54 protein-coding genes, 3 tRNA genes and 1 riboswitch (2 of these 58 cut by a window edge) are annotated in these 57,671 nt (G+C 55.9%); of the genes, 29 read left to right on the forward strand and 28 right to left on the reverse strand.

The genetic code is table 11. The features are described 5' to 3' along the window. The 6 genes in view from B5F17_RS07565 to zapA are tightly spaced (at most 37 nt apart) and all read right to left on the reverse strand, a layout consistent with a single transcriptional unit that may run on beyond the window. Positions 1-1,076, reverse strand: partial view of a penicillin-binding transpeptidase domain-containing protein gene (locus tag B5F17_RS07565; protein WP_087372574.1) — the 5' portion only. 1,024 nt of this gene lie to the left of the window's left edge; 1,076 of the gene's 2,100 nt are visible here — the first part of the coding sequence; its start codon is at positions 1,074-1,076; its stop codon lies beyond the left edge, outside the window. Positions 1,077-1,089: 13 nt separating this feature from the next. Continuing rightward, entirely contained in the window at positions 1,090-1,605 is a 516-nt protein-coding gene (locus B5F17_RS07570; RefSeq protein ID WP_087372577.1) for a hypothetical protein, read from the reverse strand. 6 nt (positions 1,606-1,611) lie between these two features. Beyond that, the gene (gene mreC, locus B5F17_RS07575) at positions 1,612-2,490 is read right to left on the reverse strand and encodes a rod shape-determining protein MreC (RefSeq protein ID WP_016147647.1); all 879 of its coding nucleotides are present in this window, start codon (positions 2,488-2,490) and stop codon (positions 1,612-1,614) included. A 21-nt stretch (positions 2,491-2,511) separates the two neighbouring features. Then, positions 2,512-3,075, reverse strand: a complete 564-nt coding sequence (locus B5F17_RS07580) for a Maf family protein (RefSeq protein WP_087372580.1) — start codon at positions 3,073-3,075, stop codon at positions 2,512-2,514. Between the two features lie 37 nt (positions 3,076-3,112). Beyond that, complete coding sequence (locus B5F17_RS07585; RefSeq protein WP_087372583.1) at positions 3,113-5,221, reverse strand: U32 family peptidase; 2,109 nt, start codon at positions 5,219-5,221, stop codon at positions 3,113-3,115. Next, positions 5,221-6,879, reverse strand: coding sequence for a cell division protein ZapA (gene zapA / locus B5F17_RS07590; protein ID WP_162608119.1), 1,659 nt, complete (start codon positions 6,877-6,879; stop codon positions 5,221-5,223). Before zapA ends, B5F17_RS07585 begins: the two co-directional genes overlap by 1 nt. Positions 6,880-7,131: 252 nt before the next feature. Between zapA and proB the strand changes: the two genes are divergently transcribed. The 7 genes from proB to B5F17_RS07625 all read left to right on the forward strand — a co-directional run bounded on the left by proB (position 7,132) and on the right by B5F17_RS07625 (position 13,027). Next, a complete protein-coding gene (gene proB, locus B5F17_RS07595; RefSeq protein WP_087372589.1) occupies positions 7,132-7,947 on the forward strand; it encodes a glutamate 5-kinase in 816 nt (271 codons plus the stop codon). A 5-nt stretch (positions 7,948-7,952) separates the two neighbouring features. Next, positions 7,953-9,200, forward strand: a complete 1,248-nt coding sequence (locus tag B5F17_RS07600; protein ID WP_087372593.1) for a glutamate-5-semialdehyde dehydrogenase — start codon at positions 7,953-7,955, stop codon at positions 9,198-9,200. Position 9,201: 1 nt separating this feature from the next. Then, positions 9,202-9,798, forward strand: a complete 597-nt coding sequence (locus B5F17_RS07605; protein ID WP_087372596.1) for a CYTH domain-containing protein — start codon at positions 9,202-9,204, stop codon at positions 9,796-9,798. Between the two features lie 146 nt (positions 9,799-9,944). Next, positions 9,945-10,820 carry a ComEC/Rec2 family competence protein gene (locus tag B5F17_RS07610; protein ID WP_087372599.1) on the forward strand — a complete coding sequence of 292 codons (876 nt, stop codon included), beginning with the start codon at positions 9,945-9,947 and terminating at the stop codon, positions 10,818-10,820. Between the two features lie 18 nt (positions 10,821-10,838). After that, positions 10,839-11,063 (forward strand): DUF3006 domain-containing protein, encoded by a 225-nt coding sequence (locus B5F17_RS07615; protein WP_016147655.1) that lies wholly within the window; start codon positions 10,839-10,841, stop codon positions 11,061-11,063. A 27-nt stretch (positions 11,064-11,090) separates the two neighbouring features. Then, on the forward strand, positions 11,091-12,353 hold the full coding sequence (locus B5F17_RS07620; protein ID WP_087372602.1) for a diaminopimelate decarboxylase: 1,263 nt from the start codon (positions 11,091-11,093) through the stop codon (positions 12,351-12,353). Between the two features lie 203 nt (positions 12,354-12,556). Next, the gene (locus B5F17_RS07625; protein ID WP_087372606.1) at positions 12,557-13,027 is read left to right on the forward strand and encodes a GNAT family N-acetyltransferase; all 471 of its coding nucleotides are present in this window, start codon (positions 12,557-12,559) and stop codon (positions 13,025-13,027) included. A 234-nt stretch (positions 13,028-13,261) separates the two neighbouring features. On the opposite strand, the gene B5F17_RS07630 is transcribed toward B5F17_RS07625, so the two are convergent. From B5F17_RS07630 to B5F17_RS07660, 7 genes are all read right to left on the reverse strand, one after another. Then, entirely contained in the window at positions 13,262-14,077 is an 816-nt protein-coding gene (locus B5F17_RS07630; protein ID WP_087372609.1) for a purine-nucleoside phosphorylase, read from the reverse strand. Positions 14,078-14,104: 27 nt separating this feature from the next. Beyond that, positions 14,105-15,418 carry an amidohydrolase gene (locus B5F17_RS07635; RefSeq protein ID WP_242968724.1) on the reverse strand — a complete coding sequence of 438 codons (1,314 nt, stop codon included), beginning with the start codon at positions 15,416-15,418 and terminating at the stop codon, positions 14,105-14,107. A gap of 89 nt (positions 15,419-15,507) precedes the next feature. Further along, entirely contained in the window at positions 15,508-16,401 is an 894-nt protein-coding gene (locus B5F17_RS07640; RefSeq protein ID WP_162608120.1) for a DMT family transporter, read from the reverse strand. A 58-nt stretch (positions 16,402-16,459) separates the two neighbouring features. Continuing rightward, the gene (gene sigE, locus B5F17_RS07645; protein ID WP_016147661.1) at positions 16,460-17,161 is read right to left on the reverse strand and encodes an RNA polymerase sporulation sigma factor SigE; all 702 of its coding nucleotides are present in this window, start codon (positions 17,159-17,161) and stop codon (positions 16,460-16,462) included. Between the two features lie 17 nt (positions 17,162-17,178). Next, positions 17,179-18,033 (reverse strand): sigma-E processing peptidase SpoIIGA, encoded by an 855-nt coding sequence (locus B5F17_RS07650; RefSeq protein ID WP_087372619.1) that lies wholly within the window; start codon positions 18,031-18,033, stop codon positions 17,179-17,181. 113 nt (positions 18,034-18,146) lie between these two features. Next, positions 18,147-20,003: an S-layer homology domain-containing protein gene (locus B5F17_RS07655; protein WP_087372622.1), complete on the reverse strand. Its 1,857-nt coding sequence runs from the start codon at positions 20,001-20,003 to the stop codon at positions 18,147-18,149. Between the two features lie 82 nt (positions 20,004-20,085). Next, entirely contained in the window at positions 20,086-20,889 is an 804-nt protein-coding gene (locus tag B5F17_RS07660) for a YlmH family RNA-binding protein (protein WP_087372624.1), read from the reverse strand. A 182-nt stretch (positions 20,890-21,071) separates the two neighbouring features. Here B5F17_RS07660 and B5F17_RS07665 point away from each other — a divergent pair, with 182 nt between their 5' ends. After that, complete coding sequence (locus tag B5F17_RS07665; protein ID WP_087372627.1) at positions 21,072-21,866, forward strand: biotin--[acetyl-CoA-carboxylase] ligase; 795 nt, start codon at positions 21,072-21,074, stop codon at positions 21,864-21,866. 474 nt (positions 21,867-22,340) lie between these two features. Here the strand turns inward: B5F17_RS07665 and B5F17_RS07670 are convergent, their stop codons facing one another. Further along, positions 22,341-24,050, reverse strand: a complete 1,710-nt coding sequence (locus tag B5F17_RS07670) for a ribonuclease J (RefSeq protein WP_204244589.1) — start codon at positions 24,048-24,050, stop codon at positions 22,341-22,343. Positions 24,051-24,599: 549 nt separating this feature from the next. Here B5F17_RS07670 and B5F17_RS15225 point away from each other — a divergent pair. The 4 genes from B5F17_RS15225 (at position 24,600) to B5F17_RS07690 (ending at position 27,522) form a co-directional block, all read left to right on the forward strand. Further along, the gene (locus tag B5F17_RS15225; RefSeq protein WP_275532121.1) at positions 24,600-25,262 is read left to right on the forward strand and encodes a 3D domain-containing protein; all 663 of its coding nucleotides are present in this window, start codon (positions 24,600-24,602) and stop codon (positions 25,260-25,262) included. Between the two features lie 203 nt (positions 25,263-25,465). Further along, on the forward strand, positions 25,466-26,077 hold the full coding sequence (locus B5F17_RS07680) for a 3D domain-containing protein (RefSeq protein WP_087372636.1): 612 nt from the start codon (positions 25,466-25,468) through the stop codon (positions 26,075-26,077). A gap of 202 nt (positions 26,078-26,279) precedes the next feature. Beyond that, the gene (locus B5F17_RS07685) at positions 26,280-26,798 is read left to right on the forward strand and encodes a transcription repressor NadR (RefSeq protein WP_087372639.1); all 519 of its coding nucleotides are present in this window, start codon (positions 26,280-26,282) and stop codon (positions 26,796-26,798) included. Positions 26,799-26,946: 148 nt separating this feature from the next. Then, the gene (locus tag B5F17_RS07690) at positions 26,947-27,522 is read left to right on the forward strand and encodes a hypothetical protein (protein WP_087372642.1); all 576 of its coding nucleotides are present in this window, start codon (positions 26,947-26,949) and stop codon (positions 27,520-27,522) included. 135 nt (positions 27,523-27,657) lie between these two features. Here B5F17_RS07690 and B5F17_RS07695 read toward each other — a convergent pair whose 3' ends face one another. Both B5F17_RS07695 and murC read right to left on the reverse strand, forming a co-directional pair. Continuing rightward, complete coding sequence (locus tag B5F17_RS07695; protein WP_087372645.1) at positions 27,658-28,269, reverse strand: cytidylate kinase-like family protein; 612 nt, start codon at positions 28,267-28,269, stop codon at positions 27,658-27,660. A gap of 140 nt (positions 28,270-28,409) precedes the next feature. Further along, positions 28,410-29,786: a UDP-N-acetylmuramate--L-alanine ligase gene (gene murC, locus B5F17_RS07700; protein WP_087372648.1), complete on the reverse strand. Its 1,377-nt coding sequence runs from the start codon at positions 29,784-29,786 to the stop codon at positions 28,410-28,412. A 129-nt stretch (positions 29,787-29,915) separates the two neighbouring features. Here murC and B5F17_RS07705 point away from each other — a divergent pair, with 129 nt between their 5' ends. The 3 genes from B5F17_RS07705 (at position 29,916) to B5F17_RS07715 (ending at position 32,944) form a co-directional block, all read left to right on the forward strand. Then, positions 29,916-30,185: a SpoVG family protein gene (locus B5F17_RS07705; RefSeq protein WP_087372651.1), complete on the forward strand. Its 270-nt coding sequence runs from the start codon at positions 29,916-29,918 to the stop codon at positions 30,183-30,185. A 74-nt stretch (positions 30,186-30,259) separates the two neighbouring features. Continuing rightward, the gene (locus tag B5F17_RS07710) at positions 30,260-31,393 is read left to right on the forward strand and encodes an MGDG synthase family glycosyltransferase (RefSeq protein ID WP_087372654.1); all 1,134 of its coding nucleotides are present in this window, start codon (positions 30,260-30,262) and stop codon (positions 31,391-31,393) included. Between the two features lie 225 nt (positions 31,394-31,618). Continuing rightward, positions 31,619-32,944: a hypothetical protein gene (locus B5F17_RS07715; protein WP_087372656.1), complete on the forward strand. Its 1,326-nt coding sequence runs from the start codon at positions 31,619-31,621 to the stop codon at positions 32,942-32,944. 57 nt (positions 32,945-33,001) lie between these two features. Here the strand turns inward: B5F17_RS07715 and B5F17_RS07720 are convergent, their stop codons facing one another. The 4 genes from B5F17_RS07720 to B5F17_RS07735 all read right to left on the reverse strand — a co-directional run bounded on the left by B5F17_RS07720 (position 33,002) and on the right by B5F17_RS07735 (position 36,623). Then, positions 33,002-34,327: a hypothetical protein gene (locus tag B5F17_RS07720; RefSeq protein WP_087372658.1), complete on the reverse strand. Its 1,326-nt coding sequence runs from the start codon at positions 34,325-34,327 to the stop codon at positions 33,002-33,004. Positions 34,328-34,657: 330 nt separating this feature from the next. Then, positions 34,658-35,164, reverse strand: coding sequence for a DNA-deoxyinosine glycosylase (locus B5F17_RS07725; protein ID WP_087372661.1), 507 nt, complete (start codon positions 35,162-35,164; stop codon positions 34,658-34,660). Positions 35,165-35,166: 2 nt separating this feature from the next. Then, on the reverse strand, positions 35,167-36,207 hold the full coding sequence (gene mutY / locus B5F17_RS07730; protein ID WP_087372664.1) for an A/G-specific adenine glycosylase: 1,041 nt from the start codon (positions 36,205-36,207) through the stop codon (positions 35,167-35,169). Further along, positions 36,204-36,623, reverse strand: a complete 420-nt coding sequence (locus B5F17_RS07735) for a PaaI family thioesterase (protein ID WP_087372666.1) — start codon at positions 36,621-36,623, stop codon at positions 36,204-36,206. Before B5F17_RS07735 ends, mutY begins: the two co-directional genes overlap by 4 nt. A 258-nt stretch (positions 36,624-36,881) precedes the next feature. Between B5F17_RS07735 and B5F17_RS07740 the strand changes: the two genes are divergently transcribed. From B5F17_RS07740 to B5F17_RS07780, 9 genes are all read left to right on the forward strand, one after another. After that, positions 36,882-37,109 carry a FeoA family protein gene (locus B5F17_RS07740; protein WP_016147679.1) on the forward strand — a complete coding sequence of 76 codons (228 nt, stop codon included), beginning with the start codon at positions 36,882-36,884 and terminating at the stop codon, positions 37,107-37,109. Positions 37,110-37,112: 3 nt separating this feature from the next. Next, positions 37,113-39,116: a ferrous iron transport protein B gene (feoB, locus tag B5F17_RS07745; protein WP_087372669.1), complete on the forward strand. Its 2,004-nt coding sequence runs from the start codon at positions 37,113-37,115 to the stop codon at positions 39,114-39,116. 16 nt (positions 39,117-39,132) lie between these two features. Next, positions 39,133-39,543 (forward strand): metal-dependent transcriptional regulator, encoded by a 411-nt coding sequence (locus B5F17_RS07750; RefSeq protein ID WP_087372673.1) that lies wholly within the window; start codon positions 39,133-39,135, stop codon positions 39,541-39,543. Further along, the gene (locus B5F17_RS07755) at positions 39,540-40,334 is read left to right on the forward strand and encodes an HAD family hydrolase (protein ID WP_016147682.1); all 795 of its coding nucleotides are present in this window, start codon (positions 39,540-39,542) and stop codon (positions 40,332-40,334) included. The genes B5F17_RS07750 and B5F17_RS07755 overlap by 4 nt, the downstream gene beginning before the upstream one ends. A 107-nt stretch (positions 40,335-40,441) precedes the next feature. Then, positions 40,442-40,545, forward strand: a riboswitch (THF riboswitch). 65 nt (positions 40,546-40,610) lie between these two features. Then, positions 40,611-41,183, forward strand: a complete 573-nt coding sequence (locus B5F17_RS07760; RefSeq protein WP_087372676.1) for a folate family ECF transporter S component — start codon at positions 40,611-40,613, stop codon at positions 41,181-41,183. A gap of 133 nt (positions 41,184-41,316) precedes the next feature. Then, the gene (locus tag B5F17_RS07765; protein WP_087372677.1) at positions 41,317-42,033 is read left to right on the forward strand and encodes a helix-turn-helix domain-containing protein; all 717 of its coding nucleotides are present in this window, start codon (positions 41,317-41,319) and stop codon (positions 42,031-42,033) included. A 117-nt stretch (positions 42,034-42,150) separates the two neighbouring features. Then, positions 42,151-42,226 (forward strand) — tRNA-Thr (locus B5F17_RS07770). Positions 42,227-42,249: 23 nt separating this feature from the next. Continuing rightward, a tRNA-Tyr gene (locus B5F17_RS07775) sits at positions 42,250-42,334 on the forward strand. 82 nt (positions 42,335-42,416) lie between these two features. Then, positions 42,417-42,501: transfer RNA gene (locus B5F17_RS07780), tRNA-Tyr, on the forward strand. A 714-nt stretch (positions 42,502-43,215) separates the two neighbouring features. On the opposite strand, the gene B5F17_RS07785 is transcribed toward B5F17_RS07780, so the two are convergent. The 4 genes from B5F17_RS07785 to B5F17_RS07800 are packed head-to-tail and all read right to left on the reverse strand — an operon-like array spanning position 43,216 to position 47,214. Further along, on the reverse strand, positions 43,216-43,755 hold the full coding sequence (locus B5F17_RS07785; RefSeq protein ID WP_087372679.1) for a VanZ family protein: 540 nt from the start codon (positions 43,753-43,755) through the stop codon (positions 43,216-43,218). Between the two features lie 24 nt (positions 43,756-43,779). Next, positions 43,780-45,975 (reverse strand): ABC-2 transporter permease, encoded by a 2,196-nt coding sequence (locus B5F17_RS07790; protein WP_087372683.1) that lies wholly within the window; start codon positions 45,973-45,975, stop codon positions 43,780-43,782. Then, positions 45,950-46,849, reverse strand: coding sequence for an ABC transporter ATP-binding protein (locus B5F17_RS07795; protein ID WP_242968725.1), 900 nt, complete (start codon positions 46,847-46,849; stop codon positions 45,950-45,952). Before B5F17_RS07795 ends, B5F17_RS07790 begins: the two co-directional genes overlap by 26 nt. Continuing rightward, the gene (locus B5F17_RS07800) at positions 46,846-47,214 is read right to left on the reverse strand and encodes a GntR family transcriptional regulator (protein WP_016147688.1); all 369 of its coding nucleotides are present in this window, start codon (positions 47,212-47,214) and stop codon (positions 46,846-46,848) included. The genes B5F17_RS07795 and B5F17_RS07800 overlap by 4 nt, the downstream gene beginning before the upstream one ends. A 166-nt stretch (positions 47,215-47,380) precedes the next feature. On the opposite strand from B5F17_RS07800, the gene ung reads away from it, so the two are divergent. After that, positions 47,381-48,049, forward strand: a complete 669-nt coding sequence (gene ung, locus B5F17_RS07805) for a uracil-DNA glycosylase (protein ID WP_016147689.1) — start codon at positions 47,381-47,383, stop codon at positions 48,047-48,049. Positions 48,050-48,335: 286 nt separating this feature from the next. Here the strand turns inward: ung and B5F17_RS07810 are convergent, their stop codons facing one another. Further along, positions 48,336-48,662, reverse strand: coding sequence for a tautomerase family protein (locus B5F17_RS07810; protein WP_162608121.1), 327 nt, complete (start codon positions 48,660-48,662; stop codon positions 48,336-48,338). A gap of 253 nt (positions 48,663-48,915) precedes the next feature. Here B5F17_RS07810 and B5F17_RS07815 point away from each other — a divergent pair, with 253 nt between their 5' ends. Together B5F17_RS07815 and B5F17_RS07820 are read left to right on the forward strand one after the other, a co-directional pair. After that, entirely contained in the window at positions 48,916-49,857 is a 942-nt protein-coding gene (locus B5F17_RS07815; protein WP_162608122.1) for an alpha/beta fold hydrolase, read from the forward strand. Then, positions 49,838-50,149, forward strand: coding sequence for a YbjQ family protein (locus B5F17_RS07820; RefSeq protein ID WP_087372690.1), 312 nt, complete (start codon positions 49,838-49,840; stop codon positions 50,147-50,149). Before B5F17_RS07815 ends, B5F17_RS07820 begins: the two co-directional genes overlap by 20 nt. Before the next feature lie 40 nt (positions 50,150-50,189). Here the strand turns inward: B5F17_RS07820 and rpe are convergent, their stop codons facing one another. Beyond that, complete coding sequence (gene rpe, locus B5F17_RS07825) at positions 50,190-50,873, reverse strand: ribulose-phosphate 3-epimerase (RefSeq protein WP_087372693.1); 684 nt, start codon at positions 50,871-50,873, stop codon at positions 50,190-50,192. A gap of 332 nt (positions 50,874-51,205) precedes the next feature. Here rpe and B5F17_RS07830 point away from each other — a divergent pair, with 332 nt between their 5' ends. Continuing rightward, entirely contained in the window at positions 51,206-54,934 is a 3,729-nt protein-coding gene (locus tag B5F17_RS07830) for a phosphoribosylformylglycinamidine synthase (RefSeq protein WP_087372696.1), read from the forward strand. A gap of 233 nt (positions 54,935-55,167) precedes the next feature. On the opposite strand, the gene B5F17_RS07835 is transcribed toward B5F17_RS07830, so the two are convergent. Continuing rightward, positions 55,168-56,634, reverse strand: a complete 1,467-nt coding sequence (locus B5F17_RS07835; protein ID WP_143287705.1) for an HAD family hydrolase — start codon at positions 56,632-56,634, stop codon at positions 55,168-55,170. Positions 56,635-56,939: 305 nt separating this feature from the next. Between B5F17_RS07835 and B5F17_RS07840 the strand changes: the two genes are divergently transcribed. Further along, on the forward strand, positions 56,940-57,341 hold the full coding sequence (locus B5F17_RS07840) for a DUF3783 domain-containing protein (RefSeq protein ID WP_087372699.1): 402 nt from the start codon (positions 56,940-56,942) through the stop codon (positions 57,339-57,341). An 85-nt stretch (positions 57,342-57,426) separates the two neighbouring features. Here B5F17_RS07840 and B5F17_RS07845 read toward each other — a convergent pair whose 3' ends face one another. Further along, positions 57,427-57,671, reverse strand: partial view of a recombinase family protein gene (locus B5F17_RS07845; protein WP_087372701.1) — the end only. The gene runs 1,312 nt beyond the window's last position; 245 of the gene's 1,557 nt are visible here — the last part of the coding sequence; its start codon lies off the right edge, out of view; its stop codon occupies positions 57,427-57,429.

Below are 57,671 nucleotides of genomic sequence, written 5' to 3' on the forward strand. Positions count from 1 at the left end.
ACCTTGACGACGACTGCCGCACCGCCGCGTGCACCCGAAATCTGCGAGAGGACGTTTGCCAAGGACTCCTCAGCGACCTTTTGCAGCTCGATGTCCAGCGTCGTGATGACGTTGTCACCCGGCTGCGGCGCGGTGGCCTCCATCGTACCCGTGACCTCACCGGTCACGTCGGTGTCCACCATGCGGCTGCCCTTCTTGCCGCGCAGGTACTCTTCCATGGACATTTCCAGACCGCTCTTACCAACGATATCGGTCATGGAATAGCCCTTGTCCTTGTACTTGTCCCAGTCTTCCTTATAAATAATACCGGTACGTCCCAGAATCTGGGCTGCGCAGTCGGTTTCGTACTTGCGCACGGTCGAGGTCTCGATATTGACGCCCTTGAACAAGCTGCTGCGCTCCTTGATCTCGGCAATGAGGTCCATCGGAACGTCCTCGACAAAGATAAACGGGTTGGTGCGCGAGAAACCTGATGTCGACATGCGGTAGCGCTGTTCCAAAATCCAGCGTGCATTGGACGGGGTGTAGGAATCGCTGATGTTGTAATACGATTTGAGCACTGCAAGCACGCTTGGTGCGTCCAGCTCCTTGGCCTCGCTGACACCGTACTTGGACTTGAGTCCCAGCTTATCCTGACCGGACGATGTACCGTTCTTCTCGTCGATAAACGAGGTCAGCGTGGTGTATACCGTATCATCTGCACTGCATGTGAAGGTGTACGGCTCCTGCTGGGTGATGGGCAGTGCGGTCGGCACGTCCACACCCGCCGAGATGACCAGCTGCACGAGCTGCAGCAGGATGTCGTTCTGGTTATCAAAATCCCAGTAAGCGTAGTCAAAGCGGATGGAGTAAACCGACTCGTTGGTGACCAGCGGCCGACCGTAACGGTCGAGAATCTCACCGCGCGCCGCCGAGACAACGCTCGTCGAAGTCAGGTGACGCTCGGCTTGCAGGCGGTACTGTTCACCGTTGATGATCTGCAAAGAATATAGACCGGCGGCTGACACGCCGCACAGCAAAGCAAGCACGACAAAGAGTGCAAGCAATCGATGTAACAGCTTTGTCTTGTTATCCATAGGGTAAAAAACCTCACTTCATACGGTCAAACCGCCGTGCCATGGTGCGCACGGGCAGGTAAATAAACGGGGACAAAACGATCGCGGCCAGGATCTCGCCGTACATGGATTGCAGGAACGGCAGGATCGGGTAGGATACGCGAACCATTGCCGACAGCACAAACTGCAAGCCGCGCAGAATGAGCATGCCGCCTGCGGTCAAAAGCAGGTGCGACGGCCAGATGCGGCGCAGATAGCGTCCGCTGATTGCACCCGCGAAGGTGGCAAACAGCATAAAGTAGAGCGGCAGCAGGCCCTCTACGCCAGTACCTGCCAGATCGTACAGAATGCCGGTGGTCAGGCCGATCGCCGCGCCAACGGCAGGGTTTTCCATGAGCGCGACCGCTGCGGGCACACTGAACAAGAGATCCAGCCGTGCGCCGAACAGCTTGAGTCCGCCGAGCGGCGTTGCCGTCTCGAGCAAATAGAGTACGATCAGAAAAATAGTGTAGGAAACGATCTTATAGGTCGTAGTGCGGTCTCTCTGCATGGCGCATCACTCCGCTGCGGCATCGGCTGCCGCCTGGTCGGTGGACTGTACCTGTCCCGAAGTCACGTCGGTGATAACGTATACGTCGGTGACCGTTGCCGGATCGACAAACGGGCGGATGACCGCATAGTTATCCATGCCGTTCTCCTCGATCATGACGCGCTCAACCGTGCCGATCATAATACCCTTGGGGAAGATACCGCCCTCGCCCGAGGTCTGCACAGTGTCGCCGATGACGACATCGCTGTCCTTGCCCAGATAGGACAGGCGCAGCATGCCGCTGCCCATCAGCTCGTAATCGCCCTGTGCAATGCCGCTCTCGCGGGTACGGGTGACCAGCGCACCGGCGTGCATGTTGGTGTCAAGCACGGTGGTGACCTTGCTGTAAGTCGGTGCAACCATGGATACATAGCCGACCATGCCCTCAGCCGTCACAACCAGATCGTTCTCGGACACACCGGCGAGCGATCCCTTATCGATCGAGATCGTGGTCGCCCACTGTCCGGGCGAACGCGCGATGACCTCGGCCATGTCATAGTGGAAGGTCGGGTTTGCCTCGACCAGACCGGTCAGCACGCGCAGACGCTCGTTCTCGTCCAGTGCAACCTGTGCGTCACGCACCTGCTGCTCGAGCTCTGCGACCTTTTCGCGCAGCTGCTTATTCTCGGCCTCCATCTCGTCGTAGTTCTGGAAGTGATCGACCAGATGGCCGACCTTGTTCGTCACGACCGATACGCCTTTCTGCAGCGGCGACAGCACGGTACCGACCGCCGCCGAAACCGGCGAGTCCTGTCCGGCTGCCCCGGTGTAGGCAGCAAGACCGAGACAAACTGCCGCGATCAACAGAATGACCGTCAGCAGTCTTGTGGTAAAGATATTTCGCAAGTGGGATCCCCTCTCCTAAAATCAGACCAGCTTTGTCTGGCGCATCCGCTCGTACAGGCGGCGCACCGGCAGGCCCATAACGCTGTAATAATCTCCCTCAATACCCTGGATGAACCGTGCGCCGGTACCCTGGATACCGTATGCGCCCGCCTTGTCCATGGGTTCGCCCGAGGCGACGTAGGACGCGATCTCCTCGTCGGACAGATCGGCAAAGCGCACGCGGGTTACGACCGTGTCGGTCAGCATACCCTGACCGGGGACGTAAAGCGCAAGGCCGGTCATGACCTCGTGCGTGCGTCCGGACAGCAGTCTCAGCATCCGGCAGGCATCCTGTTCGTCTGCCGGTTTGCCCAGCGCCTGGCCGTCCAGCACGACCAGCGTATCCGAGCCGATCACGGCGGCCTGCGGGTGCAGGTCTGCGACCGCCCGTGCCTTGCCCGCGGCCAGTCTGGCGACTTCCTCGGCCAGATCGGCGCCCGGGCGCAGTCCCTCGTCAATGTCGGCCGGACACACCGAAAAGTCCGGTGTGATCAGCCCGAGCAGCTCCTGTCTGCGCGGGGACTGTGAAGCTAAAATCAGTTGCATTTACAGTAATTGCTCCTTTTACATTCCCATATCCGTGTTATTCGACACCGCGTCCGTACAGTCCGCGGGTAAAGCCGTCGGCAAAGGTCACTTCCCTGCCCTCGGTGTACGCCTGCCAGATCTCGCCAGCCCGCTCGGGCGACTCGGTGGTCAGGCAGATGCGTCCGAGCTGTGCGCCGACCTTCTTCCAGTCGTCTTTATCGGCCAGATAGAGCGGCTTGCTGTTGAGCAGCGTGTTGCGGCAGCCGAATTCAGGCAGCAGCGCAAAGCGCTGGCCGGTGCGGTCGGTCAGGGTGGTAATGCCCTGCTTGCAGCTGCACTTACCCGTCTTGCGGCGGATGGCACAGTTTTCAAAAATCATCAGCGGCAGATGGCCGTAGACCACCATTTCGGTCTGGATGGGCTTGTCGATGTCGCGCAGCTGTGCCGTGCGCAGTTCGAACGACAGCGTCTGTCGAACAACACCCAGTTCAGCCAGTGCATCGAGTGCCGCGCCGTTGCATACATTAAGACCAAAGCCGCCGTGCACGATAAATCCCTTGCGGCGCAGCAGCGGCAGCTGTCCGACGTTCATCGCGCAGGCAGTCTGCACACCGCAGTCGCGCACGACATCCAGCATGCGCTCGATTTCGGGCTGCTCGGCATCGGTGTAGATGCGCGGCATGTGCACCGCGAGCGGCATACCCTCAGAGAGCAGAGAGCGTACGGTATCCGGTTCCCCGGCAAGCTCTGCGAGCGGGACGTAGACCGTCTGGGGCTTGTGCGCCTGCATGGCCGGGGTCAGCTGAGACAGCTTGCGTATCTCTAAAGTATACCCCTCGAATGCGGCGTTTTTGTGTCGATTGTGTGAAGTTTGGAACGGTTTCCAAGTTCTCTTAGGCGGCAGGCCGCGCAGCATGGCGACCGTGTTCAGCGCCGTGCGGCGCAAGGCGTTGATACGCGAAGCCGGAACCATCAGGCCGTCGGGCAGGTTGATGATGAGATCGTCGTCCGGGTCTGCGACATAGAACGGCGTACCGCCGGTCTTGACCAGATTTTTGACCAGCATGTCGCGGGTAGTCGGACGGTTCTTGGCCTGCTCGACCGGTTCATGGTCGGCTGTGCCTACATCGTGCTCTTCTCCGTCGGACACGCCGAGCGAAATGCCGTCCGGTGTGACCGTACAGGACATGGTGACCGGTACGAGCGGCGCTTCCTTGCCCTCGGCAAAACGGTGTGCCGCTTCCTCGTAGAGCGACTTGACCTCGCTCATGGGCAGATCGGTCTTGGTGCCGAACATCTTGTCGTCCACCTTGCCGGTCAGATAACCGTCGGTAAAGCCGTCGCGCGAAAAGACTTTGCGCAAAACTTCGTTTTCTTCCTTGGTCGGGCCGCGCTGCTCGCGCAGCAGATCGGCGTAAATCTTGGTGACAATCGCGCTGTACTCCGGACGCTTCATGCGTCCTTCAATCTTGAAGGACGACACACCCATCCGGGTCAGGGTCGGAATCCACTTGGCCGCGCACAAATCCTTGAGCGAGAGCGGATATCCCTTTTTGCCGGAGTCGTAGGTGTAGGGCAAGCGGCAGGGCTGGGCACACAGGCCGCGATTGCCCGAGCGCTGACCGATGACCGACGACATGTAGCACTGACCCGAGTAGCACATGCACAGCGCACCGTGCACAAAGACCTCGGTTTCCACGCCCGCCTCGCGGGTGATCTTCTCGATCTCGTCCAGCGTGCACTCGCGCGACAGCACGACGCGGGAAAAGCCCAGTTCCTTGGCTTGCAGCGCACCATCCAGCGTGTGAATGGTCATCTGGGTGGACGCGTGCAGCGGCAGGTCGGGTGCATGCTCACGAATGAGCCGTGCAAGACCCAAATCCTGCACGATGAGCGCATCTGCGCCCGCTTCGCTCAGAAATCGCACGTCCTCCATGGCTTCGGACAGCTCACGGTCGAGGGCGACGATGTTAAATGTAACATTGGTTTTGACCCCGCGGGTGCGGCAGTAGGCAATGGCCTCGGCCATCTCCTCCCGCGAAAAGTTCTTTGCACCACGGCGGGCATTGAACGTGCCAAAGCCCAGATAGACGGCGTTTGCACCGCTCTGCACGGCTGCGCGCACGCCCTCAAAGGAACCGGCCGGGGCTAATAATTCGGGCATTACTTTCCGCCTTTCTTCTTTTTCCCGCGCGGTGCCTGGGACTGGTTGATCTGAATCTGACGGTTGAGCTCGGCCTTGACCTTCTTAAGCTCAGCCTGCAAGGCTTGCATCTCGGCATCCCGCTCGTCCGGCTGCTCGTTTACCGGTTCAGCCGCCGGTGCAGGCTGCTCTGCTGCCTTGTGTGCCTCTTCCAGTTCCTGCTTGAGGCGTTCGATCTCGGCCAGATCACCTGCATCGTGCTGCGGTGCAGCCTTCTTCTCGGCCTCTAATGTCTCCAGGTGTGCGCGTTTGACCTCCTCCTGCAAGCGATCGATCTCAGCGTGCAGCGGTTCGGGGTCTTCCATGTTGTTGTAATCCTTCTCCAGCTGGCGCAGGCGGGTCAGCTCACGGCGCAGCTCGCCGATCTCGCCGATCTCTCGTCCAGCCAGCTGAATCTTCGCCTTGGACAGCTCAGCCTTGACATCGGTCAGCTCCTTGTTCAGCTGCTCAAACTCGACGGTCGGGCGCACGTCGTGGTACGAGTCGCGCAGACGCTGCATCTCATCGCGCAGGCGTGCGTTCTCGTCGGCCTGACTGCGGCGCTCATCCAGCGCTGCCTGCAGCTGACGGATCTGGGCGTAGAGCGGTGCCGGATCGTTGCGCTTGAGACGCTCGTCCAGTTCCTCGATCTGCGCCTTGAGGCGGCTGTTCTCTCCGACCTGCTTTTCCTTGGTGTCGAGGGCATTTTGCAGGTTGCGAATCTCATTGCGCAGCGGCTCGGGGTCGTTCTCGACCAGCTTGTGCTTGAGTCCTTCGATCTCTTCCTTGAGCTGAATGTTCTCGCTGACCTGCTTTTCCTTGGCATCGAGTGCGTTTTGCAGATTGCGGATCTCGGCGTAGAGCGGTTCGGTATCAGTGCGTGCACCGCGCAGAATCTCGATCTCCTCATTGAGCGACTCGATCTGCTTGTTGAGCGCGTCGATCTGATCCTGTGCCTCGGCCGACTGGGTGGATTCCTTGACATGCAGTGCGTCGAGTGCAGCATTGAGCTGGTCAATCTCGCTTTGCAGCGAATTTTCCTGCTCATGCACCGCGGCAGCCTTTTCGGCCTGTGCCCGTGTCAGCTCCTCGCGCAGCTCCTGTGTCTCGCGGGTCAGCGCCTGAATGCGCATCTGCAAGGCATCCATGTCGGACAGTCTTGCCTTGGCCTGGTCACGGTCACGGGTCAGCTGGTCGATCTGTCCATTGAGTCTTGCCATCTCGGCATCGGACTCGGCGCACACGCTGTCATGCAGATTGTGTGCGGTGTCCAGCTCCTTTTCCAGCCGCTTGATTTCGGCCAGGAGCACGGCCGGGTCTTCATCCGGACGCGCACGGCGCATGGTGTCGAGCTCGTCCTGCATCAGGCCCAGCTCGCTCTTGCTTTTGGCGAGTGCTTCCTGCTGCTCCTGTGCCTGGTTTTTGTACTCCTCGCACTGGTGGCGCAGCTTGACGGCCTCATCGGCCATGTTCAGAGTTGCCAGTACGCCGGTCGAAAACGTCGTATTGCCAACCAGTTTCTTGGCCTCTGCGATCTTCTGATCTGCCAGGGCCGCGATCTCTTTCATGTATGCTTCGGGTTCGTCCGCGACCAGTGAGAATTTCTGGCCTGCGATGGTTACGGTGAGACGGTTTTGCATCCCGATCTTCCTCCCTGTTAGTTGCATTGGTATACAGCATATTATTATAACACAATTCCTTTTGCCTCGCACGCAAATTTCCGCAAAATACCAAGAATTTGTGATTTTGCATGCACACTGCTGTTACCGCCTGTCCGGATGCGTCAACATCCACAAGCCGGCCCCAGATATGGCCTGCTCTCTTGTTTCTGCCGCCCGCTTATGATAGAATAAATTTATCTATCTACTACTTTATTAAAGGAGTCTTTTCCCATGTCCACTCGTTCCGATGCGCGCCGTCTGGTGCTCAAGATCGGTACCTCTTCGCTGACCTATCCCAACGGAAAACTGAACATTCGCTGCATCGAACATCTGGTGCGCGTCATCTCCGATCTGCACAACCGAGGATTTGAACTTGTCCTGGTCTCGTCCGGTGCGGTCGGTGTCGGTCTCAACAAGCTCGGCATCGTCGATCGCCCGCGTGATATGCGCATGAAGCAGGCTGCCGCTGCCGTCGGTCAGTGCGAGCTTATGCACATCTACGACAAGATGTTCCTCGAATACGGCGTGACCGTCGCGCAGGTCCTGCTGACCCGCCACAATATCGCATCCGCCGAGCACTACGCCAACGTCGAGGGCACCTTTGACGCCCTGCTGACCGCCGGTGTCGTGCCCATCGTCAATGAAAACGACGTTGTTTCCACCGAGGAGCTCAGCCGCGTTGAGACCTTCGGTGATAACGATACCCTGTCGGCCGTCGTCGCACAGCTGTGCAAGGCCGACCTGCTCATTATCTTCACCGACATCGACGGTCTGTACAGCGACAACCCGCGTGAAAACCCGGACGCGCAGCTCATCTCCCGTGTCGAGGCCATCAACGACGATCTGCGCAAGATCGCGGGCGGCCCGGGCACCAAGGGCGGCACGGGCGGTATGGCGACCAAGCTGTCCGCTGCTGAGATCTGTATGGAAAACGGTGTCTCCATGCTCATCACCAAGGGCGACCGCGCCGAAGTGCTCTACGATATCGTAGACGGCAAGAAGGTCGGTACCCTGTTCAAGCGAAAGTTCAAGAGAAAGAAGGTTTGATCCCCATGCGCGATCTCATGACCATCGCCGAGGCTGCCAAAGCGGCCAAGTCGGCGGTTGCCAAGCTGGATACCAACGCCAAAAACGCCGGTCTGAATGCCATTGCCGACACGCTCCTGGCGCATACCGACGAAATCCTGTCCGCCAACCGTCTGGACATTGAGGCCGGACGGGAAAACGGTCTGAACGAAGGTCTGATCGACCGTCTGACCCTGACCGCAGACCGCATTGCCGGGATCGCCGAGGGCTGCCGTCAGGTCGCCGCTCTGCCCGACCCCATCGGTGAAGTGCTGTGGCAGCGCACCCGTCCCAACGGTCTGCGCATCGGCCTGCGCCGTGTGCCCATGGGTGTCATCGGCATCATCTACGAAGCCCGTCCCAACGTCACCGTGGACGCTGCCGCGCTGTGCTTCAAGGCCGGTTCGGCCTGCATCCTGCGCGGCGGCAAGGAAGCTTTCCACTCGTCCAAGTGTCTGTCCGACCTCATGCGTCAGGCGCTGACCGACTGTGGTTTACCTGCTGATGCCATCAATCTGGTCGAGGACACCACCCGCGAGAGCGCCAATCAGATGATGAAGCTCAACGGCTATCTGGATGTGCTCATCCCGCGCGGCGGCGCCGGACTCATCCGCGCGGTCGTGCAGAACGCTACGGTCCCGGTCATCGAGACCGGCACGGGCAACTGTCACGTCTACGTCGATGCTTCTGCCGATCTGGACATGGCCGCTCGCATTCTGGTCAACGCCAAGTGCCAGCGCATTTCGGTGTGCAACGCCGCCGAAAGCCTGCTCGTGCATCGTGATGTTGCCGAAGCCTTCCTGCCCATGGCACAGAAAGCACTCGCACCCGATCACGTCATCCTGCACGGCTGTCCGCGCACGATGGAGATTCTGGGCGACAGCATCGTCCCCGCGACCGAGGACGACTATGGCCGGGAATATCTGGCGTATGAAATCTCGGTCAAGGTGGTGGACTCCATCGACGAGGCCATCGCACACATCAACCGCTACAACACCGGACATTCCGAGTGCATCGTGACCGAGTCCTACGCGGCTTCCCAGCAGTTTACCGACGAGGTCGACGCAGCAGCCGTCTACGTCAACGCTTCCACCCGCTTTACCGACGGTTTTGAGTTCGGTTTCGGCGCTGAGATCGGTATTTCCACCCAGAAGCTGCACGCACGCGGCCCGATGGGTCTGGAAGCACTGACCTCGCAGAAATACGTCATCTTCGGCAACGGACAGGTGCGCTGACATGGAACGTGAATTCAAATGGAAGGCATCCGCCCAGCAGTTTGACGCGCTGTGTCAGTCGCTTGGACTGCATCCCCATCCGCAGACCATCCTGCACATGGACGCGACCTACTACGACGATGCCGCGCACAGTCTGCGCGACCGAAAAATCGGTCTGCGTCTGCGCAGCGAAAATGGCCGCAAGGTGTGCTGCATGAAGCTGCGCACCGAGGCGCAGAACGGTCTGCACGTGCACGAGGAATACGAGTGCGCTGCCGACACGCTGATCGACGGCCTGCAAAAACTCCCCGCGCACGGCGCATCGGCCGAGCTGTGTCAGCATCTGGCACAGTCCGAGCTTATTCCCATCGCGCACGTCTGTTTTGACCGTCAACCGGTCATGTGGACACAGGACGGCTTCTCTGCCGAGCTGTCGCTCGACATCGGAACGCTGGCGAGCGGTTCGCAGTCGGTGCAGTTCTGCGAGATCGAGTGCGAGTACAAAGAAGGCGACGCGGATGCGTTCCAGACTGCCTGTGAAGCACAGGCTGCACGCTTTGCACTGACCCCGGAACCGCTGTCCAAACTGGCGCGTGCACTTTCGTTGTCAAAAGTATGAAAATGTACCGGCCAAAACAGCGTTTATTTTGGTAAAGTTATAAAATCTTGCAAGATACCCCCGTTATCCTTGCAGTTTGAGCGGTGTCATTGTATAATGATTGCGTTGTATACGGAGGTCTGCACCCGTCGAATGTGAGGTATGTTTTGGCAGACAATTCCAGCACTTCCCGGCAAAAGCCTGGGAAAAAGTCCATTGTTTTCCTGTGTATCCTGACCGTTTTGGTGATCGCGTACGAGTTGTTTGTGAGTTTTGGACAGGAGATCATCTCCGATCCCATGCAGCAGCAGACCACCGTACATTTCATCGACGTGGGACAGGGCGACTGTTCGCTGATCGTGTCCGGCGGCGAAGCCGTGCTCATAGATGCAGGTCTGACAGCAACTTCTGATCAGGTGATCGCCTACCTGAAAGAGGCAGGCGTGACTCGTCTGGTCGCCGCAGTCGGTACCCATCCACACGAGGATCACATCGGCGGCATGGCTGCTGTGCTGGAAACGTTTCCGACCGACGTACTCTATCTGCCCGCGCAGACCGCGCTGACCGCCACCTATTCGGCCATGCTGGACGCTGCCGAACAGACCGGTGTGTCGGTGCAGGTTCCGAGTCCCGGACAGGTACTCGAGTTCGGCAACCATGCCAGTCTGACTTTTCTGGCACCCGCGCCCGATGATACATTCGACAATGTAAACAACGATTCCATTATCTCCATGTTTGCCGCGGACGACTTCCGCGTGCTGTTCACAGGAGACGCCGAAGCGCAGGCCGAAGAAGCAGTGCTGGCTTCGGGCGCCGATCTTTCCTGTGATGTGCTCAAAGTCGGACACCACGGCAGCGACACCTCGTCTACCAATGCGTTTCTGGATGCCGCATCGCCCAAAATCGCGGTCATTTCCTGTGGAAAGTACAACGATTATGGCCATCCGCACCCCGAAACACTCGTCCGTCTGGCAGAACACGGTGCATCCGTGCACGTTACTGCCGACTCGGGCACCTTCCGTTATCCAACCCCTGTCAACTAACAAAGGAGACAACGCCACATGAGAGAACAGGCAGTCGTTGACCGGTTCGAAGGCGATTTTATCATTCTGGAAACCGATCACGGTATGATCGAAATTCCCCGCAGCCATGCACCCGTTATGGCCGGCGAGGGCATGGTCGTCTGGTACGAGGGCGACCGCATTCTTGAAATCGACGAAGAGGAAACCGCTCGGCGCGAGGCCATGACCCGCCGCCGCTTCGAGCGGATTTTAGGAAAGAAATAAATCTAAACCGCAAAGGAATGAACCCCAATGAACCAGAAAAAGCCGTTTGTTACCCTGGAGCAAGTTCAGGAAATGGTCAAGAAGTACCCCACTCCCTTCCACCTCTATGACGAGAAGGGCATTCGTGAGAACGCACGCCGCATCAAGCAGGCATTTGCCTGGAATCCGGGCTTCCACGAGTATTTTGCTGTCAAGGCTTGCCCCAATCCCCGCCTGCTTCAGATCCTCAAGGAAGAGGGCTTCGGCTGCGACTGCTCGAGCTACACCGAGCTGCTGATGAGCGAGGCAGTCGGTCAGGTTGGTGAGGATATCATGTTCTCGTCCAACGTGACCCCGGCTGAGGATTTCGCACTGGCTGCAAAGCTGGGTGCAATCATCAACTTCGACGACATCACCCACATCGACTTCTTTGAGAAGATCGCTCCGTTCCCGGAGACCATGTCCTGCCGCTACAATCCGGGCGGTGACTTCAAGATCGAAAATGAGATCATGGATACCCCGCAGGATGCAAAGTACGGCATGACCCGTCCCCAGCTGACCGAGGCATACCGCAAGCTGATGAGCAAGGGTGTCAAGCACTTTGGCCTGCATGCGTTCCTGGCTTCCAACACGGTTGCAAACGAGTACTATCCGGTGCTCGCACGTCTGCTGTTCCAGACCGCAGTCGAGCTGCACGAGGAGACCGGTGCACATATCGCGTTCATCAATCTGTCCGGCGGCGTTGGCATCCCCTACCGTCCCGAGCAGAATGCAAACGATATTATGGCCATCGGCGAGGGTGTTCGCAAGGCATACGAAGAGGTACTCGTACCGGCTGGTATGGGCGACGTTGCCATCTACACCGAGATGGGTCGCTTTGTTATGGGCCCCTACGGCTGCCTGGTTGCAAAGTGCCTGCATCACAAGCATACGCACAAGGAGTATGTAGGTCTGGATGCCTGCGCTGCAAACCTCATGCGTCCGGCGATGTATGGCGCTTACCATCACATCACCGTTCTGGGCAAGGAAGACGCGCCCTGCGATCACAAGTACGACGTGACCGGCGGTCTGTGTGAGAATAACGATAAGTTTGCCATCGACCGCATGCTGCCCGAGATCGACGACGGCGATTATCTGGTCATCCACGATACCGGTGCACACGGTTTTGCAATGGGTTATAACTACAATGGCAAGCTGCGTTCGGCTGAAGTCCTGCTGCGTGAAGACGGCACGACCGAGCTCATCCGCCGCGCAGAGACCCCCGAGGATTACTTCGCAACCCTGGACGTGACCGGCGTATTTAAGAAGTAATTTCTCGCCCACAGGCGAAAATCGGGATTCTCAAGGGACGAGTCCCTTGAGTCCATCCAAGTGAAACTTGGTCGAGCCCGCAGGCTCGAAACTTTCCTTTTGATTCCGGTCTTTTGACCGGAATCAACCAAAACAAACATCCAAACAGCCGCCCAGATGGGCGGCTGTCTTTCCTTCCCTACACTTCAAAGGAGTGCATTTCCTTGTCTCTGACTTTCCAAAAAGCCCAACTGTCCGACCTTGACCTGCTCGTCCAAACACGCCTCACCGTCCTGCGTGCCGCAAACGAATTACCGCCCGATACACCGCTTCCCCAAGTTGAAGAGCAATCGCGCATCTACTATGCCGACGCGCTGGCAGATGACTCACACACGGCCTATCTGGTCTTCGACGGTGATTGCTGGATTGGCGCGGGCGGCATCAGTTATTTTCGCGTTATGCCCACGGTAGACAATCCCACCGGCCGAAAGGGATACTATATGAATCTCTACGTTGCACCGGAATACCGTCGGCAAGGCATCTGCACCAAGCTGCTCGATCTGCTGACAGCCGATGCGCAAGCACGCGGTGTGACCTTTCTGACGCTGGAAGCGACTGCAATGGGTCGACCGGTCTATGAGCGGTATGGGTTCCGGGCGATGGAACACGAGATGGTATTGCAGGAAGATATTTAAAAAGACCGTCCCAGATTGGGACGGTCTTTTTTATGAGCGGCCAATTGCCGCATGGGAATTACGCCGTCTGCGACGGCGGTTTGGTTTTAGTTCAAGTTGATTCCCGGGTCGAACACCGGGAATCAAAAAGGAGTTCCGGACTCTGCGGAGTCCGGCTCAGGGCTCTGCCCTGAGAACCCGCGGCCTTTCGAGAAAGGCCGGCGAAAGCTTCAATAATGGGTGCGGTGGTAAGTTTTACAGCAAAGCGACGATTTCACGCATGAGCGTCTGGAACTGCTCGCCGCCCTTTGCTGCCATTTCCTTGACTTCTTCATCCGACAGTGCATTTCCGGTCACGCCTGCGGCCATATTGGTAATCATGGACACTGCAAGAACCGGCAATCCGCAATGTGCAGCCGCAATGCTCTCAAACACGGTTGACATTCCCACAGCATCGCCGCCCATTGTACGGAACATGCGAATCTCCGCCGCTGTCTCATACTGCGGACCATTCACGCCAACATACACGCCATGTCGCAAAGACAAACCGCAATTTTCCGCGGCCTGATCGGCCAGATCACGCAAGTCCTTCGGGTAAACGTGGCACATATCGTTAAACCTTGGGCCAACACGGTCATCGTTCGGACCGGTCAGCGGACTCTTTCCGGTAAAGTTGATATGGTCATCGATGACCATAAAATCTCCTGCCGAAAAGTCCAGGTTAATACCGCCTGCTGCATTGGTCAAAATGACCGTTTTAATGCCCAGCAGTTTGAATACCGGGATGGGATAAGATACCTCAGCCGGTGTATATCCTTCATACCCATGCAGTCGACCCTGCATGCACAAGACGGTCTTACCAGACAGCTCACCCAGCACCAGTCGGCCTGCATGATCGGGTGCTGTGGAACGGCAGAAGTGCGGAACTTCACCGAACGGAACGGTCACCGGGTCTTTGAGTTCATCGGCCAGCGGGCCCAGTCCCGAACCGAGCACCAATGCGACACTCGGGATTCTCCCACCGAATGCACGGCTGAGAAACGCCGCACTTTCTCTCATCTTTTCATACATAAATGACCGCTCCTTTCCGGGTTTTACTTACAGCTGTGCGCGAATTGCGTCGGTTGCACGCTGTGCTTCGAACTTGACCTTCTCGATATCGATGGTCTTGTATTCGCCGTCCTGATACAGCACCTTGCCGTCAACCATGGTCAGACAGACGTCACTTCCCTGTGCCGAGTAAACCAGATTGGTCGTCCAGTCGTTAACCGGCACCATCCAGGGCTCGTCGACGTTCAGCACCGCAAGGTCAGCCTTCATGCCGACACGGACAAGACCGCTGTCATCGCGTCCCTGCGAGCGCATACCGTTGACCGTCGCAGCGGCCAGCGCCTCAGCCGGGGTGACAACGGTCGGGTCATGGGTTGCACCTTTGTATACATTTGCGAACAGGAACATCTCTTTGAAAAGATTGAGGTTGTTGTTGGAAGCAACGCTGTCCGTACCCAGCGCAACATGGATACCGCGCTTGAGCATCTCGGGCACGCGTGCAAAGCCGCTCGCAAGCTTCATGTTGCTGACCGGGCAGGACGCAACGGTCACGCCGCGACGCTCCAGAATGGCAAAATCGCTGTCATCCAGCCAGACGCAGTGCGCTGCCGTGGTCGGCTGATCAAACAGACCCAGCTTTTCAAAATATGCTGCGGGCGTCATGCCGTGACGCGCCTTGCATTCCTCGTGCTCGCTCTGGGTCTCGGACAGGTGAATGTGCACGCGTGCATCGACCTGCTTAGCATGCTTTGCGACTGCCTCGACCACCTTGGGCGTGGTCGTGTACTCACCGTGAATGCACAGGTCAATCTTCAGTCTGCCATCACCTGCGTTCTGATAACGCGCAAGCAAGTCGCAATTGTCCTTGTAGGCGGCAGTCTGCTCGTAATCGCTGTCGTCAAAGACGGTCAATCCACGGCTCAGGTTGCACTTAATGCCCGATTCCAGAATGGCATCGGCCATGGTCTGGCTGAAAAAGTACATGTCGGTAAACGACACCGTACCAAAACGCAGCATTTCGGCAATGGCCAGACGGGTTGCCGGTGCGACAGCCGCGTCGCTGAGCTTGTCTTCAAACGGGAAAATACGCTCGTTCAGCCAGCGCTGCAAGGACAGGTTCTCACCGTAACCGCGCAGCAGAGTCATGGGCGCATGCGAGTGCGCGTTGACCATACCAGGCATGAGCAACTTACCCTTACCGTTATAAGTCTCACCAAAATCCTCGGTCGGACGCTCGGAACCGATATACGCGATCTTATCCGCCTTGACGCCTACATACTGGCCGTGCTTGACGGTAAAATCATCAGCTAAAATCGAAATATTTTCAAAAAGCATAACGATCAATCCTTTCTTTGTATCCATGATATCACAAAACGCGCGGCACTGACAAGTGTGTGCATGCGGATGCAAAAAATCCCGTGTATCCATTTGGAGCACGGGATTTTGTTTGTTCAGGAAGCGGCGCGCGTCCGATGCGAAACCGGCAGATTGAGCAGCACAATGGCTGCCAGCACAAGCGCCATACCGCCCAGCCGTCCAACATCCAGCGGTTCGGCAAAGAGCAGCATGCCGACCAGCGCAGCGACAACTGGTTCCACGCAAGCCACGATGGAAGCCTTGCCCGCGTCCACCCGGGTCAGTCCCTTGGTGTACAGCAGATAAGGCAGGACGGTGCACAGCACACCACCACACAGCGCCATAATGACCGTTTGCGGCGAGGAAAACACAATGCGTGCGGCCTGTACTGGCTGCGAGATGGGCAAAACACCGATGGCTGCAAACAGCATGGTATATGCTGTAATGGTGCGGGAATCATAATCGCGCAGGGCGAATTTTCCAAAGACGGTATAGAGCGCATAGCCGATGCCCGAGGCCAGACCGAAGGCCAACGCCGCCGGATGCACCGACAAACCGCCCGAAAATGCACCGGTTGCCAGTCCACAGCCCACGACGGTCAGCGCCAGTGCACCGATCTTACGTCCGGTCAGCTTTTCCCCGAACAGCACGGCAGAAAACAGCATGACAAACACCGGCGCGGTGTACAGCAGCAATGCGGCAAGGCCGATGGTCGAGCGCTCGATACAGGCAAAGTAGCAAGAATTGAAAAATGCCAGACTGATCATACCCGTGCCGACAAAATACCACAGATGCTTCCAGGTCTTGAGCTTCAGCGCGCGGCGATCGCGCACAAACAGCCAAAGCCACATAACAACAGCTGCACACACGGTGCGCACGCCGACCGCCTGCGGTGAGGTCAGTCCCGCAGCCGAAAGCACCTCAAAAAACAGCGACAGCAGACCCCAGAGGGCACCTGCTGCCGCGATCATGGCGTAATATTGCTTCATATCTCGATCCGCTCCTCTTTCGCTCTGCATTTTATTATAGCAGAGCGGTAAAGGAGTGTCAAACCCAGCGCAGAATTTCCTTCTTCATCCGTGAAATAATGCGCTTTTCCAGGCGTGAAATGTACGATTGTGAGATTCCCAGCAGATCTGCGACCTCCTTCTGGGTCATGCTGCGCCGTCCGCCCAGTCCAAAGCGTAGACAGATGATTTGCTTTTCACGCGGCGGCAGCTGGGACAGCGCCTGCCGGAGCAGTTCGCGGTCAACGTCGTCCTCAATCGGTCGAATGACGCTGTCCGGCTCGGTGCCCAGAATGTCCGAGAGCAGCAATTCATTGCCGTCCCAGTCCGAGGACAGCGGCTCGTCAAACGACACCTCGGCGCGCTGCCCGGACACCTTGCGCAGATGCATCAAAATCTCGTTTTCGATGCACCGGGAAGCATAAGTCGCGAGCTTGACATTTTTGTCGGTCTTATAGGTGCCGACCGCCTTCATCAGACCGATCGTACCGATGGAAATCAAATCCTCCACACCCACACCGGTGTTCTCGAACTTGCGTGCAATATACACCACTAATCGCAGATTATGTTCGACCAGCGCATCCCGCGCCTCGGGGTCTCCCGCCATCAGCCGCGCGATGCAGTCGGCCTCGTCCTGTCCGGTCAGCGGCGGCGGCAGCACCTCAGAGCCGCCGATGTAATAAATGCCCCCGCTGCACAGCGCACGCAGTCGCGCCAAAATCCGTCTCAGCCACTTTTTCATTGTCCGCCTCGCTCCTTTCAAACACCGATGAGTCCATCGTACCGTCCGCCTGCAATCGGCTGCGCGCTGATGGCCGCCAATCTGCAATCGGTCTTTCCTGCGTCCATGTGCACATCGTCCAGCCGGAACGCGAGCAGCAATCCGCTGTTCTGTCCGACCGCTCGGTAAGGCAGCAGACAAAACCGGGTGCGCCACGCGTCGGGCAGACTGGCCATCTGGTCGCCTGCATTGTCCGACCGCAGCCCGCTGACCACACCTGCAAGCTCGCTCGGCAGCAGCCGTGCCGCCGCGTACCGATCAAGCAGCAGCGCAGGCCGTCCGGTGACCGGCTCGCACAGGGTGTTGCCCGTGTCGCACAGCAAGTGCACGATTGCTCGCTTTCCGGCAAAGGTCAGCTCCGCCTGTGCGCTCGGACGCTCGCCCCCGTTCTGTCCAGCTGTGCCGCGAAACAGTAACCCGCTCGCACACCAGCACAGCAACGCAGCTGGAACGACCACGCGCAGCGGCACGTCCAGATAGTACGCACCTCCGACGCGCAGCATAGCGCCGGTCGCCTGACCGAGTGCCATCACCGCACCCGCGCAGGCACAGGAGACCAGACCAAAGACGACCGAAACGCGCACAAGCCGACCTTTGCAGGGTGCAAACACCAGCGCAACCATACCGACCCCAGCGGCCAGCTCGCACAGACCGTTCTGCAAAAAGGTAGTCGCAGGCAGAACGGCACACACGGCATAGGCTGCGCCTACTGCCGCACCGATGAGCAGACGCACCCGCGGGACAAAGACCCCAGCAATCCGCGCGGTGGCAAGCAGGAGCAGATAGTCCATTGCAAGATTGACCACTGCCAGCACATCGAGATAAATGACCATGCTGTCCCTCCCTGCTCTCTATGATAGCAGACCGGACGGGCAGATTTTGTCCAACGGGTGACCGGGCAAAAAAATTCCCCGACAGGGAAAGCTGTCGGGGAAGAATATTTGTGTTAGACAAGTGTCATGGGAACGGTCAGCTGATTGCCGTTCGACAGGACGAGCACAATATTCATCGTGCCGGTGCGTCCAAAGACCAGAGGCTCCAGTGCTGTGTGGTACAGAACTACCTGATTGCCGCTGATGATGTACTGGGTACCCATGGCAAGCTGACTGCCGTCGAGCAGAACTGCCTGCACAACAACACTCGAGTCAATGTTGATGTTGATGGTCACATTCTGGTTGGCTGCGTTGCCTGCGGTTGCGCTGAAAGTCACCGCCTGGGTGGCAAGGCTGGCCGAACCCGAATTCGAGGACGAGGACGAACCGCTGTTAGACGAGCTGCTGCCGCTTCCAAGATAGATGGTCGCGGTCGGGTTGATACCCGTGCTCATAATGACCTGTACGGTGTACGTTCCGCTGGACAGACCGCTGAACGCATTCGACATGATACGGATGGAACCGGTGACCGGGTCATAGTCGTACTGATAACCCGCCTGCAGGACACGATCGCCCAGCATAACCGAGCGCACGGTGGCGTTATCCTCGGACACGATGGCCAGAATGACGTCGCTTGCCGTGGACAGGTTGACCGTGGCCGGGGTCAGCGTGTGATTGGGCTGACTGCGGTCAACCGAGACCGACGTGCCCTGAATGGTCGCCGACATGCCCTTGTTGAACGAGTAGGTCTGCGGCTCAATGGCACTGACCGCACCGTTTGCCTGGAAGACTGCATTCTGAATGGTACCAGTGCCCTCGATGGTTGCTGCCCCCTTAACAGTTAGCGACTCGACAAAAGCGCCTGCCGACAGGCTCAGACGGTTTGCATCCTGCAAGGTGACCTTGCCAAAGCGGCCATTCAGCGTCAGCGGCATATTCTTATCGCCGTAGACGTTGATCTGCTTGAGTCCGGAGGCGCCAGCCTGCAAGCTGGTCTGGGTCAGTCCGGCGGTGGTCATGACCGTGACCTGATCGATGTTCGTCGTACCAGCCGAGGTTACTTTCACCTCGCGTCCGGTAAAGGGCGAGCTGATATACAGTTCGGGGGCGGTGACGTTATTCAGCTGAACCGTGCCGCCCGCTGCAATCAGACGACCCTTGACGGTCACGTCAGACAGGGTCACTGCCGACTGGTTGAGTCCCTCGCTGATGTACAGATTGCCCGGAATGGTCACGCCAGACAGCGTGCACGCGCTCGTGATGGTCACGTTTTTGGTGTCCGAATTGAGAGACGAACTGTTATAGGTCGCGCCGGCCTGATCTAAGATCGTACCGGTGAAATAGTACAGAATCTTCGCCGCCTCGGCGCGGGTCACGCTGCGCTGAGGCTGGAAGGTGCCGTCGGTGTAGCCCGACACATAGCCGTTGTCGACCGCCCACTTAATATACAGTGCGCTCCAGGTGGCAATCTTGGACTTGTCGCTGAAGGACAGCTGGCTGGGTGTGACCGTTCCGGCATCGACCTTGCACAGTCTGCCCAGAATGGTCATGGCCTGCTCACGGGTGATGGCCTTGTCCGGACCCATCTGGGTACTGGACAGACCGGAGATATAGCCGTACTTGACCGCGATGCGTACCGACTCGTAATACCACTGATCGGAATCGACATCTTTATACTGGCTCACGTCGGCCTGCTCGGTAAAACCGAAGGCGCGGTTGATGTAGCGCATGAACTCCGCACGGGAGATCTCAGCCGTGGGCGTGAACTCACCTTTGCCGTTGGCATTGATGACACCATGTGCGCTGAGTGATCGGAAATATGGCTCTGACCAGTGGCCGGTGATATCATCTGCTGCAAAAGCCGCCGTCACAGCGCAGCTGCACACAATCAATATAGTCAGCAAGCTGCGGGCGATTTTTTTCATCATCATAGCGTTCCCTCTCTTTCCGGTTGCTGGAATGATAGTTCATTATAGCAGTTTTCGTGATCGATTTCCAGTCTAAAGCGGCGATTTACACACTGCGCGCGTAGCGCACGAACTGTCTCCCCTTGCGGCTGACACCGCCAAGCTCGACAATCCGGGCACGACCGAGACCGCGCACGGTGATACGGTCACCGGGTGCGACATCGGCGTCGGGCTTGAGGCACTGCATCTGGTTAAGGAAGACCGTGCCTTTGTCGATACGCTCCTGCATCTGCGCACGGGACAGGCGGAAGATGAGCGCGGCCACGCTGTCCAGCCGGAGAGACGCCACCGAGCCTTCGCCGTCCTCCTCATTGACCTCGGGTGAACGAAAATCGGTCAACGCAATTTGACTGAGCATGACGCGCTTGCGTCCGGCACGCAGAAAGTTCATCAGAATAAATTCTGCCATGTCCTCGGTGACAAAGAGCTCGGCACCGTCGTCATGCAGCACGATATCACCGACCACTGCGCGTTCGATGCCCAGACCCATGAGTGCACCCAGATAATCACGATGGGACAATGTATCTGCTGGACTCTTTTCGGCGCGCAGCAGCGCAAGCGGACTGTTTTCCGGCTTGATCGCGTCCTCAGCGGTCAGGTAGTCGGGCAAAAACAGCGCCATCACGCGCTCGGCATCCGGGTAACCGCCCCAAAACACCGTCTGCGCCGTGATTCCAGTCTCGCGTGCGGCCTTGACGCACAGTGTACGCTCTCGCAGATCAAGAAAGCGCGTGTGGGTCAGGTACGACCGCTCCTGGCTGACCTCATACTTATCAAAAAACTGCTGAAGCAGCATTTTATCCTCTGCTGTCTGCGCGAGTGCGCGCACAGCCTGTTCGCGGGTTTTCATACATTCCTCCTGATTCCGGCTGTCTGCACAAACCGGACTTTTTACCATTATACCACACCATACGCGAATTTTAAAAGAACGCCTTCAAGCTGGCAATTTTTTCTATGCATCACTCTACCATGTGTCCCGCAGTTGTTATATAATAAAGTATACAAACTGACAGGATTGTGAGGGGATTTCGGATGGAAGATCGTTTGACTGCGGAAGCCATCACACGGCATCTGCACACCACGCGCCTGGGACGTAAATTACTGATCGAGCCGTCTGTCGACTCGACCAACACGCAGGTCAAACAGCGCTTCGGCAATGAGGATGAGGGCTTTGTTCTGCTGGCCGAGGAACAGACCGCCGGACGCGGTCGACTGGGGCGACAGTTTGTGTCCCCGGCAGGCAGCGGACTATATATGTCCATTGTACTGCATCCCGATTTACCGCTTGAGCGCATTTCTTTGCTCATGCTCATCTCGGCTGTCTCGATCTGCGAAGCGCTTGAGCACCAGTGCGGCATCTGGCCGAAAATCAAGTGGGTCAACGATGTTTTTATCCGCGGATACAAGTGCGCGGGTATCCTGACCGAGTCCTCCTTCTCGACCGGCGGCAGCAAACCGGACTTTTCGATCGTTGGTATTGGCGTGAATCTGAAATTTGACCGTGAAGCTTACCCTGAACTTGCAGACATTGCAGGCGGCATCTGGGACGAAACCCACCACTTACCTACTCGTGCACAGCTCGCAGCATCCATCCTCAATGCGTTTGAGCCGTGGTATGATAAACTGCTTGCGGGACAAAGTAAGGAACTATTGCAGGCATACCGCAGCCGTATGAATTGCCTGCGTAAGCGTATCATGGTCAGTTCTCCACAGGGACAGTATCCTGCAACCTGTGTGGATCTGACCGACGAGGGTAATTTGGTGATTATCGATCAGAATGGCACACAGACCATTCTGCGTGCCGGTGAAATCAGCGTCCGGCTGTGACACTTCCAAACCGCCAGACCCATTCCCGCCCGCAGCCCGTAGGCCACTATCCTCGTTCTCGCGCTGAGCGCGAATAAAACGAGTGTGCGAAATAAAGCTTTCGCTCAAGCCTTTCTCGAAAGGCTTGCGGAGTCTTGAGGCAGAGCCTCAAGTCGCCCGTCGCAACGGGCGAAATCCTTTTTGATTTTCCCGATCTCCCACGAGGGAAAATCAACGAAAATAAAAAAAGAAAAGCGCGACCCGCAGGTCGCGCAATCTCTGAAAAGACCGTCCTGTCGGACGGTCTTTTCCTTTTGTTTGTTTTAGTTGAAACCCGGGGCGTACACCGGGTTTCAAAAGGGAATTTCGCCATCTGCGGATGGCGACTCAGGGCTCTGCCCTAAGAACCCGCAGCCTTTCGAGAAAGGCTGGCGAAAGCTTCAATTTTTCCGTTTTTCCGGGTTATCTGCGCTGTCGAAAAAACAGACTTACGGCTTAAACCTCCATGATAATCGGCAGGATCATCGGGCTGCGCTTTGTTTTCTTAAACAAATAATTACTCAGCGCACTCTTGAGTGCACTCTTAATACCATTCCAATCACGCACGCCCTCGTCTAAGCAGCGATCCAGAGCCATTTGCGACTGAACGCGCAACTCTTCCATGAGGTCTTCCGCCTCACGGACATAGATGAAACCTCTGGAAACAATATCCGGTCCAGCGATGACCACGCCGCTCTCCTTATCGATCGTGACCACGACAACCAACAGGCCATCCTCGGCCAAATGTTTACGGTCACGCAGAACGGCTGCGCCGACATCACCAATACCCAATCCATCGATCAGGACACGACCTGCCGGAACCATCGGGCACAGGCGTGCCGAGCGATCATCAATCTCAATCGGACGGCCAATCTCGGTAATGATGACATTGCGCGGATCGACGCCCATTTCCTCAGCCAGAGCCGCGTGCTTTTGCAGCATGCGATGCTCACCGTGCACCGGGATGAAATACTTGGGCTTGCACAGACCAATCATCAGCTTCTGCTCTTCCTGGCAAGCGTGGCCAGATACATGAATGGCTGCATTGCGGTCGTAAATGACCTCTGCACCCTTGCGGTACAGCTCATTTACCATGTTAGAAACCGACTTCTCATTGCCCGGAATCGCGGATGCCGCAATCAGGATGCGATCACCGGTCACGACCTCAACCTGCTTATGGCTGGAATACGCCATGCGGTAGAGTGCGGACATGGTCTCGCCCTGCGAACCGGTAGACACAATGCACAGTCTGTTCTGCGGATAGCGGTTGATCGTGCTCACGTCGATGAGCACCTTACCGTCGTCGTGTAGGTAGCCGAGCTCCTGTGCAACCTGAGTAATCTTCTCCATGCTGCGTCCGCAGACTGCGACCTTTCGTCCGAAACGTGCGGCGATGTCCAGAATCTGCTGGAGACGACTGACGTTGGAAGCAAAGGTTGCGATGATGATACGCTGGTCACAGTTCTTAAAGAAATTCTCCAGCGACTGACCGACAACCTTCTCACTGGGCGTATAGCCGCTGCGCTCGACGTTGGTCGAGTCACTCATCAGCGCCAGAACGCCCTCGCGTCCGAGTTCACCAAAGCGTGCCAGATCGATCATCTCACCGCTGACCGGGGTCAGGTCGACCTTGAAGTCACCCGTATGGATGATCGTGCCGAGCGGCGTGCGGATGGCCAGTGCAACCGAGTCCGCGATCGAGTGGTTGGTGTGGATGAACTCGATGGTGAAGCATCCGAGCTTGATCACATCGCCAGCCTTGACCGTGTTCATGCGCACCTTCTCGGGCATGCGGTGCTCAGCCAGCTTGGTCTGGATGATGCCGCAGGTCAGGCGAGTGGCATAGATCGGTGCATTGACTTCGCGCAGTACATACGGGATTGCGCCGATGTGGTCCTCATGGCCGTGGGTGATCAAATAGCCTCGCACCTTCTTCTGGTTGCGCTTGAGGTAGGTCGTGTCCGGAATTACCAGGTCTACACCCAGCATGTCGTCGTCCGGGAATGCCAGTCCGCAGTCGATCACTACAATGTCGTTGCCATACTCGATGACCGTCATGTTCTTGCCGATCTCATTGAGACCGCCGAGCGGTATAATCTTCAGTTTTTCTTTCATAACTTCGATATCACTTTCCTTTGTCGTTTTACAATTTGGTTGAATCTTCATACGCCGGTCTTTCCGGCTTTCTCTCTTGTGACGAGGCCGCATCTTCGCGCCTCAAAATACCATCAAAAAAATGGAACGGGTTGCTCCCAGAAAGCAGGCTTTCACAGCCCGCCCTTTCCGCACCGTGGGGGCAAACACTGAGTTTACTATAACACGTTTCCTCCGATTTGTACAGTGGGGTGCGTCCGCGCACGGTCGACACAGACCGCCAGACATGCCGTAAAATCCGGCGACTGACGCTCCGTTTTGTTACCGTTCTGTTACCTCAATTTCCGACAAGCATAAATCTAAAAAAAATCCAGTTACAGAATGGTTAAATTTTTTGAAATTTAAAGGCGATTTCTGTTATATTTATTTTCTATATTACTATTTGTAATCGAATTTCAATTTTTTTCAAAAAATCATTTGACAAAGCTGGGCGAGACGGGTATGATAGCACCTACGGATTGGTAACAAACCGGTTACAATCCAAGTTTTTTGTCCATTTATGCGTATTCAGACGCACAAACCAAGAAAAACGAGGAGATTTTTTGTATGAAAATTCGATGTATGAAAACCATGAGACGCTTCGCCGGCATGATCGCTCTGGGCTGTCTGCTGAGCTCTGGAAGCGCTCTGGCTTATACCACCACGACGGAGAACGGCAGCGCTGCAGATGCAGTCATGGCGGCTCTCCCCTACGGCTACCTGTCGGCTTCTGCTGAGACCGTTGTTGACTCGGCCAGCGCAACCGAAGACATGCAGGCAGCTAAGAACCAGGTCGAGGAGGAAGAGCGTCAGGCTCGTGAGGCAGCGGCTGCGGCAGCAGCAGCGGCAGCGGCTCAGGCACGCATCAACCAGCTGGTCAACGGCTCGGTCACGCCGCACTCGATCAGCAAGAGCAGCTCTCTGGCAGCTGACTCTGTCATCAAGAACAACTTCAAGAAGCTGGGCAACTACCGCCTGTCCTTCTACTGCCCCTGCGCAACCTGCAACGGCCGCTCGGATGCCAAGACCAAGATCGGCACCAAGATGGCAGAAGGCCGCACCATCGCAGTTGACTCCCGCGTCATCCCGCTGGGCAGCCGCGTTTACATCGATGGCTACGGCGTATTTATCGCTGAGGATACCGGCGGCGCAATCAAGGGCAACCGCATCGACGTCTGTGTCGCAAATCACAGCCGCGCTTACCAGTTTGGCATTGATTATGCCGATGTTTACCTGATCGGTTAAGTTACAAATAAGTTACAAAATTTAGCCGTTTTTATATATTTTCAACTTTTAGGGCGTTCAAAACGCCCTTTTTTCATTGTTTACAAAGAAAACTTGCATTTTATGGAATCTTGTGCTATACTATATGCAATTGTGAAACGAACGGCAGCCCATTTGCCGGCGTCGCAAGGCGGCGTATCCCACCAGTTTAAGAGGAGAATTTTATGAGATTTCTGAGCGTGAAAACAATTGTGCGCGGCGCGTCTGCGCTGGCGCTGTGTGCCTCCCTCAGCCTGGGCACCGCACTGGCTTATAACGGTGACCCCGAACTCGCATATACGACCCCTGCACCCAAGGCAACTACTTCCACCACTGCTACCACCACCCCGGCACAGTCTGTTAAGGCAGCCGCTCCGGTGATCGCAGCTTCGGCTTCTACCGACCGTCTCCAGCAGCTCATCTCGGGCGAGATCGTGACCCGCACGGTTGAAAAGCTGGACGCACTGGCAGCAGATGCCCAGATCACCCAGAACTTTAAGAACCTCGGTTCCTTCCGTCTGTCCTTCTACTGCACCTGTGAAAAGTGCTGCGGCGCTTACGCCACCGGACTGACCAAGTCGGGCACCACCGTCACCGAGGGCCGTACCATCGCAGTTGACCCCAAGGTCATCCCGCTGGGCAGCCGTGTTTACATCGACGGTTACGGCGTATTCATCGCAGAAGATGTCGGCAGCGCGATCAAGGAAAACAAGATCGACATTGCCGTCGGCAATCACGAGCAGGCACTCAAACTCGGCATCGACGAGGCAACCGTTTACTTGGTTGCCGGTGCTTGATCTATCCCGAATATGTGCAGTTTCAAGGACGCTTATGCGTCCTTTTTTCATGCTCGTATTTTCCGAAACCTGCCCCTGTTTTTTTACCTTCTCTTACATTATATATAAAGGTATTCACCCGCCTTGACACCTGTCGACCTGCCTTGCACGCAGGCTGTTTTTCTGTTATAGTATAAGGTATCGAAAACGAGGTGAATGTATTATGAACGCTGCCACGCGCCGCGAACAAATTTTGCAGCTGCTGAGCCAGTCGAGCGGCCCGCTGTCCGCTACCGCGATTGCTTCCCGCTTTTCGGTCAGCCGACAGATCATCGTCGGCGATATCGCCTTGCTGCGCGCCGCAGGCGCAGACATCACCGCAACGCCCCGCGGCTATCTGCTCGAGCGTCCAGAGGCGCAAAACCACGTTGAAATCAATATTGTATGCGAGCACGCAGATGATCGTCTGGCCGAAGAGCTGTACACCGTGGTCGACCTGGGCGGCGCCCTGATTGACGTGACCGTCGAGCATTCGATCTACGGGCAGATCTGTGCCCCCCTGCATATCTACTCCCGGTTTGACGCAGACGCCTTCCTGAGCAAGCTGGAGCGCGAGAACGCACGTCCGCTGTGTAATCTGACCGGCGGCATCCATCTGCACCGTTTGCGCTGCCCAAATGCCGAAGTACAGGCACGTGTCTTGCAGGCACTCAAGGATAAGGGATTTCTGCTCGAACGCTGACTGCACAAAACTGCCCCAAGGGGCAGTTTTTTTATTGTCTCATTTGTGTCTTGACAGCTATCTTGATAACTGATATGATAGATTGCAGTCAGAGTCATCTGGCTGGTTGTCAAATATCTGTTGTCACACAAAAAAGGAGTCTTTTTCTATGTCCAGTCAAAAGCTGTACCGCATGGTCGTCGCAGCCCTGCTGTGCGCCGTCGGTATCCTCATCCCCATGTTCTCCCCCATTAAAATTACGCTCGACCCGGCATCCTTCACGCTGGCCAGCCATGTCGCGCTGTTCCTCGCGATGTTCGTCTCGCCCGGTGTCGCAGTTGCGGTGTCTATCGGCACGACACTTGGCTTCTTCCTCGCAGGCTTCCCGATCACGGTCGTTCTGCGTGCTGCCAGCCAGATCGTCTTCGCCGTCGTCGGCTCGCTCTACCTGCGCCGTCATCCCGACCTCGCCCTGCATCCCACCCGTCCGCAGACCCTGCTGTTCAGCTTCCTGATCGGTATTCTGCACGGTGTCGGTGAAGTCCTCATCATCCTGCCGTTCTACTTCGGTGGTTCTATGGCAGCCTACGAGGCAAAGGGCTTCTTCGTCAGCGTCATCCTGCTGGTCGGCGTGGGCACAGTCGTTCACTCCATGGTCGACTACGGCATCGCATCGGTCATCTGGTCGCCGCTGCGTCAGGTCATCCGTCCGAGCGCGCTGTGCGACACTTCCAAGCAGGCATAAATCGTCCCATCAAAAAAGCACTTCCAAATTGGAAGTGCTTTTTTCATGCAAACAGAAGACCGGCGCAGCGATGATACGCCGCGCCGGTTTCCCCTTCTCTTACTTTTTCTTGCCTTTTTCTGATATGATGCAAAATTACTTCTTGAGTGCGTTTACATAAGCGAGAATGACCTCGATGGAATTCTCGACGCCCAGACGACCGGCATTGATGCACAGATCATAATGGTCGCTCTTGCCCCATACCTTACCGGTATAGTAGTTGTAGTAGGTCGAGCGCTGCTTATCCATCTTCTCGAGTGCTGCGCGCGGAGACTTGCCGGACAGTTCATAATCGTCATGGGTCTGGATGCGCTGCAGGCGATCATCTACCGAACCGGTGATGAAGAAATCAAAGCGGTTCTCGTACTCACGCAGAACGTGGTCTGCGCAGCGTCCAACCAAAACGGCAGAGCCACTGTCTGCGATCTCACGGATGATGTTTGCCTGTGCCAGGAACAGCTGATCGGTTAGGGACATGCCATTAAGACCGGTAGAGCCAAACATGGTCAGCGAATAGAGCAAGCTGTTGGTTGCACGCTTGTCGAGCTGCTCGAACAGATCCTCGCTGAAGCCGCTCTTCTTTGCAGCACGGGAAATCAGCTCCCGATCATAGAATGGAATACCCAGACGAAGCGCGAGCTTGCGTCCGATCTCGCGGCCACCCGAGCCATACTGTCTGCCGATGGTAATAATGAGATTGTTTGCCATAATGACCCCTCCATTCTATGTGAAACTTGCATAATGTTTCTGTCATCATTATGGCACACATTATGCAAGTTGTCAACCGAAAGCAAAAATTTTTTCACACGCACCGGTTTCAGTAACAGATGCGTGTGAAAAAAGGTGGATTATTCGCCTTCTACAAGCATTTTGCCAACTTTATAGATATCGCCTGCACCCATGGTCAGCACGAGGTCACCCTCGCCTGCTTCCCGTCTGAGGTAATCGGCAATCTCCTCAAACGAACCCAGGCTGATCGCACCCGGAATCTCGCGTGCCAGATCGTCGGACGAAATGCCGATCGTGTTCTGCTCACGTGCGGCGTAGATCGGTGCAAGCACGGCCTGATCGCACAGCTTGAGCGCTTCCACAAACTCTGCAAACAGCGCCTTGGTGCGTGTGTAGGTGTGCGGCTGGAATGCACAGAAAATGCGCTTGAAGTCCATCTGACGTGCGGTATTGAGCGTTGCACGCATTTCGGACGGGTGATGTGCGTAGTCGTCCACAACCAGTGCACCGGTGGACATGCGTCCAGTCAGCTCAAAGCGACGGGACGAACCCTTAAACTGTGCCAGACCGGCAGCAACCAGCTCACCGCGCACTTCCAGGAAGGAAGATACCGCGCAGCACGCCAGTGCATTCATCATATTATGACGGCCGGGAACCGACAGGGTGACATGGGTGTACAGCTCGTTGTTGACCAGCACGTCGAACGAATAATAGCCGTTGTTCAGTGTGATATTGGCCGGACGTACATTCGCCGTGGGCGCGGTACCGAATGTCATGATCTTGCGGTCAATGCCCTGCACCGCCTGCATGGCGTTGTCGTCGTCCGCGTTGACAACGACCAGACCATTGGCCGGGGTCAGCTGACAGAATGCACGGAACGAATGGATGATATCGTCGAGATCCTTGAAGAAGTCCAGATGGTCAGCTTCCACGTTGAGCACAACCGCGATGGTCGGCGCAAAGGACAGGAAAGAATTGCAGTACTCGCAGGACTCTGCGACAAAGCACTCGTGACCACCGATGCGCAGCGTGCCGCCGATGGCGGGCAGATTGCTGCCGACCATGACCGTCGGGTCAAGCGCAGCCTGCATGGCAATGAGCGTCATCATAGACGTGGTGGTTGTCTTACCGTGCGTACCGGACAGGCAAATAACATCCTGGTAGTCGGTCATCAGGCAGCCCCACGCCTGTGCGCGCTCCATAACCGGGATGTTCAGCTCGTGCGCACGGACGATCTCCGGGTTATCGTCGTGTACGGCAGCCGTGCGGATGACGAGGGATGCGCCCTCGACGTTCTCCGCCGCGTGGCCATAGTGAATGACAGCGCCCAGACGCTCCAGGCGTTCGGTGACAGCCGAGTGTGCACGGTCGGAACCGGTGACCGGTACCCCCATGCTCAAAAGCAGTTCACCGAGCGAATTCATCGAGACACCGCCGATTCCGACAAGGTGAATGGTTTTTTTATGTTCAATAAAGGGCTTGATGGACAATTCCATGCGCATAGCCTCCAATTTATGATAAATATAGATTTGGTCTATGTATTATTATATGAGAAAGCAGACAGAATATCAAGCAGGAACATCGCTGCGGCATCCAAACAAAACCGTGTAAAGGAGACATCTTTTATGGAGATTACCGAGATCAAATTCCGCCGCTTTCCCAGACAGGGACGGCTGCTCGCCCTGGTATCGGTTACATTCGACGACGTGTTCGCCGTGCACGACATCAAGGTCATCGCGGGTGACGACCATCTGTTTCTCGCCATGCCCGCGCGGCGCACATCAGACGGACGATATCACGACATCGTGCATCCCATCGGCCCGCTCGTACGCCGGGAGCTGGAACGTCAGGTGCTTGCAGAGTACCGCCGGCTGACCAAGGCGCACGCTGGATAGACAGTTTGGCTTGCAACCTGCTCCGGAATGCGCTAAAATATACATGCTTTGAAATTTTGAAGGAGTAGAATGCAATGCGCGTTATGATCTTATCGGTGACCGCGGGGTTTGGTCACCACGCGACCGCAAAGGCGGTTGCAGATATGCTGCGTGACAAAGGGGCAACCGTAGAAACCGTCGATGTTTACACTTACATCAGCAAGATCGTCAAGGAGACCATCGACAAGGGCTATCTGTTCACCTCCAAGCACACGCAGGAGCTGTACCGACTGGCCTATCTGTTAGCGGAAAACCGCGGCAGCGGCTATTTTTCCACCCGCATGTCCATCATCAACATCGTCAACGCGCTGGGCGCGACCAAATTTGCCCGCGTGGTCAACGATTTCGCACCGGATGCCATTGTGTGCACCCACGTCTTCGCCGCACAGCTGGTGGACGACCTCAAAAAGCGTTCGCTGCTGACTGCGCCCACCATCGGCATCATCACCGACTATACCCTGCATCCTTACTGGGAGGAAGTGCCGCGCATCGAGTACATCGTGACGGCGAGCGAGCTGCTCACCCATCGCGCGGTCAAAAAGGGCATCGAGGCCAACCGCATCCTGCCCTTTGGCATCCCGATTCATCCCAAGTTTAACCAGCCGATCGCGCAGCAGGATGCACGCGAACAGCTGGGTCTGGAACCCGACCGTCCGACCATCCTGATGATGGGCGGCAGCATGGGATACTCGGACAACAAAAAGCTCATCTTGCAGCTTGGTCTGTGTGGTATTCCCTTCCAGCTGCTTGTCGTCTGCGGCAACAATAAAAAGCAGTACGCCGAGATGGTCAGCATGGCCGACACGCTCACCGGCCCGTGCACGCTGCACCCGTATGGCTTCGTGACCAACGTTGAAGTCATGATGAGCGCCGCTGACTGCATCATCACCAAACCCGGCGGTCTGACCGTTTCCGAGGCGCTGGCCAAGAACCTGCCCATGATTCTGGTCAATCCCATTCCCGGACACGAGGAACGCAACGTGGAATTCCTGCTCAACAACGGCATGGCCTGTCTGGTCACCAAGACTTTCCCGGTCGATGAAGCGGTCTACCACCTGTTCATGAGTCCCCAGCGTCTGCGCACCGTGCGCGAGACCATGCACGCCATCGCGCACCCCGATGCTACCGAGCATCTGTGCAACTTTATCCTCAATGACCTTATCCCCTGACTGCATCTGCGCCGTCCACACCCTGTGGACGGCGTTTTTCTGTTTCCGAATTTTCCTGCCGATCGCTGAAATCCACACGGCTCGGTCATTGACCCAGAGCGCACGGCGCAGTATAATTAGATTAGCAAATAAAACTAATTATGCCGGAAAGAGGGTTCCGGACTATTTGCAAAGAGAGAGTTTGAGCATTTCAGGCATATTGGGCCTATGAGGAGGAGGTCAATTATGGAACTCAAAGATGTGATTCAGCATCCCTATCTGCGTACTGACAGTTACGGCAAAATTTTCCTGTACTGTACCCCGAACGACTGCGCATGCGTACCGCGCCATACCATCCAGATGTCCGAGCCCGTCCGTCCCGATGTACTTCAGCAGGCGGTCAAAGCTGCGCTGCTGCGTTTTCCGCACATGATGATCGGCATTGAGGCCACCGACACCCAGCTGCGCTATCGCATCAACGTGGCAGAACCGGTCGTTCTGCCCTTCGACGGTCTGTGGAAGCGCTACTGCATCGGCACCGAGGACACCAACGGCTTCCTGTTCCTGGTCGGCTATCAGGACGACAAGATCTACATGGAATACCAGCACAGCACCTCTGACGGTCGTGGTTTCGAGGAGTTCATACGCTGCGTGCTGTTTAACTACCTCAAGCTGTGCGGCAAGCCGGTCGAGAACGACGGCACCGTGCGCGGTCTGGACTCGGTCTACACCATCGAGGAGAGCGAAGACGCATACAGCCATCTGGCAGACAGCTACTCGAGCGAAGGCATCTATCAGAAGCCTGCTGCACTGCACGCCGAGGAGCTGACCGACGTAGGCGACCAGCCCGAGGTCATCACCGAGGTCACCTTCCCCTTTGAGCAGCTGCACAAGGCAGCCAAGTCCATGGGCGCCAGCCCGCTGAGCGTCATCGCACCGCTGTTCAGCCGTGCGTTCCGTCAGAAATTCGGCAAGGACTCGGACGCGCCGGTCATCTCCCAGATTCCGGTCGATCTGCGCCCGTATGTGCCCAGCGCAACCACCCGTTACTTCATCTGCTTCCTCGACCTGCCCTACGAGGCATCGTACGACGATCTGCCGCTTGAGGAAGTCTGCCGCCGCACCAAGGCCTTCCTGAAAGACCAGATGCTGCCCGAGCGCCTGCTGTTCCGTGCCAAGCGCGCAAGCGATGTGTGCCGCGAACTGCACGAGCGCGACATCCCGCTCGCAGAAAAGGAAGCCGAGGCTTCCAATCTGTCCAAGAACTTCGTACTCGAAGACAGCTTCCTCATCACCAACGTCGGCGAGTTCCGTCTGCCCGAGTCCATGAAGCCCTACGTGCTCGACTACGGTGCGGTTCTGCCCTGTGCAAGTCAGCCGTGTGCGATGCTGGTCTCGTCCTACAATGGCAACATGAAAATTTCCATTGCCCAGCGCGGACACGACCTCGATCTGCCGACCATGTTCAGCAACTATCTGGCATCTCTCGGTGTTCATACCCGTCTGTACAGCTATCCTTTCCGCGTTACCTGGTACGACGGCATGACGGCTTCCAAGGCATACCGCCTGTAAGTCCTCTAAATGCAAAAACAAAGCCCTGCATCCCGGTCCGATGCAGGGCTTTTTGCTTTACTTTGCCAAATGTTCGCCGTCGTAGCGGGTGACGTGGAACATGTAGCGCTTGGTCTTGGCCGGGAATCCCAGCTCACCGAGCACATCAACCAGATGATTCATCAGGTCGGGGCGTTCATCGCGCTGGGACAGCGAAATTTTGAGCGTATCGCGATAGGAGCTGACCAGCACGCCGAGCGGCTGATGGGCGCACGGCAGGATAGCGCCGTAATCCTCGATGTACTTCTCCATGCTGACCGGTACACGGAAGGGGCCGATGTTGGTCAGGATGAAGCTGTCTCGGCGGATATAATTACGCGCCTGTTCGCGCATCATCTGTTCCTTTTCCGCGATGGGCATGTCGGCCTGATGGCCGTCCTGTACGCGCTTTGCGTTCTTGAGTGCCCAGAAGGCTGCGTGCGGCAGTGCGCGCTGGGTGTCAAAGTACTCACTCATACGGCGTGCTGCCTCGACGACCGGCAGTTTGAAATACTCGTAGTGGAACGGCAGGTCGAGCAGCGCGACAAAGAAGCGCACGGTTGGCGTGCGGATATAAGTGCGCAAATCCATAGGAACCTCGGCGACGATATTGTCCGTGCGATCGGTGCCGACGTAGTAGGTGCGATGGAGGGCATGACACAGCGCCGCCATAAGCAGGGTCAGAGGCGAAATATCATTGCTTTTTACGAACTTGTGCAGCTTTGGGAAGGAAATTGTGATTTCCGCCGTCCACTCGTTTTCATCTTCCATGTTGTCGAACTCGGGCAGGTGCAGCGCGGGCACATCAGGATAGTGATTCTCCGACGACTGCTGTGCCTTGCGCAGCTTGATAAAGCCGTCTTCGTTCTCTTCCTGCTGATAATCGGTGTCCAGCGTGCGGATGGAGCCGTCATTCTCGACCGGCTTGCCGCACAGTTTGAGATAATAATAGAGCACGCACTTGATGAACTCATTGAAGCCGCGGCCATCCGAGGTACAGTGCTGATACTCCATGTAAATGGTCTTGTCCTTGTAGCCGCAGGTAAACAAATAGCCGTTGTTATCGTCCGAACCGATGTAATAGGGCGAGATATCGTCAAAGGGCAGCACGACCGGCGGTTTTTCCAGCAGGCGATAGCGATACTGCTTGTCGCCGCGGGTCAGGCCAAGACCCATCTGCGGAAAGCGCAGCAGAGCGATCTTGAGCGCCTCCTGCAGCGTATCCGGCTGAACGGTTTCGGTCATGCGAATGATGTGTCTGGGTGCTGTGGTCAAATCACAGTGGGTGGCATACATAAAAATACAGCCATAGCTGTCCACGTCGAGCAAATGGTTAATTGCATGGTTGCGCATATACAGATTCATAACGAAACTCCTCATGTTCCTCCCGGGTGACCGGGTTATATGTCTTCTCACTACCTTGCTGGGTTCTCGATTTGGATACAATATTCATGCACCGCTGCACAGACACAAAACCTGTGCAATCGGATACTTTTATTATAGCTCTGCCCGCACAATTTCGCTACATGCCTTCGGACAAAAAATATATGGTTTCAATTATGCATTTTTGTTTCTTTTGTCTTGTCATTTTACATAAAATAAACAAAACCAGTCCATTTTGGACTGGTTTTGTACGATCTTGTCACTTTGTTTTCACATTTGTCGAACCAAAGTCGTTACACCACTTTTGCCCTCTTATGCGTTCTCCTCGACCGCCTGCGCAATCACGCGATAGGCCTCGATCAGGCGTTCTTTCGACCATGCAGCGTTTGCCGGACTGGTTGACGGCAGGCAGACGGCCTCGATGCCGGTCTTGTCCTGACACAGCTTGCGGTAGTACTTATGCGAGGTCGCACCGGTGCAGAAAATCGCCTTGACCTGGGTCTGGGCGATCAGCCAGGGCAGGTCGTTGGGCTCGGGATTGCGGATGGACGTGTCGCTCGCGCCGCGAATCTCACACGCTGCCAGCGTGTCCCACATGGCAATATGGTGGCGCAGCGCAAGACTGCGCTTTTGCTCAATGGTCTGGGGCGCTTCCTCCCCAAACACTGCCGCCAGTACCGGCCAGAACCGGTTCTGCGGATGGCCGTAGAAAAATGCCTGCTCGCGTGACTTGGGACTGGGAATGGAACCCAGAATGAGTACCCGGGAGTCGGGTGCAAAGAGCGGCGGGAAATTGTGGGTGACGCGGGTATATTCCATTTTTATGTCTCCTCCTCAATGACCTTCAAAAAGGCACGGAAGGCCGACGGCAGGGCATAATCACCGCGCAGCGCGGACGGCGTTACCCAAGTAAGGTCTTCCACCGGCTCGGACAGCTCGACGTAATAGCCGGTCATGTGCCACTCGATGTGTGTGAAAATGTGCTTTGCCGGACGCAGCGACAGCATGCGCTCCACCTTCCAACCATCGGCTGTGAGCTGGTCGCGCAGGGCGGACGGTTCGAGCGGGTGCTCGTAGGCCGGAAGTTCCCACATGCGCGCCAGCAGACCGGTGTCCGGTCGCTTGCGAATGCCGACCAGACCGCCGCAGCGCGGCAGCAATACCGTGCGATGCACGACCGTGCGCGCCTTCTTGGGTGTGCGCACCGGGATGCGGTCGGTGGTCTGTTCGTGACAGGCGCGGCACAGGTGCATGAGCGGACAGTCTCCGCAGCGCGGTGCACCGTTCGGAATGCACACGACCGCACCCAGCTCCATCATCGCCTGATTGAACGCACCCGGGCGATCGTGCGGTATGATAGCCGCCACCTGCGCCCGCATGTCCTTTTTGACCTTGGCATCGTCGATCGGACGCTCGTCGCCCGTAATGCGCGCGACCACGCGCAGAACGTTGCCATCGACTGCCGGTTCTGCAATGTCAAAGGCGATGGATGCGACCGCGCCCGCAGTGTAATCTCCGATTCCCGGCAGTTTTAACAGTGCAGCATGGTCTGCGGGCATCTGTCCGCCGTAAGTGTCGCAGATAACCTGCGCCGCCTTGTGCAGGTTGCGCACCCGGCTGTAATAGCCCAGTCCCTCCCACAGTTTGAGGTAGGTTTCCTCGGGTGCGTCGGCCAGGTCTCGCACGGTCGGGCAGGCTGACAGAAACCGCTCATAATAAGGAATGACCGCCTCGACTCGCGTCTGCTGCAGCATGATCTCGGACAGCCAGATCCGATAGGGATCGCGCGTCCTGCGCCAAGGCAGGTCGCGGTGTCCGGCATCATACCACGCGAGCAGCGGTTCGGTTACCGCTCCGGTCACTTGAGCAGCGTGGCGCTGTCGCCCACGTAATACATGGTGAAGGTTGCGTTTGCGACCTCGGTACCGTCGGAATCGGTCACGTCCACGCCGTAGACTGCCGTCGTGCGTCCGACCTTGATCTCACGGGTCTTTGCAATCAGGTTCTTGCCCTGCTTGCCCGGGCGCAGATAGTTAATGGATGCGTTGAGCGTCACACCCACGCGGCCATAGGATGCCGCTGCCGTGCCGGCTGCTACGTCACACAGCGCAAAGATTGCACCGCCGTGCGCATTGCCGAGCGGATTTAAATTATCGGGCTTGGCAGGCAGCTCGATCTCGGCGTAGCCCTGCCGGATATGGTTGACACGCAGTCCCATCAGTTCGTTAAAGCCTCCGTTCTCCTGTCGCTGACGGAGATAGGCCAATGCATCTGCCATATTTGTACATCCTTTCTCATTGGGTAATTTTTTCAGATTGGTGCTATCATATCATATTTTACCCCCTGCTTCAACTCTTCTACCCGCTTCATCCGCCTGATTTTGCTGTCTTTTGCCCCATTCTGCGCAGCTGACAGAAGCATCCGCGAGAACCGAGCGAGTTTTGTTGCTTTTCACATTGACAGAACGGTTAGGTTTAGCTTACAATAATGCATGAGAAGTTAACCTATGGCAACAAAATGGAGGAATCGAAAAAACATGAAAAAAACGCTTGCGGGACTGAAGCCCGGGCAGTCCGGTGTGGTGGACGGCCTGACGGCTGCGGGGGCAGTCAAGCGGCACTTCCTCGATATGGGCATCACCAAAGGCGTGCGCATCACGGTTGAGCGCATCGCGCCCTTCGGCGACCCGATCGCGGTGCGCCTGCGCGGATATAGTTTATCACTGCGGCGGGACGAAGCCGCTAAAATCGAACTGGAGGGTTAAGCCATGCATACACTTGCAATCATCGGCAACCCGAACAGCGGCAAGACCACCCTGTTCAACCGTCTGACCGGTTCCAACCAGCACGTTGGCAACTGGCCCGGTGTCACAGTCGATCGAAAAACCGGTCACATCAACTATCAGGGCAAGCGCACCGATGTGGTCGACCTGCCCGGTATCTATTCGCTCTCTCCCTACACCCAGGAAGAGATCATTGCGCGCGAGTTCGTGCTGTCCGACGAGCTGGACGGTATTTTGAACATCGTGGACGCAACCAATCTGGAACGTAACCTGTACCTGACCATGCAGCTGATCGGTTTGGGTCTGCCCATGGTCATCGCGCTCAACTTCATCGACGACGTTGAGTCACAGGATATTCATATCGACTGCAACAAGCTGCGCGAGCGGCTGGGCGTGCCGGTCTATCCGATCTCGGCACGACGCGGTCTGGGCATGGACGCACTGCTCGAGGCGGTCACCGGCGAAATGCAGCCGCCCACCCATCAGCCTGCCTACCTGCACGGCGTGGGCGCGGCCATCCGACGCGGTGCCGAAATTCTGGAGCAGACCAACATCCGTGCGTGCAGCCGTCCGTTCTACGCGGCCAAGCTGCTCGAGGACGACCCGCAGATCGTCTCGCACGTCCAGCTGTCGCTCGAACAGAGACAGGAAATGGACGATCTGGCCGACGCGCTCAGCGCACACGAAATCGGACACGATCACGAGATGATGTTCGCGGACGCGGTCTATGATTACATCGAAGGCGTGGTGCGCGACAGCGTGCGCAAGCCTGCCCATCCCAAACTTACCCCGACCGAACGTATTGACAAGGTCGTTATCAACAAATGGCTGGCTGTCCCAATCTTCATCGCCATCATGGCGCTCATGTTCTGGACAACCTTCGGCCCGGTAGGTGAATGGCTCAAGGGTATTTTTGAGACACTCATTCAGGGCAAGTTATCTCCCTGGCTGGAAAGCACCCTGCTTGCAGCCGGTGCGTCCGACTGGGTCATCGGTCTGGTCTGTGACGGTATCATCGGCGGCGTCGGCGGCGTCGTCTCCTTCCTGCCGCAGATCGTCCTGCTGTTCTTCTTCCTGTCCATGCTGGAAGACACCGGCTACCTCGCGCGCATCGCGTTCATCATGGACACGCTGCTGCGCCGCATCGGCCTGTCGGGTAAGTCCTTCGTGCCCATGCTCATGGGCTTCGGCTGCACCACCCCAGCGGTCATGGCAGCCCGCACGATGGAAAACGAGAAGGATCGCCGCATGACCATCATGCTCACGCCCTTCATGTCCTGCGGTGCAAAACTGCCGGTCTATTCGCTCATCGCGGCCGCTATCTTCGGCGCAAACGCCGGTCTTGTCATCATCAGCCTGTATGTCTTCGGCATTCTCATGTCGATCTTTGCCGGTTTCGTACTTAAAAAGACCGTCTTCCGCGATGTATCCTCGGGCTTCGTGCTCGAACTTCCCCCCTACCGTCTGCCTACCTTCAAGGGTACGGTGCGCGGCATGTGGGACAAGGCCCGCGACTTCATCACCAAGGCCGGTACGGTCATTTTCCTGATGTCGATCGTCATCTGGGTCCTGCAAAACTTTACACCCACCTTTGCGGTCGCGGCTTCGCCCGAGACCTCCATTCTGGGTGTGTTCGGTCGCTTCATCGCTCCCATCTTTGCCCCCTTGGGCTTTGGCGAGTGGCAGGCTTCGGTCTCTCTGCTGACCGGTCTTGTCGCAAAGGAGGCAGTTGTCTCGACGATGAGCGTACTGTATGGCGTATCGGCCAGCGCCGATCTGAGCGCGATTCTGTCCGGTGTGTTCTCTCCGGTCGCCGCCTACGCCTTTCTGGTATTCATCCTGCTGTACATGCCCTGCATGTCGGCTTTCGCAACCATTAAACGTGAACTTGGCGGCTGGCGCTGGGCGCTGGGTGCCGCAGCCTTCCAGACCTGTCTGGCCTGGCTGACCGCGTTTGTCGTATACCACGTCGGTATGCTTCTGTTCTGATCTTTGGAGGTGGACTATGCGGCAGATCCATGAATCTGGCGAAAATTATTTGGAAGTCATCCTGGACATCCAGCATGAGCTGGGCGTTGTGCGCTCGGTCGAGATCGCGCGGCGCGTGGGCGTATCCCGCGCATCGGTATCTAAGGCGCTGAGCGTGCTGCGCGATATGGGACTGGTCGAACCGGCCTATTACGGTGAGGTCGTGCTGACCGAAGCCGGTCTGGAACACGCACGCGCAGTGCGCCGCCGGCACGATCTGCTGTGCCAGTATCTGCGCGATGTGCTGGGTGTCTCGCCTGAGGTCGCCGAGCATGATGCCTGCCGCATCGAACACGTTGTCTCGGACGAGCTGATCGAGCGCCTGGAAGCGCTGCTCGCCGACGGGACTGGTACAAATACGCGCACAAACGAGGAGGAATCCCAATGACGCAGCTGATCGCCGCCGATATGGACGGCACCCTGCTGGACAGTCAGAAACGGCTGTCGCCCGACCTGTTCCCGCTCATCCGCACGCTTCGCGCACGCGGCATCCGCTTTGCCGCAGCCAGCGGACGGCAGTATCACAACCTATACGCGACCTTTTCCGAGATCGCCGACCAAATGCTGTTCATCGCGGAGAACGGCGCGGCGGTCTATGACGGCACCGAGTGCCTATTTGCCGACAAGCTGCCCGCGTCCTACTTTGTCGGCCCCATCCAGACCATCCGCAGCCTGCCCGGTGTCAACGTCGTCCTCTGCACCCATGACGGCGCGTTCATCGAGTGCGACGACGACCCGGTTTTCGTGCGCAACGCGCACATGTACTATGAAAAGCTGGACGTCGTGCCCGATCTGATCGCACACCTCGAGCACCAGCCCGCGTTCAAGCTGGCTGTATTTGAGCAGGGCAAGGCCGAGACCGGCTGCTGGCCGGTGCTGCGTCAGTATGAGGACAAGTTTGCCGTCGTACTGTCAGGCGCGGACTGGGTCGACCTGATGAACCCGGAAACCAACAAGGGTTCGGGTCTGCACCGCATGGCGGACTATCTGGGTATCCCGATTGCCGACACCATGGCCTTTGGCGACTACCTCAACGACCTCGAGCTGCTGCGTGAAGCCGGGTTTGCCTGCGCGATGGAGAACGGTCACCCCGATCTCAAGCGCATGGCAGACTGCACCGTCCCGTCTAACGACGAAAACGGTGTCGTCCGTGCCATCCGCGCACATTTCAATCTGTAATCTTTGATCTACGGTACGCATTCGCGTGCCGTATTTTTTTGCCCGGTGTATTCTGTCGATTTTTCCACTTGACAAGACAGCAAAAAAGTTTACAATAAATATGTCTTAGCAGAGTAGACTGCTGCGCGTGAAGTGCCGCCGGAACGGGGAGTTGTCCGACGGACGAAAGGAAAGATTCTTTCCTGCGGTGTAGCTGTCGCATCCCGCTGCACACAATTTAAGAGCGGTTACACCTCTTGAAATGCGTGCACTCGAATTTTCTGGAGGTGTATTTTTATGGAAAAACAAAAAAATGTGTTTCGCCGCTCCCTGGACGAACTCAAGTCCCCTCGCGCACTGGTCATCACGGCCATGCTCATCGCACTCAACCTTGCAATGGATCTGTTGGGTCTAAAGATCTATCTGACCCCTGAGCTGCGTGTCTCGGTTGGCTTTGTGTGCAACGCCTCGGTTGCCATGCTTTACGGCCCGACCGTCGGCATGATGACCGGCTTCTCGACCGACGTGCTTGGCTTCCTGCTCAGCCCCAACAACAACGCCGGTTACTTCCCCGGCTACACCATCACCGCCATCGTCGGCGGCCTGCTCTACGGCCTGTGGCTGTATAAGGGACGCCCGTCTATCCCCCGCTGTATCGCTGCAAAACTGTCGGTCAACATCGTCTGCAACCTGTTTCTCAACACCCTTTGGAGCGCGCTTCTGTACCAGAAAGGCTTCTGGGTATTGCTCCCCGGCAGACTGTTTAAAAACCTCATCCTACTACCCTTAGAGGTACTGATCTTGTGGGTTGTAGCAAATATTGTGCTTCGGCAATTCCGCAGAGTATTTTCCGGCTCTGTCAGTTCCTAAACCTTTAAATCCCCCGAAAGAGACAATCGGGGGATTTTTCGACCTCTTTTTTGACTTTTTACCCGTTACCTACTTTACAAATAGTAATAATGTGAGTATAATATATATACTTTTATGACGGAGTTTGACGAAAATGGCAAGTGATTTTGCGAGAACCCTTGCGCTGCTGCGCCGCGAAAAGAAAATAAGTCAGCGCACGGCCGCAAGTGACCTTGGTGTCTCTCAGGCACTGCTGAGCCATTATGAGAACGGGCTGCGTGAGCCTGGTCTCAGCTTTGTCGTGCGCGCAGCCGATTACTACGGCGTTTCCTGCGACTATCTGCTTGGTCGATCGATGGCGCGTGACGGTTCCTCGGTTCCGGCTGCCCGCATGCACGATGCGGCTTCCGATGAGTCGGGCGATCCCGAGAACGCCATCCAGCAAAGCCGCCGTCTGGTTGTCAATTCGGTTGCTATGCTGTTCGAGGTCGCGGAAAAGACCGGTTCGGAACAGCTGTCGAACGAGATGTATAACTATCTGTCTATGGCGATTTATAAGGTATTCCGCTACCTGTACGCAGCCGATCCCGGCGGCGTTGAGGAAGCCTTCCGCACGGCAAGCGAGCACTTTGACGGCCTGTGCAACGCGCACATGAGCCTGTCCGAGCTGCGTATCCGCGCCGCGGCGAAGGGTGAAGGCGGTTTCGGTCTGACCCGCGAGGAGATTCGTCTGCCCTCGCTCCAGCCCTCCGATCTCGCCCGCGCATTCCCCAACCTGTCGTCGTCCATGCTGACCCTGCTGCAAGCCGTTGCAGACCGCATCACGCCGCAGGACACGGCGAAAAACAGCGCGGAAAAGCGCAGCAAGTAAGCTGTAAAGTTTTTTGTCCAAATTCTAAAAAAATCGTTGACACCACTCGGTTTTCATGGTATTATAGTTTACGTCGCTGAGGTGAGCAGCTCACCGAACCGAGTGGACCGAGAAAACGCTGGTATAGCTCAGTTGGTAGAGCAGCTGATTTGTAATCAGCAGGTCGGGGGTTCAAGTCCGTCTACCAGCTCCAAATCTCGAAGCGCAACTGCATATGGGAGGTTTCCCGAGTGGCCAAAGGGAACAGACTGTAAATCTGTCGTCTATGACTTCGGTGGTTCGAATCCACCACCTCCCACCATTTTATATAAAGATACTCTGCTGAGTATCTTTTGTTCTCTCAAATTCCCCAGCACTGTCATTCAGACAGGACAACTTGATATGGGAGGTTTCCCGAGTGGCCAAAGGGAACAGACTGTAAATCTGTCGTCTATGACTTCGGTGGTTCGAATCCACCACCTCCCACCAAAAAGAAACAGATACCGAATGGTATCTGTTTCTTTTTGCTTGTGGTGGATTCGAAAGCCGGCTCTTGACAAAGCGCCGGTGGCGCTTTGTAACCGGCGTGGCTTTCCCGCAGGAAAGCGAATCCACCACCTCCCGGCACTTCACCTATACTGCCGTTTCCCTTGTTGTAATACCCTAATCCTTACCCCACACCGCCGCCTGTCACCGGCCACAACCTTCCCGCAGGAAAGCGAATCCACCACCTCCCGACATCTCACCTATACTACCGTTCTTCTTTGGTAATCCCCTAAGCCTCACCTCACACCGCCGCCTGTCACCGGCCACGACCTTCCCGCAGGAAAGCGAATCCACCACCTCCCAGCACCTTACCTATACTGCCGTCCCCTTTTTGTAATACCCTAAACCTCACCTCACACCGCCACCTGTCACCAGTCACGACTTTGCCATAGGGAAGCAAACACACCACCTCCCGTCACTTCATCCACACCTTTCTCCTACGCCCCTCACCTTGCACCACTACGTCTTTCATCATTCCCCTATAACAAAAAACAGACGCAGGAGTCTTTCTCCTGCGTCTGTGTGCTATTACCAGATATGCGTCATCGTTCGAGGAACAGCCATGCTTCCAGCCCCATCAAACAGGCTCCCGCAATCAATACCACCTGAATAGACGGTACCATAAAAACAGCAAGACGAATCACGGTAAAACCTCCTTTAGTAAGCTAAAAATGTTGGTAACTCCAGTGCAATGCAGCACATCCAGACAGCAAACAAAATCACGATCGGCAGTTTTTCCAGCCATTTTCCCGCTCGGGTATCAACGCCAAACAGTCTTGCCACAAGCAGAAAACACAGCCATCCAACCGCCGCGCCCAGCGTGTTCAGTATCAGGTCATCCACAGAGGTTGCCCGATAGGTAAACAGCTGGTTGACTTCAATGAACAGGGACATACACAGCCCCAAGCCGATGGTTCGGCTTGGGCTGCGCCATCCACTCCAAAACAGGGGAACCAGAACGCCCAGCGGTACAAACATTACAAGATTTCCGACAATCTGGATCACGCTTCCCACCACATCATTCGTGGTCAGAACCTCCGCAATATCATGGAACGGAATCAGTGACAGATTGATTGTACGCGCAAAATCTCGAATGATGATAAAATTCGTTGGCGTGCCGCCGGTGAGCTGAATCACAAAATACCAGTACACTGCCAGCAAGATCACGCCTGCCGCTGTATTAGTTCTGCGTCTCATCTCACATCCCCTACTTTCCAAACATTACTGTGCGTTAAACAGCTGGTTGATCAGCTCGGTCGGCATTTTACCTTCCGGATAGAACAGACTCTCCTTGGTTGCCCAAGTCTCATTTCCCTGATGATTCTCAATCATAGCCGAGATCGCAAGACTATTCTCATACGACGCGGTCTGTGCCAGGAATCCGCTTCTGGAGCTCATGGTTCCAGTAATTGCAGATTCCAAAAGCGCATCAATCGTAGCCGGATCGGTCACCGTGACGGTGTGCGCTTCCATGAAACGATCCTGTCCATACTCGCCGTACTCATTCATGTAATCGTAATATTCCTGCTCATCGTATTGGGTAATTTCAACCGAATTCACATTTTCATGCGTGAGCTCTACCGGCTCTACTCCTGTCAAACGCTTGATCAGCGTCAAGGTATCGGTATCTGCTGCGTAAACCATCAGATCTGCGCTGTACAGGGCGCCGCGGTCGTTTTCCGGCACTTGCAGCCAATCACTTTCAAGCGTCAGCTGCATAACCGGAAATTCTTTCAGATGCGCTTCGGCGTTCGCGATCTGATCGGCACGCAGCTGGTCAATGACTTCCTGAATCTCATTGCGCGAGATCAGCGTCGCCTGCGGCAGCGTACCTTCGGGTGCTGCACTGTTTCTCACTTCCAGTCGCGTCATGCCTTCCTCATTCGTCTGCGGAATTTGGACGATCTGTACCGTAGAATACAGCTTGAGATACGGCTCACTGCCCATCAGATCGACCATCTGATTCTCGATGACCTTCTGCGGAACTTCAGAATAGCGGCGCGATACACGGTTGCCGTTCTTCAGTGTATAGTAAATCGTGTACGTGTGACTGCTGCCTTCGACTTCAAGGTCGCCATTGTTTGCAACCGACAGCTCAGCCAGCTGATGAATCTTCTCGATGCTCTCGGCATCGCTCAGCTGATTCTTGTAAGCAGTCTGATCGTTATAACTCCAGTCAATGCTGTAATACGGGCTTTCAACCGAAGCCGACGCAATATCATCCACATCCGGGATGTAATTGTCATAGCCAAAGACATCGTTTTTGATACCGACTACCACAACAACGGCCAAAATTGCCAGTACAATCATCTGCTTCCAGTGGTGCAGGAGTGCCTTGAAATCAAAATCATAGATGATCTCAACAACCATGTGGCACAGAACCACACCAAAGACCAGACCAAACCACATACCACCAGACGAACCGGTAAAGATCGCGGTAAAGATCAGGCTGAACGCAAAGCCTGAGAAGATGCACATAAACCACTTGATCGGCGCCTTGACACGTCGGAACGAAACCGCCATGCCTGTGTTTTCACTCTTGCGGCGTACAAACAGGAAGTAGCTCAGCACACCCAGCACGATGGTCAGAACGACCGGGTAAAGCAGAATGGCCATACCGCCTGCAGTATCCATCGCCGTACTGCTAAACAGCGGAACGCTCATTGTACGGGTATACTGTTCGGTTGCGAGATAATTGCACATCGGGCTGCCGTACAGGACAAAAGTCTGCATCAGCGGAACGGCAGAGCTGAAGGTCTCATAGAACATTGCCTGATAGCACTGTACCATAACCATCAGCACCGGAATGCCCAGCTGTGCCCAAATGCCCAGCAGAACGGTAATGATGGTATTACCTGTCAGCACCGTGCACAGAACTGCAACCGTGTAGTTGAGCAGGAAATACGCAATGTTGCCCAGAATGCTCTGTGCCAATAACGCTCCTGTAATCTGGCCGCCCAGGCCCATTGCACTGACAAAAATCAGTCCAATGACCAACACGATCAAATAAAACGGCAGTACCAGCAGAACACCGCTGATATAATTGACCGCGAACAGCTTACCGCGGCTGATCGGCAGTGCGTGGTAGAAATCCACCTGACGGCGATCATGCAGATAGCGGAACATCGCAACACCGCACAGGGTCGCCAGTACGATCAGTACAAGCTTGATAAACGGACTGTCAAACGAGATGACCTGTGCAATATTGTTCTGTGTATTTTTCAGCACATCTGCAGCCGTGCGTGCGTAGTCCGGTTCTGTCGTAAACTTGAGCTGCACTTGATAATCCTGTTGGATGGCAAAGATCGGCAGCAGCAGACCGGCCAGACAGCCCAGCACGCTCAGTGCAATCGCCCACATGCGGCTTGTCATGTTGTGCCGCACCAAGGACTTAAAGGAGAAGTTTTTTGAGGTCATAACCTGCCACCTCCGTTTCGCTGATAAAGATTTCTTCGAGCGTCAGCGGGAGCATCTCATAGAATGCAGGCTGAAGCACGGTCATGCGCTCTTCCAGCTGCTCGCGGGTACCGCGGGCGGTGATGGTATAGAGCGAACCGCGCTGTTCGCGCTTGAGCACCTCGATGCCCGCAAACGGGTCGCCCTCGGGCGGCTGGCGCAGGATGAGCTGTACCTTGTGCAGTCCCAGCTTCATATCATCCAGGTCACGCGAGAACAGGATACCGCCGCGGTGCAGCAGGCCGACATGATCGCAGATGTCCTCGAGCTCACGCAGGTTGTGCGATGCGATGACCGGTGTCAGTCCGCGGTCGGCAACGTCGCCTGCGAACAGTCCCTTGATGGTCTGTCGTGCAACCGGGTCGAGTCCGTCGAAAGTCTCATCACAGAACAGATAATCGGTACATGCACTCAGGCCGCAAATGACCGAAACCTGCTTCTTCATGCCCTTGGAAAACGTCCGAATCTTACGGTTTCCGTCCAGTCCGAAACCATCCATCAGCATGCGGTAACGTGCCTCGTCAAAGTTCGGATAAAAGGTCTTATAATAGTTTTTCATATCATCCGGTGTACTGTTCGGAAAGAAAAACTGTTCATCAGAGATGTAAAAGCAGCGCTTCTTGATCTCCTCATTTTCATATACTTCCTGCTCGTCGATGCGTACGATGCCCTCATCAGGTGCGAGGATACCGGCCAGCATACGCAGGAACGTCGATTTGCCCGCGCCGTTCGAGCCGATCAGACCAAAAACCGATCCCTCATGGATTTCGGTGTCTACATGGTCAACTGCCAGCAGCGTGCCAAATCGCTTGGTTGCTTTTTCTGTACGAATCACTTGTCTTCCCCCTCCCCTGTCAGCCATTGCACAAGCTGTGCGTTTGAAATGCCCAACTCACGCGCTGTACATGCCAGTTCGGTCAGTTGCTGTTTGAGTTCGGATACGCGACGCTCACGCAGAGCGCCTGCGTTTGGCGAAACAAAGTTTCCCTTGCCTTTAACCGAATAGATCACACCTCGATTTTCCAGCTCACTATATGCTCGCTGAATGGTATTCGGGTTGATCGATAGCTCGGCCGCCATTTGGCGCACCGACGGCAGTTGACTGTCGACTTCCAAAACGCCGTGCACTACCATCTGCTCGATCTCATCCACGACCTGCTCATAGATCGGTCGTCCGTCTCGATAATTGATCCCCAGCATTGCGCGCCTCCTTTCTTCTGTTGTGTATTAACTGTACTATTCATCTTAGTACAGTCAAAGTATAACAGTTTTATGTTACAAAGTCAATAGGCAACCGGCGCAATTTATGATATGATATCAGTAAACACGAAAAAGTCCCTTTTCCACCACAGGAGGCACATAAAATATGGTACAAATCGGCAATGAATGGGATGAAATCCTGAAAGACGAGTTCCAATCGGACTACTATGCACAGATTCGCGAAACGCTCAAACAGGAATATGCGTCCCACGAAATCTACCCGCCCATGCAGGATATCTTCAATGCGCTGCGGTACACCTCGTATTCCGACGTCAAGGCTGTTCTGCTCGGTCAGGACCCCTATCACGGCCCCGGTCAGGCGCATGGCCTGTGCTTCTCGGTACGTCCAGGTGTCGCTCCTCCGCCCAGCCTGCAAAACATCTTTAAAGAGCTGCAAAGCGATATGGGACTGCCCGCTCCGCACTCCGGCTGCCTGATTCCGTGGGCAAAAGAAGGCGTGCTGATGCTCAACACTACCCTCACCGTACGTCGCGGTCAGGCAAATAGCCATAGCAAAATCGGCTGGACCAAATTCACCGACGCGATTATTCAAAAGCTTAACGACCACGAACAGCCCATCGTATTTTTGCTTTGGGGCAGTAACGCACGCAGCAAAAAAGCTCTCATCACCAACCCCAATCACCTGATTTTGGAGACCGTCCATCCGTCTCCCTTGTCCGCACATCAGGGCTTCTTTGGCTCCCGCCATTTCTCTCAGTGCAATGAATTCCTGATGGCACACGGTATCGCTCCCATCGACTGGACACTCGAATAAACCACCGCACCCCTAATTGAAGTTTCGATCAAACCTTTTCAAAGGTTTGCGGGTTCTCAGGGCAGCGCCCTGAGCCGCCCGTCGGCCCGTAGGTCACTATCCTTATTTCCGCGCCGTGCGCGGATAAAATGAGTGCAACGGGCGGAATCCCCTTTTGATTCCCGGTGTCCGCCCCGGGAATCAATCAAAAATAATAAAGAAGCGCGTCCGCAGACGCGCAATCCCAAAACAAACAAAAAGAGCGCAGCAAGTTGATGCCGCGCTCTTTTTATATACTCGGATATTCTCACTTCATACTTCCCTTGGTTCCCCAAGTGTCGTACTCTCCCCACGACAGATAAACGTCATCCGCCGTCAAGCCGGTTTCCTTCTCCATCAGCTCAAAGACTGCCTCGGTAAACGCCTTCTTGTTTTCAAACTCCGCAGTCTTGTAGCAGCGCACGTCGACAAACGCGAGATCGCGCTTCTCTCCGGCAAAATACATGGTATGTCCCTCGGAAAAATCTACCATCAGCGCCTTCTCACTCTTACCCGGAATCAGGCTGATCTTTTCTCCCAGACCACTCTTGATTGCATCCTTCTGCTGGTCACTCAGCTTCTTTGTCAGATTCACACAAATATACGGCATATTTTTTGTTCACCTCGTCGTGTAGATTTACCTCTATTATACCTTTTTACCCAACGACACGCAAATCTTTTTGAATCATTTGTAAATCTTTTTCATCAATACAGGACGAACGCATACTTTTGTGCTATGATAGACACACGGACATTGTATATCCGCATTTTGGAAACCGAAGGACTGAAGCACGATGGATATTAAGTGTACGCAAAATATTTTTAAAAGTTCAAACGGTCGATCCAACGTGGCGTACTATATCCTGATGCCCGAAGGCGTAGAACTGCGCGGCATTGTACAGATCTCCCACGGCATGTGCGAGTACTTCTCGCGCTATACCGTGTTCGCAAAATATCTGTGCTCGCTCGGATTCATCGTCTGTGGCAATGATCACATTGGTCACGGCGCATCTGCTGCCCGCTCGACCGAACTCGGATTTTTCGCTGTACGGGACGGCTGGAGCTTCCTCACCGAGGACATGAAAACCCTGACCGATATCATGCAGACCCGTTTTCCCGACCTTCCCTATTTCGTACTCGGTCACTCGATGGGCTCGCTCATTACCCGCCTTTACCTGACCGAAGTCGGAGACCGCCTCACCGGCTGCATCCTCAGCGGTACTGCCGGCCCCAATCCCTTCGCACGCACCGGCGTGCGTCTGGCAAATTCGGTCGCCCACTCCAAGGGCATGACCTATCGCTCGGCGTTTCTCTCCAATCTCGCATTCAAAAGCTATAACCGCCGCATTCCTGACCCGCAAACGACGTTCGACTGGCTCAGCCGCGACAAGAACATCGTCCAGATGTTCCAGTCGGACGCAAAATGCAACTTTGTGTTCACTGCGGCCGGATTCCGCGACTTATTCACCCTGGTCGAGCGTGCAAACTCCTCCAAGTGTTTTAAGTCCACCCCGCACGACCTGCCGCTGCTCCTGATCTCGGGTGACCGCGATCCGGTCGGCGGATATGGAGAGGGTGTGCGCCGGGTGGCGCGGCTGTATCAGGCTGCCGGACAAAAAGACCTGGATGTCATCTTTTATAAGGATGGCCGCCACGAGATTCTGAACGAAACCAATCACCTGGATGTCTTTGGAGATATCTCCCGCTGGCTGGAAAAGCACCTGCAATCTGCCGAGGCATCCGCGCCCGACACTAAGGAGGATACCCCCAATGTTGATTGTGACGATTGAACAGTTACCCGATCAGCCGTTTACCGTACTCGGTATGGTGCGCGGCAGCACGGTACAGTGCAAGAACTTTGGCCGCGACTTTATGGCAGGACTCAAAAACCTGGTCGGCGGCGAGATGGAAGGATACACCGAACTGATGAACGAGGCGCGTGATATCGCAACACAGCGCATGGAAGAACAAGCTGCGCGTCTGGGTGCCGATGCCATCATCGGCGTGCGCTACAACTCTTCCGAGATCGCACAGGGCGCTGCCGAGGTCATGGCCTACGGCACCGCAATCAAATTCCGTTAAAAAAAGACGCTCATACGAGCGTCTTTTTTCTTGTCCTATTTTACTTGGTCCACTGTGCCTTTGCTGCACCTTCCTCAAACTTCTCGAGGAAGCCCTTGACATTGGCCGCAATGTCGCCGCCAAAGACTGCCGAACCGGCTACGATGACATCTGCACCAGCTTCGATACACTCAACCACATTGTTCTGCTTGACGCCGCCGTCGATCTCCAGCTCACACTGATAGCCGCCGTCCTGAATGGCCTTGCGCAGCGCACGAATCTTATCCATGCACTCGGGAATGAAGCCCTGACCGCCAAAGCCCGGCTCTACCGTCATCAGCAGGATCATATCGCACTCAGGCAGCAGCTCGATCGCGGTCTCAACCGGCGTTGCCGGCTTGATGACGCATGCTGCCTTGATGCCAGCCGCACGAATCTTGCGCAGCTGCTCACGGGTGTCACCGTTTGCTTCACAGTGCACGGTAATGATATCCGAACCTGCCTTGATAAAATCGTCCAGATACTTGTCCGGGTCGGAAATCATCAGATGTACGTCGAGCACTGCGTCGGTCGCCTTGCGCAGCGACTTGACCACCGGTGCACCAATGGTGATATTGGGTACAAAATGGCCGTCCATAACGTCTACGTGTACATACTCCGCGCCCGCGTCTACTGCGACCTTAATGTCACGCTCGAGGTTTGCGAAGTCCGCCGACAAGATGGACGGAGAAAGCTTGATCTTCATGGGAATATTCCTCCTTTGTATGCTCCGGTCTGACAGCCTGTGCGTGTGCGCCCGACTGTCCCGGTAACCGCCTATCGGCGGTCGCTCTCCTGCGATCCGGGGGTCTCTCCCCCAGATCGCTCATATCCTTTGATTAAATTATACACGATTCCGGCGTAATTTCAACGACGTTTCGTCAGATTATCGCTTGCGCCGTGCCCCCGGTTCGGGGTATGATATTAGTATGAATTTCCGCTGTTTCCCGTAATTTTTTGGTTATTTAACCAATATCGACACGGCCTCAAGCGGCGGAAGCCCGAACAAAATCCACTTTTTGCATGAAGGAGTCCGAAATGGCAGTTTATCGTTGTTATTCCGAGAAGCGTCCCGGCTTTGACGTCGAGGCGCACGGTCTGTTTGACAGCCTGCACAATCTTCTGGAGATCGAAGCCCTGACCGGCGTGCGCTATCTGTGCCGCTACGATGTCGAGGGCGTGGACGAGGCAATCTATGCCAAGGCCAAGAACATCGTATTCTCCGAGCCGATGGCCGACGTGTGCTACGACGAGACGTTCCCCGCGTCCGAGGGTGCACACACCGTTCTGGCTGTCGAGCCCCTGCCCGGTCAGTTCGACCAGCGCGCCGATTCCTGCGCACAGTGCATCCAGCTGATGGCTCAGGGCGAGCGTCCGGTCGTCGCTGCCGCAAAGGTCTATGTGCTCGAGGGCGAGCTGTCGGATGCTGATCTGGACAAGATCCGCGGTTACCTCATCAACCCCGTCGAAGCCCGCGAGGCATCGATGGACAAGCCCGAGACCCTGCATGCTGTTTACGAGATCCCGACCGAGGTCGCATCGGTCGAGGGCTTCATCCACATGGATACCGCTGCCCTGGACGAGATGCAGAAGTCTCTGGGTCTTGCGATGGATCTCGATGACCTGACCTTCCTCCAGACCTACTTCCGCGACGAGGAACACCGTGACCCGACCATCACCGAAGTACGTATGGTCGACACCTACTGGTCTGACCACTGCCGCCACACCACCTTCCTCACCCAGATCGACAACGTGACCTTTGAAGATCCGATGGTACAGGAAGCTTACGACCGTTACATGGCTGCCCGCGTCGAAGTTTACGGCGAAGAGAAGGCTGCAAAGCGTCCGGTCACCCTCATGGACATCGCAACCGCTGCCGCAAAGGTACTCAAAAAGCGCGGCTACCTCAAGAACCTCGACGAGTCCGAGGAGATCAACGCCTGCTCGATCAAGGTCACCGTTCAGGTGGACGGCAAGCCCGAAGAATGGCTGCTCATGTTCAAGAACGAGACCCACAACCACCCGACCGAGATCGAACCCTTCGGCGGTGCGGCTACCTGCCTTGGCGGCGCTATCCGCGACCCGCTGTCCGGTCGTTCCTACGTCTATCAGGCAATGCGCGTAACCGGTGCCGGTGACCCGACCGTCCCGCTGTCCGAGACCCTGCCCCACAAGCTGCCTCAGCGCAAGCTGTGCACCACGGCTGCCGCTGGTTACTCCTCTTATGGCAACCAGATTGGCCTTGCAACCGGCCTGGTACACGAGTTCTACCATCCGGGCTATGTTGCAAAGCGCATGGAGATCGGCGCAGTTGTCGGCGCGGCTCCGATTGAGAACGTCATCCGCGAAGTACCCGAGCCGGGCGATATCGTCATCCTGCTCGGCGGTAAGACCGGCCGCGACGGCTGCGGCGGTGCAACCGGTTCGTCCAAGAAGCACACCGAGGCTTCCCTCGAGACCTGCGGCGCAGAAGTTCAGAAGGGCAACCCGCCCGAGGAGCGCAAGCTGCAGCGTCTGTTCCGTGACCCCAAGGTCACCCGCATGATTCGCCGCTGCAACGACTTTGGTGCCGGCGGTGTATCGGTTGCCATCGGTGAGCTGGCTGACGGTCTGGACATCGACCTCAACGCCGTACCCAAGAAGTACGACGGTCTGGACGGCACCGAGCTGGCAATCTCCGAGTCTCAGGAACGTATGGCAGTCGTTGTTCGCGCCAAGGACGTAGACGCCTTCATCGCTGCCGCTGCACGCGAAAACCTGGAGGCCGTCGTTGTCGCAAAGGTCACCGATCTCAACCGTCTGCGCATGACCTGGAACGGCAAGATGATCGCGGACGTTTCCCGTGACTTCCTCAACACCAACGGCTGCGCAAAGCATGCCGATGCTATTGTTCCCGCAATGCCCATCCCGGACGCTGCAAACCTGCCCGACGGCGACACCCCGCGCGAGAAGATTCTGCATCAGATGTCCTCGCTCGGCATCTGCCTGGAGCGCGGCCTGACCGAGCGTTTTGACGGCTCGATCGGTGCAAACTCTGTCTTCATGCCCTTCGGCGGCAAGAATCAGCTCACCCCGGCACAGGTCATGGCAGCTACCCTGCCCGCACTGAACGGTCAGTGCTCGACCGCGTCCGTTATGGCCTTCGGCTTCGATCCCTACTACACCGAGCAGAATCCCTTCCTTGGCGCTTCGGCTGCAGTTGTTGAGTCGGTTGCTAAGCTGGTCGCTGCTGGCTGTGACTACAAGACCGCTTACCTGACCTTCCAGGAATACTTCGAGCGTCTGGGCCGCGATCCGCACCGTTTCGGCAAGCCGCTGTCCGCCCTGCTCGGCGCGTACAAGGCACAGGAAGAGCTGTGTCTGGCTGCAATCGGCGGCAAGGACTCCATGTCCGGTTCGTTCGACGACATGGACGTTCCGCCCACGCTGGTCTCCTTCGCGATCGCACCCGAAGAGGCAACCAACCTGATCTCTCCCGAGTTCAAGGCTGCCGGTCATCCGGTCTACCTGTTCGACGCACCCTACACCCCGGACGGTGCACCCGATTATCAGGCCATCAAACCCATCTGGGAGGAGATCACCGACCTTATCCATTCGGGCAAGATCGTATCCGCTTGGGCACTGTCGGTCGGCGGTGTATCCGAGGCTGTCTGCAAGATGTCCATTGGTAACGACATTGGTTTTGCATTCGACGATATGTTCCCGAGCGAAGCACTCTTCCTCAAGAACTTCGGCGGTCTGGTCGTCGAGGCAACCGAGGAACTGCCCGCTTACTGGAAGATCGGTACCACCATCGCACAGCCCGAAATCGTACTGGGCACCGAGACCATTACCCTCGATGAGCTCAAGGACGCGCTGGAAGGCACGCTGGAGTCGGTATTCCCGACCAAGGCACCGGCTTCCGACGACAAGCTGCACACCATCTCCTACACCGAGCGCAATGTATCCGCTCCGGCGGTCAAGTCCGCAAAGCCCCTCGCGGTCATTCCCGTCTTCCCGGGTACCAACTGCGAATACGACACTGCTAAGGCAGTCGAAAACGCAGGCGGCGCAGCTGAGATCATTGTTGTCCGCAACTTCTCTGCCGACGCACTGGCACAGTCTGCTGCACAGCTGGAAGAAGCCATCCGCCGTGCACAGATGGTCATTATCCCCGGTGGTTTCTCGGGCGGTGACGAGCCTGACGGTTCGGGTAAGTTTATCGCTTCCTTCCTGCGTAACCCTGGCATCAAGGACGCGGTACACGAACTGCTGCAGAAGCGTGACGGTCTGATGCTTGGTATCTGCAACGGCTTCCAGGCACTGATTAAGCTGGGTCTGGTTCCCTACGGCGAAATCCGTGATCTGGACGAGACCTGCCCGACGCTGACTTTCAACCTCATCGGCCGCCATCAGTCGAGCTACGTCACCACGCGCGTTGCATCGGTCAAGAGCCCGTGGCTGTCCTCCTGCCAGGTCGGCGACCTGCACTCCATCGCAATCTCCCACGGCGAAGGCCGCTTCGTCGCTCCGCAGGCTGAGATCGAGCGTCTGGAGGCAAACGGTCAGATCGCATTCCAGTACACCGATCTTGCAGGCAATCCGTCCATGGATATCGCATTCAACCCCAACGGCTCCATGTGCGCAATCGAGGGTATCACCTCGCCTGACGGTCGTGTCCTCGGTAAGATGGGTCACACCGAACGCTTCAGCCCATATGTGGGTAAGAATATCTACGGCGAGAAGTACCAGCCCATCTTTGAAAACGGCGTGAAGTACTTTAAGTAAGAGGGAAAAGTCCAAAATTTTCAAAATGCTTCATTTCGTCAATTTTCTTCAAAATCGTTGGACGAAGTAAAGAAGCAAGAACCGCTTATTTCAGCGCATAAGAGGACACTTTCACAAGTGTCCTCTTGTTTTCTCTCATTTACAATCATCATACACCAACATGAAAAGGGACAGACTTTCGTCTGTCCCTTTTGCTCACTGACTTACCAATCACATAGTACGTTTCACGAAATTTAGCTTGCCGGACGGACCAGAACTTCTTCGGTCTCGCCGAGCATGATCGACTTCTCGCTCGGACGCAGTTCACCGGTATTCTCATCGCGACCCTGGAGTACAAACTTTGCATCTGCCTGACCGATGGTCTTAGATGCCTCTACCGAGCCTTCCCAAATCGGATCGCTGGGCTTGCGGTAACGGTTGAAGATAACGCCGAGCTGGGTGTCGCCTTCGTCCATCCAATCGGTCATCATGTTCCAGTCACCTGCGCTGTCGCCAAAGACCATCAGCGGGCCTGCGCCGTCATACTTCGGTGCAATGAAGTTAGTGATGATCGTGCTCTTGCCGGGGCCCTGGGTCTGCGCGTACTTGCCTTCGCCGCCCCAGTCGTAATTATACTCATTGATGTAAACGCCGTTCTCATCGAGCTTATTGCGCATTGCAAAGATGTGATCTTCCGGTACGTCATAGCCCATTACCTTGCTTGCTGCAAGCACGGTATCAATCGGAGATGCCGAGACGATGTAAACGTCAATGCCGTTGGCCATCAGGGTATGATACAGGTCGAGCAGTTCGTCGGTGAAGGTCAAGCCGGTTACGAAGCTAACCGACAGGACACCAGACTGACCCGGCTGTTCGATGGGCGAAATCCAAGTTTCCTCTGCATAGCGGCCATAGTTTGCCCAATAGGTATGCGATGCGGTTGCCAGCTTCTGTACTTCATCCGGCGTCATACCGGTGAACAGGTAGGTAACCCACGGATAGGATACTGCATGGTCAAAATTGTCGCCGACCGAGCTGTACATGTAGCGCAGCTTTGCCGCGAAATCCTGATACTGATTGGTTGCATGGATGTACGACAGATCCTTAGTACCCTTCATGCCCTTGTAATTTTCATACAGCCAGGTGTAATCGCTCGTGATATCTGCAATCAGCGTCTCGGGCGTTACGGTCTTGCCGTCCAGGCTCTTGCCCAGTTCCTTCTTGAGGTCGGGAATACCGGTTGCCAGTACGTCGGGCAGCTGCTCCGGAGTCATCTTGAATTCCAGGTTCTCAATCTGATAAACCAGAAGCGCTTCCTGAATATCGAAAATAACCGAAGTGTTATCGAAATCAAATACGACGTACTTACCCTTGTTGGCATTTGCATCGATTACAGCCTGAATGCGTGCACGCGTTGCAGGTGCCCAGTTGCCCTGAATCAGCTTAGTTGCATCTGCCTTGTACGAGCTGGTGGAATCAATGGAGATAGTCGAACTTGCTGCATCCCAAGACAGACCAAAATCAAGAATTTCTGCTAGGTCGCGCAGCTTGTAATAGTTGCTGCCGTCGATCTCGTAGCCTTGTACCGCTGCTGGCTGCTTGTCAACCGTGACCTTTGCCGTTGCAGCCTTGTCCGCTGCAAACGCTGTGGTCAGTGACGTCATGGCTAGTGCGGCGCCCAATCCCAGGGCAGCGAGTCTGCGCATTCTCTTGTCACTCATCAATGTTTCCTCCTTTTTTACATCTGGATGTACTTCCCGTCCACAGAGGACGACAACATAAAAAGCAGACATATTTCCTCAGCTGCTTTTCGGATACCTAATGATATCACCGGCAACCAAAAAAGGCAAGCATTTTGTCTATTTTCAGCAAAAAGACAAGTTTGTCTCGTCAATTTTATGTATATTGTACATAGTTTCCGCGTTTTTTGTTACACTTCTCTGCATAAACTTTCGCTGCCTCTTGTCACAGCCAAAAGCATACGCTATACTAAAATCATCTACATATTGAAAAGGAGGAAATTTTGATGAAACACCCAAACCGCGCGACCGTTTTGTGCTGTAATCTGAACGGCACCAAGGCTGCCAAAATCAAGATGGCTGCGGTCAAACTGGGACTGCGCATCCACACGGTATCGCCGGATGAATTTACGCTTCCGCTCGGTCGTCTGGTCGGTCTGCCCGCATACGCCGACGCTGAACCGCTGGAAGGTGAATCCTTTACGCAGGAAATGCTGATCTTCCACAATTTTACCGAGCCGCAGCTCGATGCCTTTCTGGCTGAGATCCGCCGCGCAGGCGGTGTACGTCTCAAGGCAGTCGTTACCCCGACCAATGCGTCCTGGTGTATCAGTGCGCTCTACCACGAGCTGGAAGCCGAACACGCGGCAATCCAACAGCAGCGTCAGGCACACGACGAAAACAAATAAAAAAAAGAAGCGCCGAAGGTGCCTCCCGATAAGAAAACATCGTGGGGCAAGAGAGAACGGTATAGCTTCGGCTATGCCGTTTTTCTCATTCTTGCCTTGATGAAGTGACTTTGGATACTTCCAGGGCTCCAATGCCCTTATAGTAGATGTCAATTTCCTGGGTGCGGTTCTTGCCCTTCGGATCGCTGGCTGCATGAACAACAATCTTCTCGATAAATTCATGCAAGATACATGGGGTCAATTCGGGGATTTCCGTATACCGTTCTACAACGGAGAGAAACCTTTCCACATTGGCGCTTTTGCGTTCCTCTACCTCGATTTCATCCCGAA

This window comes from Butyricicoccus pullicaecorum (assembly GCF_002160355.1).
In the GTDB taxonomy this organism is placed as follows: domain Bacteria; phylum Bacillota; class Clostridia; order Oscillospirales; family Butyricicoccaceae; genus Butyricicoccus; species Butyricicoccus pullicaecorum.

Excerpts from the sequence above, each read along its gene's own strand:
- B5F17_RS07570 (WP_087372577.1), bottom strand. The coding sequence starts at position 1,605 with ATGCAGAGAGACCGCACTACGACCTATAAGATCGTTTCCTACACTATT.
- B5F17_RS07580 (WP_087372580.1), bottom strand. The coding sequence starts at position 3,075 with ATGCAACTGATTTTAGCTTCACAGTCCCCGCGCAGACAGGAGCTGCTC.
- B5F17_RS07585 (WP_087372583.1), bottom strand. The coding sequence starts at position 5,221 with ATGCCCGAATTATTAGCCCCGGCCGGTTCCTTTGAGGGCGTGCGCGCA.
- zapA (WP_162608119.1), bottom strand. The coding sequence starts at position 6,879 with ATGCAAAACCGTCTCACCGTAACCATCGCAGGCCAGAAATTCTCACTG.
- proB (WP_087372589.1), top strand. The coding sequence starts at position 7,132 with ATGTCCACTCGTTCCGATGCGCGCCGTCTGGTGCTCAAGATCGGTACC.
- B5F17_RS07600 (WP_087372593.1), top strand. The coding sequence starts at position 7,953 with ATGCGCGATCTCATGACCATCGCCGAGGCTGCCAAAGCGGCCAAGTCG.
- B5F17_RS07605 (WP_087372596.1), top strand. The coding sequence starts at position 9,202 with ATGGAACGTGAATTCAAATGGAAGGCATCCGCCCAGCAGTTTGACGCG.
- B5F17_RS07615 (WP_016147655.1), top strand. The coding sequence starts at position 10,839 with ATGAGAGAACAGGCAGTCGTTGACCGGTTCGAAGGCGATTTTATCATT.
- B5F17_RS07620 (WP_087372602.1), top strand. The coding sequence starts at position 11,091 with ATGAACCAGAAAAAGCCGTTTGTTACCCTGGAGCAAGTTCAGGAAATG.
- B5F17_RS07630 (WP_087372609.1), bottom strand. The coding sequence starts at position 14,077 with ATGTATGAAAAGATGAGAGAAAGTGCGGCGTTTCTCAGCCGTGCATTC.
- B5F17_RS07635 (WP_242968724.1), bottom strand. The coding sequence starts at position 15,418 with ATGGATACAAAGAAAGGATTGATCGTTATGCTTTTTGAAAATATTTCG.
- B5F17_RS07640 (WP_162608120.1), bottom strand. The coding sequence starts at position 16,401 with ATGAAGCAATATTACGCCATGATCGCGGCAGCAGGTGCCCTCTGGGGT.
- sigE (WP_016147661.1), bottom strand. The coding sequence starts at position 17,161 with ATGAAAAAGTGGCTGAGACGGATTTTGGCGCGACTGCGTGCGCTGTGC.
- B5F17_RS07650 (WP_087372619.1), bottom strand. The coding sequence starts at position 18,033 with ATGGTCATTTATCTCGATGTGCTGGCAGTGGTCAATCTTGCAATGGAC.
- B5F17_RS07655 (WP_087372622.1), bottom strand. The coding sequence starts at position 20,003 with ATGATGATGAAAAAAATCGCCCGCAGCTTGCTGACTATATTGATTGTG.
- B5F17_RS07660 (WP_087372624.1), bottom strand. The coding sequence starts at position 20,889 with ATGAAAACCCGCGAACAGGCTGTGCGCGCACTCGCGCAGACAGCAGAG.
- B5F17_RS07665 (WP_087372627.1), top strand. The coding sequence starts at position 21,072 with ATGGAAGATCGTTTGACTGCGGAAGCCATCACACGGCATCTGCACACC.
- B5F17_RS07670 (WP_204244589.1), bottom strand. The coding sequence starts at position 24,050 with ATGAAGATTCAACCAAATTGTAAAACGACAAAGGAAAGTGATATCGAA.
- B5F17_RS15225 (WP_275532121.1), top strand. The coding sequence starts at position 24,600 with ATGAAAACCATGAGACGCTTCGCCGGCATGATCGCTCTGGGCTGTCTG.
- B5F17_RS07680 (WP_087372636.1), top strand. The coding sequence starts at position 25,466 with ATGAGATTTCTGAGCGTGAAAACAATTGTGCGCGGCGCGTCTGCGCTG.
- B5F17_RS07685 (WP_087372639.1), top strand. The coding sequence starts at position 26,280 with ATGAACGCTGCCACGCGCCGCGAACAAATTTTGCAGCTGCTGAGCCAG.
- B5F17_RS07690 (WP_087372642.1), top strand. The coding sequence starts at position 26,947 with ATGTCCAGTCAAAAGCTGTACCGCATGGTCGTCGCAGCCCTGCTGTGC.
- B5F17_RS07695 (WP_087372645.1), bottom strand. The coding sequence starts at position 28,269 with ATGGCAAACAATCTCATTATTACCATCGGCAGACAGTATGGCTCGGGT.
- murC (WP_087372648.1), bottom strand. The coding sequence starts at position 29,786 with ATGGAATTGTCCATCAAGCCCTTTATTGAACATAAAAAAACCATTCAC.
- B5F17_RS07705 (WP_087372651.1), top strand. The coding sequence starts at position 29,916 with ATGGAGATTACCGAGATCAAATTCCGCCGCTTTCCCAGACAGGGACGG.
- B5F17_RS07710 (WP_087372654.1), top strand. The coding sequence starts at position 30,260 with ATGCGCGTTATGATCTTATCGGTGACCGCGGGGTTTGGTCACCACGCG.
- B5F17_RS07715 (WP_087372656.1), top strand. The coding sequence starts at position 31,619 with ATGGAACTCAAAGATGTGATTCAGCATCCCTATCTGCGTACTGACAGT.
- B5F17_RS07720 (WP_087372658.1), bottom strand. The coding sequence starts at position 34,327 with ATGAATCTGTATATGCGCAACCATGCAATTAACCATTTGCTCGACGTG.
- B5F17_RS07725 (WP_087372661.1), bottom strand. The coding sequence starts at position 35,164 with ATGGAATATACCCGCGTCACCCACAATTTCCCGCCGCTCTTTGCACCC.
- B5F17_RS07735 (WP_087372666.1), bottom strand. The coding sequence starts at position 36,623 with ATGGCAGATGCATTGGCCTATCTCCGTCAGCGACAGGAGAACGGAGGC.
- B5F17_RS07740 (WP_016147679.1), top strand. The coding sequence starts at position 36,882 with ATGAAAAAAACGCTTGCGGGACTGAAGCCCGGGCAGTCCGGTGTGGTG.
- feoB (WP_087372669.1), top strand. The coding sequence starts at position 37,113 with ATGCATACACTTGCAATCATCGGCAACCCGAACAGCGGCAAGACCACC.
- B5F17_RS07750 (WP_087372673.1), top strand. The coding sequence starts at position 39,133 with ATGCGGCAGATCCATGAATCTGGCGAAAATTATTTGGAAGTCATCCTG.
- B5F17_RS07755 (WP_016147682.1), top strand. The coding sequence starts at position 39,540 with ATGACGCAGCTGATCGCCGCCGATATGGACGGCACCCTGCTGGACAGT.
- B5F17_RS07760 (WP_087372676.1), top strand. The coding sequence starts at position 40,611 with ATGGAAAAACAAAAAAATGTGTTTCGCCGCTCCCTGGACGAACTCAAG.
- B5F17_RS07765 (WP_087372677.1), top strand. The coding sequence starts at position 41,317 with ATGGCAAGTGATTTTGCGAGAACCCTTGCGCTGCTGCGCCGCGAAAAG.
- B5F17_RS07785 (WP_087372679.1), bottom strand. The coding sequence starts at position 43,755 with ATGAGACGCAGAACTAATACAGCGGCAGGCGTGATCTTGCTGGCAGTG.
- B5F17_RS07790 (WP_087372683.1), bottom strand. The coding sequence starts at position 45,975 with ATGACCTCAAAAAACTTCTCCTTTAAGTCCTTGGTGCGGCACAACATG.
- B5F17_RS07800 (WP_016147688.1), bottom strand. The coding sequence starts at position 47,214 with ATGCTGGGGATCAATTATCGAGACGGACGACCGATCTATGAGCAGGTC.
- ung (WP_016147689.1), top strand. The coding sequence starts at position 47,381 with ATGGTACAAATCGGCAATGAATGGGATGAAATCCTGAAAGACGAGTTC.
- B5F17_RS07820 (WP_087372690.1), top strand. The coding sequence starts at position 49,838 with ATGTTGATTGTGACGATTGAACAGTTACCCGATCAGCCGTTTACCGTA.
- rpe (WP_087372693.1), bottom strand. The coding sequence starts at position 50,873 with ATGAAGATCAAGCTTTCTCCGTCCATCTTGTCGGCGGACTTCGCAAAC.
- B5F17_RS07830 (WP_087372696.1), top strand. The coding sequence starts at position 51,206 with ATGGCAGTTTATCGTTGTTATTCCGAGAAGCGTCCCGGCTTTGACGTC.
- B5F17_RS07835 (WP_143287705.1), bottom strand. The coding sequence starts at position 56,634 with ATGAGTGACAAGAGAATGCGCAGACTCGCTGCCCTGGGATTGGGCGCC.
- B5F17_RS07840 (WP_087372699.1), top strand. The coding sequence starts at position 56,940 with ATGAAACACCCAAACCGCGCGACCGTTTTGTGCTGTAATCTGAACGGC.